Here is a 54703-nt window from a genome sequence, read left to right on the forward strand (position 1 = left end):
AGCCTGGACGCGCTGCGCCGGCAGGGCCGGCGGCGGCTCGGTGGCGGGCGCGGCGTTGGCGGCGTGCAGGTCCGCCGCGGCTTGGGCCGTGCCGTCCTGCGCCGCGGGCTGCCAGAGCTTGATGCCCATCCAGGCCAGCATCTGCTGCTGGCGTTCGCTGTAGGCCATGGCGTTCAGCCCTCCAGCGGCGCGATGGGCAGGTTCATGAGCAGCGCGTCCTCGCGCTGCCCGCCCGCCGCGGGGTAGTAGGCGCGGCGGCGCCCAACCTGGGCAAAGCCGTAGCGCTCGTAGAGCTCGCGCGCGCCGGTGTTGCTCTCGCGCACTTCCAGCCAGAGGCTTTCGGCCTCCACCAGGCGGCAGTGGTGCACCAGCGCGTCGAGCATGAAGCGGGCGTAGCCGTGGCGCCGTGCCGCGGGCGCCACGGTGATGTTGAGCAGGTGCATCTCGTCCACGCCGTCCATGGCCACGAAGTAGCCCACGGGCGCGCCGCCCGGCGCCTCGCGCAGCAGTTGCGCGAAGTAGCCCGCGTGCAGCGAATCCACGAAGTTGCCGCGGCTCCACGGGAAGTCGTAGCTGGCCTGCTCCAGCACCATCACGGCGTCCAGGTGCGCCACGCGCAGGGGCTCCAGCACGGGGTGCGGCTGCAGCGCGGCGCTCATGCAGCCGCTCCGGCGGCGGCCGTGGCGGCGCGCGCAGCTTCGCGCTCGGCCGTGGTCTGCGCCACCTTGTCGCGCAGGTACAGGGGCAGCGCCTGTGCGGCGTCCAGCGCCTGGCCGGCCACCCAGGCCTGCTGGGCCAGCCGCATGAGGGCGCCGCCGCGGTCGCGCGCCTGCGGCACGTGGCGCGGCGCGGTAGACGAGGCGTCGTCTACGGGCAGCAGGTGCAGCCCGGAGCCGGCCAGCACCTCGGCCTCGCAGCGCCAAGCCCCGGGGGCGTACAGGCCCGGCTCCTGCAGCGTCAGCCAGCCCTGGGGCGTGAACCGGTAGTGCGCGGCGTAGAGCTCGTTCATGCGCGCGTCCATGGCCACGCCGACGCTGAAACCCTCGCCGCCGCCGCATTGGGCGCGCGCGTCCTCGGCCACGACGAGCAGGCTGTCCAGCGCCAGCACGGGCTTGCCCGCGCCATAGGCCAGGCCCTGCGCCACGGAGCAGGCGGTGCGCAGCCCGGTGAAGGCGCCGGGGCCGCGGGCGAAGGCGATGGCGTCCAGGCCGGCCAGCGTCAGCCCGGCGCGCCGCAGCAGCTCCAGCGCCGCGGGCAGCACGCGGCGCGAGGACTCGGCGCCGCCGGCCTCGTCCAGCGTCAGCACGCCCTGCGCGCCGGCCACGGCCAGCACCAGGCGCTCGGTGGAGCAGTCCACCGCCAGCAGGGCTGTGCTCATGCGCAACGCCTCCAGCAGGCCCGCGACGGGAAAGAAAAGAGCAGGGCTTCCATCGGCCCGGATTATCCGGCAGGCCCATCCCGCGGCCAGGGGGCCGGCTAGGATGCCCCGCCATGCCGACCCGTCGCCTCTGCCTCTCCGCCCTGCTCGCCCTGCCCATGGCCTTGCGGGCCCAGACCACCTCCCTGCCCTTACCCTCCGGCACCTCGGACGCCGCCGCCCTGCCCCTGCCTGTGGCCCAGGCGCTGCAGCAAGTGAATTTGCCGCCGCAGGCGCTGGCCGTGCTGGTGCAGGAGGTGAACAACGGTGCGCAGCGCCTGGCCTTCAACACGGCGCAGCCCATGAACCCCGCCTCGGTCATGAAGCTGGCCACCACGGCCGCGGCGCTGGACCTGCTGGGCCCGGCCTGGAGCTGGCGCACCCCGGTGTGGCTGTTGGGCGAGGTGGAGCGCGGCCGGCTGCGCGGCTCGGTGCTCATCCAGGGCCGCGGCGATCCCAAGCTCACCCAGGAGCGGCTGTACCTGCTGATGCGGCGGCTGCGCGCCATGGGCGTGGACCAGATCGAGGGCGACTTCATCCTGGACCGCGCGGCTTTCGAGCCTGCCGCCGGCAGCGCGGGCGACTTCGACGGCGAGCCGCTGCGCCCCTACAACGTGCTGCCCGACGCACTGCTGCTCAACCTGCGCGCCTTGATGCTGAGCTTCATGCCGGACGCCGCGCACGGCGTGGCCCGCGTTGGGCTGGAGCCGCCGCTGGAGGGCGTGCGCGTGGACGCGGTGGTGCCGCTGTCCAACGCCGCCTGCGGCGACTGGCGCGGCGTGCTCAAGGCCGACTTCGCCGACCCCGCCCGGCTGCGCCTGGCCGGCCGCTACCCGCTGGCCTGCGGCGAGCGCCAGTGGCCGCTGGCCTATGCCGACCCGCGCGCCTTCGACGCGCGGCTGCTGCAGGCCCTCTGGACGGAAGCCGGCGGCAAGCTGCGCGGCGGCGTGCGCGAGGGCCGCGCCCCGGCCGACGCGCCGCCCAGCTTCGAGCTCACCTCGCCGCCGCTGGCCGAGGTGGTGCGCGACATCAACAAGTTCAGCAACAACGTGATGGCGCAGCAGCTCTTCCTGACGCTGGCGCTGGAGCGCCAGGGCTCAGGCAGCGTGGAAGGCGCGCGCGCGGTGATGGGGAACTGGTTGTTGCAGCGCCTGGGCCCCGAGGCGGCCGCCGGCGCGGTGGTGGACAACGGTTCAGGCCTATCGCGCCAGACGCGGCTGAGCGCGGCGCTGCTGGGCCGGCTGCTGCAGACGGCCTGGTCCGCGCCCTGGATGCCGGAGCTGATGTCCTCGCTGCCCATTCAGGGCCTGGACGGCACGGTCAAACGCTGGAACGGCGAGCCCGGACGCGCCCACCTCAAGACGGGCTCGCTGCGCGACGTGGCGGCCGTGGCCGGCTACGTGCTGGGCAACAGCGGCCGCCGCCACGTGCTGGTGGCCCTGGTCAACCACCCGCAGGCCTCGGCCGCCCGCCCGGTGCTGGACGCGCTGCTGCAGTGGACGGCGCAGGATTGAAGCGCCGCCAGGCGGCGTGGCCGCGGCGTGCGCCGCGCCTTTTGAGGCCGCGGCGCTGGCCGGATCACTGGCCAGGCGCCAGCGTGTTGCGCACGCGGTTGTAGGCGGCGGTGCCCATCACGTAATGCGTGTAGGGCGAAGGGTGCAGGTCGTCGGCCCAGATCCAGTTGTTGATCTTGCTGGCGTCCGTGAGCGTGGAGGTGGTGCACAAGGGCGTGTTGGTGCCGGCGACGCAATTGCGGCCGTTGGTGTAGCCGTCGCCCGGGTTGCCGTTGCGGTCCAGCCCGTAGGGACGGCCGAAAATCAGGCCCACCTTGTGGCCGTCGGGCGGCATGTTGGTCACCAGCGCCTCGTTGAAAGCGGCCGTCCACACCTGGACGTTGGCCGTCGCGCCCCGGGAGACCATGTAGGGCGACTGGCCGATATCGGGCACGGTCGCAACGATGATGCCTATGCCCGCCTCGGTGAAGCGCGTGACCTCGGCAGCCAGCAGCTTGCCCAGCCGCGTGGCTTCGGCCGTTGCGGCGGTAACCTCGTCGGCCGTGACGGTGCCGTCGGCGGCAGCGGCGTCGTACAAGGCCTTGATGTCGTACATGCCCACCTGCACCGTCACCAGCGTGCTGCTGGTGGGCACGGGCGCCGTGGTGCGCAGCGCGGCCAGTTTCGTCACCACATCCCCGGTGCGGGCGCCCACCGTGGCGCGGGTTTCGGCCGCGAAGGTGGTGTAGCTGCCGGCGCACTGCTTGAAGGCCATGCCCATGTCGGCGGCCAGCTGCTGCACCCACATCGGGTTGACGGTGCAGTCCAGCGCGCCCGTGGTGCCGTTGAAGCCGTTGATCGTGTACTTCACGCCGTTGCCGGCGGCGCTGCTGGTGGCCGCGCCGGTGACGGTGTTGGTGCCGGTGGCGACGGTGGCGTCGTCGATGAGGCTCAGCTCGTCGCCATAGGCCAGCAGCCGCTGCGGCACGTAAGGCTCCACGCGGTCGCCGCCGCCGCAGGCGCTCAGCACCGCCGCGGCACACAGGGCCAGAGACACACGCCCAGGGCGGCGTGCAAACAGTCGATTCAGGCTCATCGGTTCTCCAGGGCGGCCCTGCCGGCCGCCGGCATTGGCATTGAGGTTCAGGCGGCCGCGGCGGCGCGCTGCAGCCGGTCGCGCACGCCGTCCCATTCCGGCGTGGCGGGTGGGCGTTCCACCCAGATGTGCGTGGCGCCCTGCGCATCCAGCTCGCGCAGCACGGCAAACAGCTCGAAGGCCGCGGCACGCGCGTCGTCCGGCATGCGGCGGTGGGTGACGCCGGGAGGCGGCTCGACGGAGCGGGAATATAGCGCCAGCGCCATCCCCGGCTCGCGTGGCCCGGCCAGGGCCTGGCGCAGCGCATCGGCGTCCAGCAGCCGCAGCGGTGCGCGCGGGGCGTAATGCGCCTCCAGCGTGCCGGAGGCGCGCGGGGCCTGGGCATCGCGGCCGCGCAGGGGCTGGCCGCAGGCGGCCTCAATTTGCGCCGGCGTGAGCACGCCCGGGCGCAGCAGCACGGGCTCGCCGCGCGTGAGGTCCACGATGGTGGATTCGATGCCCACGGCACAGGCCCCGCCGTCCAGCACCAGCAGCTCCTCGCCGAACTCGCCCAACACGTGCGCGGCGGTGGTGGGGCTGATGCGGCCGAAGCGGTTGGCACTGGGCGCGGCCACGCCGGGCACGCCCAAGCGGGCGGCCGCCTGCAGCAGCGCATGCGCCACGGGGTGCGCCGGGCAGCGCAGGCCAATGCTGTCCTGCCCGCCCGCGGCCGCCGTGGCCACGCCCTCGCGCCGCGGCAGGATGAGCGTCAGCGGCCCAGGCCAGAAGGCGTCCATCAGCCGGCGCGCCAGCGGCTGCTGCGCCGCGGGCGTGAAGGCCGGCGCCTCGGCAGCGTCGCTGACGTGGACGATGAGCGGGTGGTCGCTGGGCCGGCCCTTGGCGGCAAAGATCTTGGCCACGGCCGCATCGTCGTCGGCGCGCGCGCCCAGGCCGTAGACGGTCTCGGTCGGCAAGGCGACCAGCTCGCCCGCGGCCAGGTGGGCCGCGGCCTGCGCCAGGGCGTGGGGGTCGGCGCCGTCGATCAGCGGCATGGTCAGAAGGGCGCCAGGCCCAGCAGCGACGCGGCCTGCAGCGCCGCGTCGCGCGCCGTGGCGGCGTCGGCGGCCGTGACGGTCAGGTGGCCCATCTTGCGCCCGGGGCGCGGCGCCGCCTTGCCATAGAGGTGCAGTTGCACGCCGGGCAGCGCCAGCACCTGCGGCCAGGGCGGCGAGCGCTCGGCGCCCTGCGCGTCGAACCACAGGTCGCCCAACAGGTTGAGCATCACGGCGCTGGAGTGCAGCCGCGGCTGCACCAGCGGCAGCCCGGCCAGGGTGCGCACCTGCAGGTCGAACTGCGAGACGTCGCAGGCGTCGATGCTGTAGTGGCCGGAGTTGTGCGGGCGCGGCGCCATCTCGTTGGCCACCAGCGAGCCGTCCTGCAGCACGAAGAACTCCACGCACAGCACGCCCACGTAGCGCAGCGACTGCGCCACGGACTGCGCGCACTGCACGGCCTGCTGCTGCAGCGCCTCAGGCACGTCAGGCGCGGGCACCTGCGTGACGGCCAGGATGCCGTCGCGGTGCAGGTTCTGCTGCACGGGGAAGTTCACCATCGCGCCGTCGGCCGCGCGGGCCACGATGACGCTGATCTCGCGCTGCAGCGGCAGCATCTTTTCCAGCACGCAGGGCACGCCGCCCAGCTCGGCCCAACCCGCAGCGAGCTGCTCGCGGTCGGCCACGCGGATCTGGCCCTTGCCGTCGTAGCCCATGCGCGCGGTTTTCAGGATGCCGGGCAGCAGCTCATCGGCCACGGCCGCAAGCTGCTCGGCCGTCTCCAGCAGCGCCCAGGGCGCGCAGGGCACGCCGCAGCCGCGGAAGTGGCGCTTCTCGGCATCGCGGTCCTGGCACACGGCCACGGCGTCGGCGGCCGGGGCCACGGGGCGCTGCCCGCCCAGGGTCAGCAGCGCGGCGGCGGGCACGTTCTCGAACTCGGTGGTGATGGCGCTGGCGCGCTGCATGAGCTGCGCCAGGCCCTGCTCGTCGAGGTAGCCGGCGCGGATGTGGTGGTGCGCCACGGCGCCGGCGGGGCTGGCGACGTCCGGGTCCAGCACCACGGTGACGAAGCCCATCTCCTGGGCCGACTGCACGAACATGCGGCCGAGCTGGCCGCCGCCCATCACACCCAGCGTGGCGGGGCGGCCGTCCTCGCCCAGGGCATTGGGCAACAGTGCGGAGTGGATCATTTGAGGTCCTGCGTCATGGCGCGGGCGACCTCGGTCTGGCGCGCGCGGTAGGCCTGCAGCTTCTCGCGCAGCGCCGGGTCTTCGTTGGCCAGCATGGCCACGGCGAACAGCGCGGCATTGCCCGCGCCGGCCGTGCCGATGGCGAACGTCGCCACGGGGATGCCCTTGGGCATCTGGACGATGGAGTGCAGCGAGTCCACGCCGCTCAGGTGCCGGCTGGCCACCGGCACGCCCAGCACGGGCACCGTGGTCTTGGCCGCCAGCATGCCGGGCAGGTGCGCCGCACCGCCCGCGCCCGCGATGATGGCCTTGAGGCCACGCTCCGCGGCGCTTTCGGCGTAGGCGAACATGTCGTCAGGCATGCGGTGGGCAGAGACCACCTTGGCTTCGAACTCGATGCCGAACTCGGCGAGAATCTGCGTGGCGTGCTGCATGGTTTCCCAGTCGCTGCTGGACCCCATCACCACGCCCACCGTCACTGGGGCCGTATTCACTGCGTGCTCCACGGGAAATCAGGGAAACCTTGCATTGTAGGCGGGCACGTTTTCCCAAGGCCGCCCAACGCCTCTGTCCATCGCCTCTCCAACGACATGACCGACATCACCATCCAGAACTTCGAACAGGAACTCATCGCCGAGTCCATGCGCCAGCCCGTGCTGCTGGACATTTGGGCCCCGTGGTGCGGACCCTGCCGCACGCTGGGTCCGCTGCTGGAGAAGCTGGAGGTGGCCTACGCCGGGCGGTTCAAGCTGGCCAAGCTCGACAGCGACGACCAGCCCGAGATCGCCGGCCAGCTCAGCCAGGCCTTTGGCGTGCGCTCCATCCCGTTTTGCGTGCTCTTCGTCCAGGGCCAGCCCGTGGACGGCTTCGTGGGCGCGCAGCCCGAGGCGCAGATCCGCGAATTCCTGGACCGCCACGTGCCCAGCGCCCAGGAAGCGCAGGCCGAGGAGGAGCACGAGGAAGCCCAGGCCCTGGCCGCCCAGGGCGACCCCGGCGCGGCGCTGGAGCGGCTGCTGGCCACCATCGCCAACGACCCGGACAACGACACCGTGCGCTGCGACGTGGTGAAGCTGCTGCTGCAGCGCGGCCAGGTGGCGCTGGCGCGCCAGGCCTGGGAGCCCATGGCGGCCAAGGCCCAGTTCGACGCCCGCATCGCCGCGCTGGGCCACTGGCTGGACGCTTCCGAAAAAGCCGCCACCGCGCGCGGCGCCGACGCGCTGGCCGCGGCCATCGCCGCCAACAAGCGCGACTTCGAGGCCCGCTTCGAGCTGGCGCAGACGCACTTGGCCGCCGGCCGCTTCACCCAGGCCATGGACGAGCTGCTGGAAATCCTCATGCGCGACAAGGCCTGGAACGGCGAGCTCGCGCGCAAGGCCTACGTCGCCATCCTGGAGCTCATGGCCAAGCCCGCCCCCAAGCCCGCCGCCGAGGCCAAGAAGGGCACGCTGGAAGTCACCGGCAAGGCCGACACGGTGCCGGCCGACCCGGTGGTGGACCAGTACCGCCGCAAGCTCAGCATGGCGCTATTCTGAGCGCCCTGCCCCGGCCCGCCTGAAGCGGGCCCGCCAATGACGACGGCCCGCGGATCGCGGGCCGTTGTCGTTCATGCGCCCGTCAAGACGGCGCCGCGCGGCGCGCCGGGCTTCAGAAGCTGAAGCCTATGCGCAGCCCGCCCCAGTGGCGGCCGCCCACGACGATGGGCGCCGACGCCTCCTTGAGCAGCACATGCTGGCCGCCGCCCATGTCGCGGCGGTAGGTCTGCAGCAGGAAGGGCCGCTGGTTGCGTGCCGAAGCCAGGCCCGTGCGGTCGTTGAAGATGCGGCGGTAGCGGCTGTTGGCCGTGTCCCAGGCCACGTTGCCGCGCTGGGGCTGCGAGTACTTCTTGTTGTGCATCGCGCAGTAGCCGTTGCGGTCCACGGCGATGCAGTAGCTCACCCGCGGCGACATGCCCAGCATGCGCTCCTGCACCTGCGGGAACAGGCGGTCGGCCAGCTCCACGAAGCGCGTGAGGTGCTGCGCCGGGTTGGTGTGGGGGATGGCGCGGTACTGATCGTCGAACAGGTCGGCCTGGCGGATGGCACCGCTGCGCACGGCGTTCTCCAGCAGGGTGGAGATCTGCTGCGCGGCCTGCTGCGCGGCCTGGATGAAGGGCGTGTCGTCGGTCTCTATGCCGAAGCCCGCGACCTGCTCGATCATGGCCTCGGACACCTTGAGGAAGCGTTCGCTGCAAGCGAGCGCGCCGTTGAGTTTGGCGCTAGCCTGCTGCACCTCGCTGCCGAGCTCCTGGGCGTTCTCGTTGAGCCGGGCGCAGATGTTGCGACTCTGGTCCGCGGCCTGGCTGATGCGCTCCACGTCCTGCTCCACGCTGCTGAAGGCCGTGTGCACGGCGCTGCGCGAGCGCACATCGGCTGTCTCGTCGAAGCGCAGGTCGCGGCTGAAGTTCTCGATGCGCTCGTCGAGCTGGCCCACGGTGCTCATGATGGCCTTGGAGGTGGTCTCGACCTTGCCGGCCAGATCCTTCACCGCGTCAGCCACCACGCCGAAGCCCCGCCCCGCGTCGCCCGCGCGCTTGGCCTCGACCGAGGCGTTGAAGGCCACCAGCCGTGTCTGCAGTGCGATCTGCGTGATCTGCCCGGCCGCATCCGCCACTTGGTGCAGCGTCTGCATGATGCCCTGCACCTCGCGGCTGACGGACTGCAGCGCCTCGCGCGCATGGGCCACGGCCTGCAGCGTCTCCAGCGTCACGTTGGCAATGGAGCCCTGCGCGGTGTGCACCTCTTCGAGCTGCCTGGCGACCTGCTGCATGGCCAGGCCCTGGGCGTGGACGATCTTTTGCGCGTCTTCCATGACACCGCGCACTTCCGCGGCGTCACGGCCGACGTTGGACGCCTGCGCAGACATCGCCCGCACGACGGCCACGGCATCGGAAGTTGCCGTGGGCGTGGCCGCTTCCACGTCGGCATCGACCCGTTCGGTGGCGCCGCTGCCGTCTGAACGGCGAAAAAGTCTGAGCATGGGTACCTCTCCTCCACGGCGCCTCTGCAGAGCGCGCGTTACTGCTTCAAATCCTGCACGTCACATCGTGCCTACGGCACACCCGTTTCATCCGGGTTTACACGCAGGCCCAGTGACGTAATGCACGGCCATGGCCGCGCGCAGTGGCGTGAAGCTCAGGCCGTGAGCCGCTGCAGGGCCTCGCGGTACTTGGCGGCGGTGTTCTCCACCACCTCGGCCGGCAGCGCGGGCGCGGGAGCCTGCTTGCCCCAGGGCTTGCCGTCCACCTGCGCGGCTTCCAGCCAGTCGCGGACGAACTGCTTGTCGTAGCTGGGCGGGTTGTCGCCGCGGGCCACGGCATCGGCGTAGCTCTCCACGGGCCAGTAGCGCGAGGAGTCGGGGGTGAGCACCTCGTCCATGAGCGTGAGCTGCCCGGCCTCGTCCAGGCCGAACTCGAACTTGGTGTCGGCAATGATGATGCCCTTGGTCAGCGCGTAGTCCGCGGCCTCGCGGTACAGGCGGATGGACACCTCGCGCACCTGCTCGGCCAGCTCCTTGCCGACGATCTCCACCATGCGCTCGAAGCTGATGTTCTCGTCGTGCTCGCCCATCTCGGCCTTGGTGGCGGGCGTGAAGATGGGCTCAGGCAGCTTGGCCGCGTTGTGCAGGCCCGCGGGCAACTGCACGCCGCAGACGCGGCCGTCCTGCTGGTATTCCTTCCAGCCGCTGCCGGCCAGGTAGCCGCGCACCACGGCTTCCACCGGCAGGGGCTTCAGGCGCTTGACGAGCATGGAGCGGCCGCGCACTTGGGCGCGCTCGGCCTCGGTCACGACGGACTCCGGGTCTTCGCCCGTGAGGTGGTTGGGAACGACGTGGCCCAGGCGCTGGAACCAGAACATCGCCATCTGCGTCAGCAGCTCGCCCTTGCCCGGAATGGGCTCGCCCATCACCACGTCGAAGGCCGAAAGCCGGTCGCTGGCCACCATCAGCAGGCGGTCGGCGCCCACGGCGTAGTTGTCGCGCACCTTGCCGCGCGCCAGCAGCGGCAGGGAGGTGATGGAGCTCTCGAGCAGTGCAGAGGTCATGGCGGTCCGGATCGGCGGTGCTTCAAAAATGAGGCGGCGATTGTAGAAGCAGCAAAAAGGCCCGCCGAGGCGGGCCTTTGGAGCTTGGGCGCGGACTCGTCAGCCCGCGCAAGCAGTGCGTGACTTATTACTGCACCACCTGGGCCAGCGCGCCGCTGGTGTAAGCCTGGGCGATCTGCTCCAGCGACAGCGGCTTGATCTTGCCGGCCTGGCCTTCGCAGCCGAATTCGATGTAGCGCTGCTTGCAGACCTGCTTGGCGGCCTCGCGGGCGGGCTTCATCCACTCGCGCATGTCGAACTTGTCAGGGTTCTCGGCCAGGAACTTGCGCACCGCGCCCGTCATGGCCAGGCGGATGTCGGTGTCGATGTTGATCTTGCGCACGCCGAACTTGATGGCTTCCTGGATCTCCTCGACGGGCACGCCGTAGGTCTCCTTCATCTTGCCGCCGTACTGGTTGATGATGGCCAGCAGATCCTGCGGCACGGAGGAGGAGCCGTGCATCACCAGGTGGGTGTTGGGGATGCGGGCGTGGATTTCCTTCACGCGCGAGATGGCCAGGATGTCGCCCGTGGGCTTGCGGGTGAACTTGTAGGCGCCGTGGCTGGTGCCGATGGCAATGGCCAGCGCATCCAGCTGCGTCTGCTTGACGAAGTCGGCGGCCTGCTCGGGGTCGGTCAGCAGCGCGGCGTGGTCCAGCTTGCCGACGGCGCCGATGCCGTCCTCTTCACCGGCTTCGCCGGTTTCCAGCGAGCCCAGGCAGCCCAACTCGCCCTCGACGGTCACGCCCACCTTGTGGGCCATCTCGACCACCTTGCGGGTGACGTCCACGTTGTACTCGTAGCTGGAAGGCGTCTTGCCGTCCTCCATCAGCGAGCCGTCCATCATCACCGAGCCAAAGCCCAGGTCGATGGCGCCGCCGCAGATGGCGGGGCTTTGGCCGTGGTCCTGGTGCATCACCAGCGGAATCTCGGGGTAGGCCTCAACGGCGGCCTGGATGAGGTGCTTGATGAAGCTGCCGCCTGCGTACTTGCGGGCACCGGCGCTGGCCTGGAGGATCACCGGCGCGCCGGTTTCCTTGGCGGCTTCCATCACGGCTTGCACCTGCTCCAGGTTGTTGACGTTGAAGGCCGGAATGCCGTAGCCGTTTTCGGCGGCATGGTCCAGCAGCTGGCGCATCGAGACGAGAGGCATGGTGAAAGTCCCCGGGGAGGTGTTAAAAAAATCTGCAAAACGGCCCTTGCCGGCCGCGAATTTTGAATTTTACCGACGCACCCCCAGCGGTCCGCTTACGGGTCGCCCGCCCAAAGCGGGCGGATCGATGCACGTCAAGCGCGGTGCATGGGCACGCCGTTTGACACGGCGCCCGGCGTGGCCAGGCGCGCATCCGGCCAAGCGCTTCAGCGCACTTCCATGACCTTGAGCATATTGGTGCCGCCGGGGTGGCCCATGGGCTCGCCGCAGGTGATGGCGTAGGTGTCGCCCGGCATGAGCACGCCGCGTGCCACCAGCAGTGCCTCGGCCTGCCTGAGCGCCTCGTCGCGGTCGTTCAGGCGCGGCATAAGCATGGGCTGCACGTTGCGGTAGAGCGCCATGCGGCGCTGCGTCAGCGGTTGCGAGGTCAGGCCGTAGATGGGCGTGTGGATGCGGTGGCGGCTCATCCACAGCGCGGTGGAGCCGCTCTCCGTGAGCGCCAGGATGGCCTTGCAGCCCAGGTGGTGTGCGGTGAAGAGCGCGCCCATGGCGATGCTCTGGTCGATGCGGGCGTAGCGGCGGTTGGAGAAGTCGCCGTCCAGCTTCGAGTCCTCGGCGCGCTCGGCCTCAACGCAGATGGCGGCCATGTAGGCCACGGTTTCCACCGGGTAGCGGCCCGCGGCGGTCTCGGCGCTGAGCATCACGGCGTCGGTGCCGTCGAGCACGGCATTGGCCACGTCGCTCACTTCGGCGCGGGTGGGCACCGGGTTGACGATCATGCTCTCCATCATCTGCGTGGCGGTGATGGTGAGCCTGTCCATGGCGCGCGCCATCTTGATCATCTTCTTCTGCAGCGCCGGCACGGCGGCGTTGCCCACCTCCACCGCCAGGTCGCCGCGCGCAACCATGATGCCGTCGCTGGCACGCAGGATGGCCTCGAGCTGCGGAATGGCTTCGCTGCGCTCGATCTTGGCGATCATGCCCGGCTTGTGGCGCCAGGGCTCGCCGGCCACGTTGGCGAGCTGGCGCGCCATTTCCATGTCCGTGGCGTTCTTGGGAAAGCTCACCGCCAGGTACTCGCACTGGAAGCTCATCGCCGTGCGGATGTCTTCCATGTCCTTGGCCGTGAGCGCGGGCGCGGTCAGCCCGCCGCCCTGCTTGTTGATGCCCTTGTTATTGGAGAGCTCGCCGCCGATCTTGACCAGCGTGTGCACGGCCTCGCCCTGCACGCGGTCCACGGTGAGGACGATCAGGCCGTCGTTGAGCAGCAGCACGTCGCCGGGCTTCACGTCACGCGGCAGCTCCTTGTAGTCCAGGCCCACGCGCTCGACGTTGCCGGGCTCCTTGAACGCCGCGTCCAGGACGAAGGGCTGGCCGGCTTCCAGCATCACGCGGCCGTTCTCGAACTTGCCCACGCGGATCTTGGGCCCCTGCAGGTCGGCCATGATGGCCACCGACTTGCCCGCGCGCTCAGCCGCGGTCCGCACCATGGCCGCGCGGTCGATGTGGTCCTGCGCGGTGCCGTGCGAGAAGTTCAGCCGCACCACGTCCACGCCGGCACGAATCAGGTTCTCCAGCGTTTCCGGCGATGAGGAAGCGGGGCCCAGGGTGGCGACGATCTTGGTCTGGCGCGACATGCAGTCTCCGAGAGAGGGGTTTGACGGGGGAAAGCGGGAAGGGTCTAAAAAAAGAAAAAGCGGCGGCGCATTATCGGCGCCGCCGCTTGTCCTTCTTCCTCAAGCCGTCACGGGCGGCTCGCGCTGCCCGGCGGGTGGGACGGGCCTCACTCGGCGGCCGCGTCCGCCACGGCCAGCGCCGTCATGTTGATGATGCGGCGCACCGTGGCCGAGGGCGTGAGGATGTGCGCGGGCTTGGCCGCGCCCAACAGCACGGGGCCCACGGTGACGCCGTGGCCGCCGGTCATCTTCAGCACGTTGAAGAGGATGTTGGCCGCGTCGATGTTGGGCAGCACCAGCAGGTTGGCCTCGCCCGTGAGCGTGCTCTGCTCAGGCAGCATGCGGTCACGGATGTCCTGCGACAGCGCGGCGTCGCCGTGCATCTCGCCGTCGCACTCGACGTTCGGGGCGATCTGCTTGAAACGGTCGGCCGCGGCGCGCATGCGCTTGGCCGCGGGCCGCGTGGACGAGCCGAACATGGAGTGCGACAGGAAGGCGACCTTGGGCGGCAGGCCGAAGCGGCGCACTTCCTCGGCGGCCATGCGGGCGATCTCGGCCAGCGACTCGGCGTCCGGCTCCTCGTTGACGAAGGTGTCGGTGATGAAGAGCGTGCGGTCGTCCAGCAGCACGGCGTTCATGGCGCCCATGACCTTGGCTTCCGGCGCCAGGCCGATGACGTTGCGCACATGCTCCAGGTGCTGGTCGTAGCGGCCTACCAGCCCGGTGAGCATGGCGTCGGCCTCGCCGCGGCGCACCATGAGCGCGCAGATCAGCGTGTTGGATCGGCGCACCGCGACCTTGGCCATGTCGGGCGTGATGCCCTCGCGGCCCATGAGGCGGTAGTACTCCTCCCAGTAGGCGCGGAAGCGCGGATCGTCCTCGGGGTCCACCACTTCGAAGTCCACGCCCGGACGGATGCGCAGGCCCTCGCGCTCGATGCGCATCTGGATCACGGCCGGGCGGCCGACCAGGATCGGTTTCGCAAGCCCTTCGTCGATGACGACCTGCACCGCGCGCAGCACGCGCTCGTCCTCGCCCTGCGCGTAGGCCACGCGCGCGGGCTTGGACTTGGCGGTGGCGAACACCGGGCGCATGACCATGCCGGTCTGATAGACGAAGCGCGAGAGCGACTGGCGGTAGGCGTCCAGGTCCGTGATGGGGCGCAGCGCCACGCCGCTTTCCTCGGCAGCCTTGGCCACGGCCGGCGCGATGCGCAGGATCAGCCGCGAGTCAAAGGGCTTGGGAATGAGGTAGTCGGGGCCGAACTTGAGCTCCTGGCCCGCATAGGCGGCGGCCACCTCGTCGCTGATCTCGGCCTTCACCAGCGCGGCGATCTCGCGCACGCACGCCAGCTTCATCTCCTCGGTGATGCGCGTGGCGCCGCAGTCCAGCGCGCCGCGGAAGATGTAGGGGAAGCACAGGACGTTGTTGACCTGGTTGGGGTAGTCCGAGCGGCCCGTGGCGATGATGCAGTCCGGCCGCGCGGCCTTGGCCAGCTCGGGGCGGATCTCCGGCTCGGGGTTGGCCAGCGCCAGGATGATGGGCTTGTCGGCCATGGTCTTGACCATCTCCGGCGTGAGCACGCCGGCGGTGGAGCAGCCCAGGAACACGTCGGCCGCCTTCACCACGTCGGCCAGGGTGCGCGCGGAGGTGTTCTGGCAGTAGCGGCGCTTGCTCTCGTCGAGCTTGCCCGCCAGCGCGTCGGCGCGCTCGGAATGGATCACGCCCTTGGAGTCGACGACGAAGATGTTCTCGCGCCGCACGCCCAGGCCCACCATGACGTCCAGGCAGGCGATGGCCGCGGCACCGGCGCCGGAGGCCACGAGCTTGATCTGGCCGATGTCCTTGCCCACCAGCTCCAGGCCGTTGAGCAGCGCCGAGCCCGAGATGATGGCCGTGCCGTGCTGGTCGTCGTGGAACACGGGGATCTTCATGCGCTCCTTGAGGGCCTTCTCGATGTAGAAGCACTCAGGGGCCTTGATGTCCTCCAGGTTCACGCCGCCCAGCGTGGGCTCCAGCGCGGCAATGATCTCGATGAGCTTGTCCGGATCCTTCTCGGCCAGCTCGATGTCGAACACGTCGATGCCGGCGAACTTCTTGAACAGGCAGCCCTTGCCCTCCATCACGGGCTTGGCCGCCAGCGGGCCGATGTCGCCCAGGCCCAGCACCGCCGTGCCGTTGGTGACGACGCCCACCAGGTTGCCGCGCGAGGTGAACTCTGCGGCCAGGTTGGGGTCGCGCTCGATGTCCAGGCAGGGATAGGCCACGCCCGGCGAATAGGCCAGCGACAGGTCGCGCTGGTTGGACAGCGGCTTGGTCGGCGCGATGGAAATCTTGCCGCGAGAGGGCGAGCGGTGGTACTCGCGGGCAGCGTCGCGCAAGGCCAGCTCGGCCGGGGACATGGATGCTTCTTCGGACATGGTGCTCTTCCTGCGGGGGGTGTGTCAGGTCGGAGTAAGGTGCCGGCAACGCCGACGGCTGAGCCGGCCGGGTGCTCTCGCGGCACCCGTGCCGGCATGGTCAGTGCGATGGAAACTGGAAGCTAGGAGCAAAAACCCGGCGCCGCTCGGGTGCCGGGTTTGCCAAGGACGCTGAGCAGCAATCAGCCCGCGGCGCGGCGCGAGAGAATTTCGAAGGCCGGCAGGGTCTTGCCCTCCAGCACTTCCAGGAAGGCACCGCCGCCCGTGGAGATGTAGCCCACGTCGCCCTCGATGCCGTACTTGGCGATGGCGGCCAAGGTGTCGCCGCCGCCGGCGATGCTGAAGGCCGGGCTCTCGGCGATGGCGCGCGCCAGCGTCTCGGTGCCCTTGGCGAAGGCATCGAACTCGAACACGCCCACCGGGCCGTTCCAGACGATGGTGCCCGCGGCCTTGAGCTGCGCGGCGAGCTTGGCGGCGGTCTTGGGACCGATGTCCAGGATCAGGTCGTCAGCCTCCACCTCGTTGGCGGCCTTGACGCTGGCCGGCGCGTCGGCGGCAAAGCGCTTGGCGGTGACCACGTCCTCGGGAATGGGCACCTCGGCGCCGCGGGCCTTCATGGCCTCGATCACGGCCTTGGCCTCTTCCAAGAGGTCCGGCTCGGCCAGGCTCAGGCCAATGGGCAGGCCCGCGGCCAGCATGAAGGTGTTGGCGATGCCGCCGCCGACGATGAGACCGTCCACCTTAGCCGACAGCGCCTTGAGGATGGTGAGCTTGGTGCTCACCTTGGAGCCGGCCACGATGGCCAGCAGCGGGCGCTTGGGTTGGGCCAGCGCCTTGGAGATGGCGTCGATCTCGGCGGCCAGCAGCGGGCCGGCGCAAGCCACGGGCGCGAACTGCGCGATGCCGTAGGTGCTGGCCTCGGCGCGGTGCGCGGTGCCGAAAGCGTCATGGACGAAGACGTCGCACAGCTGCGCCATCTTGCGGGCCAGCGCTTCGTTGTTCTTCTTCTCGCCCTTGTTGAGGCGGCAGTTCTCCAGCAGCACCACCTGGCCCGGCGCGACCTGCACGCCATCGACCCAGTTGCTCACCAGCGGTACTTCGCGGCCCAGCAGCTCCGACATGCGCTGCGCCACCGGGGCCAGCGAGTCCTCAGGCTTGAACTCGCCCTCCGTGGGACGGCCCAGGTGCGAGGTCACCATCACGGCCGCGCCGGCGTCCAGCGCCATGCGGATGCACGGAACGGAGGCGCGGATGCGCGTGTCCTCGGTGATGCGGCCGGAATCGTCCTGGGGCACGTTGAGATCGGCCCGGATGAAGACACGCCGCCCGGCCACCTGGCCCTGTGCGACGAGATCGGAGAAGCGGAGAACATTCATGGAGAAGAGCGCCGGAAAGCGGGAAAATTTCCCGAAGGGCGACGATTCTAGGCCCGCGCCGCGACCACCCCGGCTACCAGCCCAGTCCAAGGCGCAGCGCAAGCAGCACCACGCTGCCGCTGACGATGGTGCCCAGGATGCCGCGGCGCCACCAGAACCAAGCGCTGCCGGCGGCCACGGCGAAGAGCCGCGCGTCCTGCCAGGTGTGTATGAGCTCACCGCGCGTCATCACCACTTCCGGCACCACCACCGCCGCCAACGCGGCCAGCGGCGCGTAGCGCAGCCCCTGCTTGAGCCACACGGGCAACGGCATCTCGCGCCTGGAAAGGAAGAAAAATGTGCGCGTGACCACGGTGATCACGCCCAGGCCCAGGATGGTGACGAAAGCTTCAACGGCGCTCACGACGGCCTCCGGCGCACGGGCCATTGCTCCATCAACAAACCCATGGCCACCGCCGCAGCGATGGCCACGACGATGTTGAGCCGCAGTGGCAGCGCATAGGCCGCCACCGCCGCACAGCCCGCCACGGCGGCCGCCACCCAGGTGGCGCGGTCGCTCAGCAGCGTGTTCATCAAGCCCAGCAGTGCCAGCGTGCCGGCAAAGCCCAGGCCCCACTGCGTGGGCACGCGTTCGCCCAACAGGATGCCGGCGATGGAAGGGAGCTGCCACGCGCACCAGTTCAGCGCCACGCCGCCCCAGAAGTACGGCAGTTGCTCGGCCGACGGCCGTGGCTCGGGGTAGCGCTTCATGAACATCACGTAGTTCAGGTCGGCCGTGAAGTAGCCCAAGCGCAGCCGTTGCCCAAGCGGCAGATGCGCGAAGTAAGGCCGCCATTGCGCACTGAAGATGACGAAGCGCAGGTTCACGCACAGCGCCGTGGCCCACACCACCCACACCGGCGCACCCGCGGCGATGAGCGGCAGCGCCGCCAGTTGCGCGCTGCCGGCAAAGACCACCAGCGACATCAGCAGCGCCAGCGGCATGCCCAGCGCCTTGACCATGGCCACGCCCGTCACCAATCCCCAGGCCGCAATGCCCGGGGCGATGGACGTCATTTCGCGCACCCCGGTGCGAAAGGCCGGATGGCGCCACGGCGGCACGGTGCCGCCTTCACTACCTTCAGTACCCTGATTCATTGCCGGGATTGTGCCCGGCCGGGATGGACGCTCTCAGGAGCTGCTCTTGCGCGGCTTGGCGCGCGGCGCGTCCACAACCTCGGCCTCGGCCGAGGCGCTGGCTGCTGCGGAGCCTGGCGTGGGCGTCAACTGCGGCGCGACGACTTGGATGTTGTTCTCCCGCATGTAGTCGTTCATCTCGCGCCAGCCGGCGTAGACGGCGGCCTTGTCCGCCTTGCGGTTGAGCGTGAAGCAGTCTTCTATGGCGCGCCCGGCATGCCGGCAGGCTGCGCCTACGGCCTTGCCTTCGGATTCACGCTTGTGCGCCACGGCGCCGGCGGACTCTATGCCCAGCGGCTCGCAGCCCGCGAGCGCGACAAGAACGGGCAGCAGCAGGGACAGGCGGGGCTTCAAGGGCGTGGTCAGGCAGCCAGGGGTTGCACAGCATATCGGCCTCCCCCCGCCAGACTTGACCGCGGCGCATGTGCGCAGTGCACGGCTACCGCCTTTTTCGTGCCCGGATGCACTTTTTCAGCGTCAGCGCGACATGGCCAGCAGCCGCGCCACACGTTCTTCGGTGGCGGGGTGGGTACTGAACAGGCCCTTGAGGCCGCCGCCGGACAGCGGGTTCATGATCATCATCTGCGCCGTTTCAGGGTGGCGCTCGGCCGTGGACAGCGGGATGCCGGTGGCGTAGGCGTGAATCTTTTCCAGCGCGCTGGCCAGCGCACGCGGGTCGCCGCTGATCTCGGCGCCACCGCGGTCGGCCTCGAACTCGCGGGCGCGGCTGATGGCCATCTGGATCAGGCTGGCGGCCAGCGGCGCCAGCAGCGCCACCAGCAGGCCGGCCAGCGGGTTGGTGGGACGGCCCTCCTCGTCACGGCCACCGAAGAACATGGCGAAGTTGGCCAGCATGGACACCGCGCCGGCCATGGTGGCGCTGATGGTGCTGATGAGGATGTCGCGGTGCTTCACGTGCGCCAGCTCGTGCGCCATCACGCCGCGCAGCTCGCGGTGGTTGAGCACCCGCAGGATGCCGGTGGTGGCAGCCACCGCGGCATTGTCGGGATTGCGGCCGGTGGCGAAGGCGTTGGGCGCCTCTTCGTCTATCAGGTAGACGCGCGGCATGGGCAGACCCGCGCGCTGCGCCAGCTCCTGCACCATGCCGTAGAAGTAGGGCTCGGACTGGGCATCGACCTCGCGGGCGCTGTACATCTTCAGCACCAGCTTGTCGCTGAACCAGTAGCTGAAGAAGTTCATGCCCAGCGCGAACAGCAGGGCCAGCATCATGCCGGCACGGCCACCGATGAGGTGGCCCACGGCCATGAAGAGCGCGGTGATGGCGGCCATGAGGATGGCCGTCTTCATCAGGTTGAACATTGCGTGCGTTCCCAGGTGGGTGATTCCATCTGGCCGGTAGATGCGGGCGGCGGCCGCAAGTTCAATCAGCCGGGCGCGCGGACCGCGCCACGGCGGCTCAAGCCGCCAGGCTGCGTCCGGCGGCCAACGCCTGCGGCTGCTGCTGGAAGGCGCGCACGGGCAAGCGCTTGCCGCCCGGGCGCTGCAGCTCCAGCAGCGCAAGCGAGCCTTCACCACAGGCCACGACCACTTCCTGCGCATCGGCGCGCAGCACGGTGCCGGGCGCGCCGGAGAGCTCGGGGCGCAACGCGGCCCGCCACAGCTTCACCGCCTGGCCGTCCAGATTGAAACTCATGCCGGGGAATGGATCGAGGGCGCGCACGCGGCGCTCCAGCACGGCGGCGGGCAACGTCCAATCGATGGCGCCCTCAGCCTTCTCGATCTTGTGGGCGTAGCACACGCCTTCGGCCGGCTGGGGCTCTCGCGACAGACGGTCAAGCTCACGCAGCGCCGCGACGATGGCGGACGCGCCCAATGCCGCCAGCCGGTCGTGCAGCGTGGCCGAGGTTTCATCTGGCGCGATCTCCAGCGCCTGCACCAGCAGCATGTCGCCCGTGTCCAGGCCCTCGTCCATCTGCATGATGGTGATGCCGGTGCGCTCGTCGCCCGCCTCGATGGCACGCTGTATGGGCGCCGCGCCGCGCCAGCGCGGCAGCAGTGAGCCGTGGATGTTGAGGCAGCCGCGCGGCGGCAGCTCCAGCACCCAGCGCGGCAGGATGAGGCCGTAGGCTGCCACCACCATCACGTCGGCGCGGGCAGCCAGCAGCGTCTCGCGCGCGGCGGCGGCGTCTTCAGGGAATTTGCCGTCCAGGCGCAGGCTGCGTGGCTGCGCCACCGCGATGCCGCGCTCCATCGCAAGCTGTTTCACAGCCGAAGGCTGCAGCTTCATGCCCCGCCCGGCAGGCCGGTCAGGCTGCGTGAGCACCAGCGGCACGGCAAAGCCCGCGTCCAGGATGGACTGCAGGGCCACGCGTGCGAACTCCGGCGTGCCGGCATAGGCCACGCGCAGCGGCGCGGCGTCGGCGGGGATGGCGGAGGCAGCGCCCGCCGCGTCGCCTTGCATCACGCCGCTCATGCGCGCTGCAGGTCTTCGCGATTCTTCTTGAGCATCTTGGTCTTGATGCGCTCGCGCTTGAGCGGGCTGAGGTATTCAACAAAGACCTTGCCCAACAGGTGGTCCAGCTCATGCTGCACGCACACGGAGGTCAGGCCTTCGGCCTCGAACTCCTGCACCTGCCCGTCGCGGTCCAGCGCGCGCACCTTCACGCGAGCGTGGCGCTGCACCTTGTCGTAGATCGCCGGCACCGAGAGGCAGCCCTCGTCGCCCACCATCATTTCCTCGCTGCGCTCGATGATCTCGGGGTTGATGAGCACGCGGGGCTGGTCGCGGGTCTCGGAGGTGTCCATCACCACCACGCGCTCGTGCACGTTGACCTGCGTGGCGGCCAGGCCCACGCCTTCGGCGGCGTACATGGTCTCCAGCATGTCGGCCGCAAGGCGGCGGATGCGTTCGTCCACCTCCTCCACCGGGGCGGCAACGGTATGCAGGCGGGGATCGGGGAAACGCAGGATGGGAAGCTGGGCCATGGCGCAAGGCCCCCGGCGCCGCGTCCCGCTGGCATCCAAACGCAGGCGCGGCGAGCGCAGTTCAGCGTTTGCGACCAGGGCCGCCAGCGCCCATGAGGGGCAGAATCAGGTGAAACCGGGCGCGCATTTTCGCCCATTGGTCATGCCGTCACCGGCGTGTGCCCATGAACCGCAGCGCGCCACACCCCGGCGGAACCGGCGGCCGCTGCACCGACCAGGGAAAAGCAACATGGCAACGCCCGACACGGCCGACCTGCTCCCCGACGCCCCCATCAACGGCGATCACCTGTTTCCGCGCGCTGGCGAGGACGAATTGCGTGCCTGGCTGCGCCTGGCCACGAGCGTGGGCCGTGCCAGCGGGCGGCGGCTGCTGGCGGCGCTGGGCACGCCACAGCAGGTTTTCGACAGCGCCTCATCCTTGCTTCGCGACCTGGTGACGCCGGCGCAGGCGCAGGCCTTGTCGGCGCCGCCGGCCGACCTGGAGGCCTGTGTGCTCAAGACGCTGAACTGGCTGGACGGCGGACCGGACCGGCATGTGGTCACGCTGGGCGACGCGCTGTATCCCACCGTGCTGCTCAACACCGCGGACCCGCCCCTGCTGCTGCACCTGCGCGGCCGCCATGAGCTGTTGCGGCGCCCGGCCCTGGCCATCGTCGGCAGCCGCAACCCCAGCGCCCAAGGCGTGAACAACGCCCAGGCCTTCGCACGCTGCATGAGCGAAAGCGGATGGTCCATAGTCTCGGGCTTGGCGCTGGGCATAGACGGTTCAGCCCACGAGGGTGGCTTGGCCGGGCCAGGCGGCACCATTGCCGTGCTGGGCACGGGAATGGACCGCCTCTACCCAGCCCGCCACAGGGAGCTGGCGTTGCGCATTGCCGCGCAGGGATTGCTGGTGAGTGAATTTCCATTGGGCACGCCGCCGCTGCGGGAAAACTTTCCGCAGCGCAACCGCCTCATCGCTGGCCTCACCCGCGGCACGCTGGTCGTGGAAGCCGCCTTGCAATCGGGCTCGCTCATCACGGCCCGACTGGCGGCCGAGTGCGGGCGGGAGGTGTTTGCCATTCCCGGCTCCATCCATGCACCGCTGGCGCGCGGCTGCCATTCGCTCATCAAGCAAGGCGCCAAACTGGTGGAAAGCGCACAGGACATCCTGGAGGAATTTCACATGACGCAAGAGGACGCTGCGAACGGCGCCGGCAACCGTCTGCCCAATCGCAAGACTTCCAAGCGCGCGATGCCTGCCGTGGCCACGGCTGCTGCCAATGCCGCACAGGACGACGGCCCGGCCGACGATGTGCTGACCGCGCTGGGCCACGACGCTGCGACACTGGACATGCTGGTGGAGCGCACCGGCTTGCCTGCGCCCGCGCTGGCCGCGCGGCTGCTGGAGTTGGAATTGGAAGAACGCGTGCAGCGCCTGCCGGGCGGGCTGTACCAGCGCTGCGGTCTGGCTTGAGCTTGGCGGCGCATGCAATACGGGCATCGTGATTGCAAGCCTGCATTCAGATACCGTGAGCTATAGTGCCCCCCATGTTCGACGTGCTCGTCTACCTGTACGAAAACTACTGGCGGCCTGATGCCTGCCCTGATCACGACCAGCTCACGCGCAAGCTGTCGGCGGTTGGTTTCGAGTCGGACGACATCGAGGAAGCGCTGAGCTGGCTGGACGGATTGGCCGGCATGGCCGAGTCCGGCACTCAGGCGCAGGCGCCGTCGAGCATCCGGGTCTACACCGCTGGCGAGCGCGAGATGCTGGGCGATGCCTCCATTGGCTTCATCAGCTTCCTTGAGGGCGCCGGCGTGCTGCCGCCGCTGATGCGAGAAATGGTGTTGGATCGCGCCACGGCTATTGGCCGCGTACCGCTGGAACTGGAAGACCTCAAGATCATCGTCCTGATGGTGTTTTGGAGCTTGGGCGAAGAGCCCGACGCGCTCATCCTGGACGAGCTGTTTGTAGACGACGAACAACGCATCATCCACTGATGCCGTCCGCGGCGGAGTGGGCAGCACAGCGCCTCTGCCTCCGCGACACAAAGACAAAGGGCCGCTTTCGCGGCCCTTGTGCTTTTCAGGCTGACGGTGTCAGACCGCCGCGCCGGCGTTGGGATCGTTGGGATCCGAACCGCCGCGGGTAGAGGCCTTCACCAGGTCTTCGCGCTTGACGCCCAGCCACATGGCAATGGCTGCGGCCACGAACACCGAGGAGTAGATGCCGAACAGGATGCCAATGGTCAGCGCCACGGCGAAGTAGTGCAGCGTCGGACCGCCAAAGAGCAGCATGGCCAGCACCATCATCTGTGTCGAACCGTGCGTGATGATGGTGCGGCTGGTCGTGCTGGTGATGGCGTGGTCAATGACCTGCGAGGTGCTCATCTTGCGGTACTTGCGGAAGGCCTCGCGGATCCGGTCGAAGATCACCACCGACTCGTTCACCGAGTAGCCCAGCACTGCCAACACCGCCGCCAACACCGCCAGCGAGAACTCCCATTGGAAGAAGGCGAAGAAGCCCAGAATGATCACCACGTCGTGGAGGTTGGCGATGATGCCGGCCACCGCGAACTTCCACTCGAAGCGGATGGCGAGGTAGATCATGATGCCCGCCACCGTCACGGCCAGCGCCAGCGCGCCGTCGCGCGCCAGCTCCGAACCCACGGACGGTCCGACGAACTCGGTGCGCGAGAGTTTCAAGGGCTCGCTGCCGTCGGAGGCGACGCAGGCTTGGCGCGTCGTGTCGCCTTCGCCGGGGCGCGTTTCGAGGCTGCCTGAGGATGCCTGGCACAGCGCGGCGAACACACGGCCCGCCACCTCGCCTTGCTTGACGTCACCGCGCACGGGCAAGCGGATAAGCACGTCGCGCGCGGTGCCGAAGTTCTGCACCTGCACCTCGCCAAAGCCCAGCGCGTCCACCGCGGTGCGCGTGCGGTCTATGTCGGCCGGCTGCGCGTAGCTCACTTCCAGCACCGTGCCGCCCGTGAACTCGATGGACAGGTGCAGCCCCCGCGTGAGCAGGAAGAACACCGCCGCGGCGAAGGTCAGGAACGAAATGACGTTGAACACCAGCGCATGCCGCATGAACGGGATGTCGCGCCGGATGCGAAAGAACTCCATCTACTTTCTCCGCTCGGGGCCGCTTCAGGCCTTGGCGGCCGGGGTGGTATCGCCTTCGGGGCGCCACACCTGGCCGATAGATACGGACTTCAGGCGCTTCTTGCGCCCGTACCAGAGGTTGACCAAGCCCCGCGAGAACATCACGGCCGAGAACATCGAGGTCAGGATGCCCAGGCAGTGGACGACAGCGAAGCCGCGCACCGGACCGGAGCCAAAGGCCAGTAGCGCCACGCCGGCAATCAGCGTGGTGACGTTGGAGTCCAGGATGGTGGCCCAAGCCCGCTCGTAGCCCGCGTGAATGGCTGTCTGTGGTGCAGAGCCGTTGCGCAACTCCTCGCGCACACGCTCGTTGATGAGCACGTTGGCGTCGATGGCCATGCCCAGCGTCAAAGCAATAGCAGCAATGCCCGGCAGCGTCAGCGTGGCCTGCAGCATGGACAGCACCGCCACCAGCAGCAGCAGGTTGAACGCCAGCGCCAGCGTGGAGAACACGCCGAACAGCAGGTAGTACACACACATGAACGCGGCAATGGCCAGGAAGCCGAACATCACGCTGTGGAAGCCCTTGGCGATGTTGTCGGCACCCAGGCTCGGCCCAATCGTGCGCTCCTCGATGATTTCCATGGGAGCGGCCAGCGAACCCGCCCGCAGCAGCAGCGCCGTGTCGCTAGCTTCCTGCGTGGTCATGCGGCCGGAAATCTGCACGCGGCCGCCGGAGATCTCGGAACGGATCACCGGCGCGGTGACGACCTCGCCCTTGCCCTTTTCGAACAGCAGGATGGCCATACGCTTGCCCACGTTCTCACGCGTGATGTCCCGGAAGACGCGCGCACCCTTGGCATCCAGCGTGAGGTGCACCGCGGGCTCGTGGTTTTGGCCATCAAAGCCTGGTTGAGCGTCGTTGAGGTTCTCGCCGGTGAGGATGACTTGGCGTTTGACGATGAGCGGTGCGCCACCGCGCTCGACGTAGCGCTCGGTACCGAAAGGCACGGGGCCGCTGCCCACGGCCGCGGCGGCGGCTTCGGCGCTGTCGTCCACCAGGCGCACTTCCAGCGTGGCGGTGCGGCCGATGATGTCCTTGGCCTTGGCCGTGTCCTGCACGCCGGGCAATTGCACCACCACGCGGTCCGCGCCCTGCTGCTGGATCACGGGCTCGGCCACACCCAACTCGTTGACTCGGTTGTGCAGCGTGGTGATGTTCTGCATGAGTGCGGCCTCCTGCACCGCACGTGCGGCCTGCGGCTTGAGCTGACCCACCAAGCGCAGGTCACTGCCCTCGCCGGCCGGCGTCCATTGCATGTCAGGCAGTTGCTGCACCAGCACCGCCTGCGCGCTGCCCAACGTGGCGGCATCGCGGAAACGCACTTCGACGTTGTTGCCTTCGCGGGAGATGCCGGCATGGCGCACGTTCTTGTCGCGCAGTAGCGAGCGGACGTCGCCGGCGACCGACTCAGCCTTCTTCGTCAAGGCTGCCCGCATGTCCACCTGCATCAGGAAATGCACGCCACCGCGCAGGTCCAGGCCCAGGTACATGGGCAACGCGTGCAGGGACGTGAGCCAGGCGGGCGAGCGGCTCACCAGGTTGAGCGCGACGATGTAAGTCGGATCGGCCGGATCGGTGTTCAACGCGCGGTTGAGCGCATCTTTGGCCTTGAGCTGGGTGTCGGGATCACCAAAGCGGGCGCGCACCGAGTTGCCATCCAGTTGCACGAAGTCAGGCTGGATGCTGGCCTGTTTGAGCATATCTTCAACACGCTGCACCAGCGCGCCGTCAACCTTGATCGTGGCCTTGCCGCTGGAGACCTGGACGGCTGGGGCTTCGCCAAAGAAGTTCGGCAGCGTGTAGACGAGGCCGACCAGCAGCGCGACCGCCAGGATCGCGTACTTCCACCACGGATAGCGGTTCATCGCATGTTCCTTGCGCCGCGCGTGGGCGGCGCGCGCAGCGGGCCCACAAGGGCCCGCCGTCGATTACTTGAAGGTGCCCTTGGGCAGCACCTGGACCACGGCGGTGCGCTGCACCTGGATTTCGACACCGCCAGCTATTTCCATGTGCACGAAGCTCTCGTTGAGCTTGGTGACCTTGCCAAGCAAGCCGCCAGCAGTCACGACTTCGTCACCCTTAGCCAGGGCGGAGATCATGGTCTTATGCTCCTTCTGCCGCTTCATCTGGGGGCGAATCATGATGAAGTACAGCACCACGAACATCAGCACCAGAGGCAGCATGCCCATCAGGCTGTCGGTGGCAGAGGCCGGCGCGGCGGTCTGAGCAAAGGCGGAAGAAATAAACACAGCAGGCAGTCCTTTTTTTGCGATGCTTGGCAGCCGCTCCGACCAAAGGGTGGACGGTGCAGGGAACCTGCGATTCTAAGCGGCGGCCGCACGCGCATTCGACTGCCTCATTGCCATCGGGTTCACTTCAGAAGCGAAGAACCTCAATGAGAAAGCACAAAAGCAAGAAGGCCGTCACGAGGACGGCCTTCTTGCTTTATTTGGTTGCGGGGGCTGGATTTGAACCAACGACCTTTGGGTTATGAGCCCAACGAGCTACCAGACTGCTCCACCCCGCGACAGAAGCTGTAATTCTAGCACAAACAATCAACCTGACGCAAGGATTGACTGACAAAGAAGGCAAGGAGAAATGCTCAACACCTCAAATTTGACAGACAAACCAAACAACTGCGTCCGGCTTGTGCCAGAAACAAACAGCCTCATCAAGCGATGAGGCTGTTGCAAAAAATTTGGTTGCGGGGGCTGGATTTGAACCAACGACCTTTGGGTTATGAGCCCAACGAGCTACCAGACTGCTCCACCCCGCGACTGAGACTGAAATTCTAACACTGTTTTTGGCAAGTGTCACGCCTATAGGCTCATTAGTGTTCGTAGAGCCGAAAAGCAGCGCGGTGAAGCACGCCTCAATGCTCAGCCCGCCACTGAAACTGAACCCGCCCACGCAGGAACATGCAAGGACACAAAGAAAAAGACCCGCACGAGGCGGGTCTTCATCTTAAGCAACCACCAGGGGCGATTGCGTCACCGGTTTACTCGGCGGCAGCTTCAGTGGTTTCGGCAGCCACGGCCGGCTCGGGGCGATCCACCAGCTCGACGTAGGCCATCGGAGCGTTGTCGCCAACACGGAAGCCCATCTTCAGGATACGGGTATAGCCGCCCGGACGGGTCTGATAGCGGGGGCCCAGCTCGTTGAACAGCTTGACCACGATGGCGCGATCACGCAGGCGGTCAAACGCCAATCGGCGATTGGCCAGCGTCGGCTGCTTGGCCAGCGTGATCAGCGGCTCGACGACGCGACGCAGTTCCTTGGCCTTCGGAACCGTAGTCTTGATGGCTTCGTGCTGCAGCAGCGACACGCACATGTTGCGCAGCATTGCAGCGCGATGCTCGCTGGTGCGGTTCAGCTTACGGGGACCGTTACGGTGGCGCATGGTGCTTTCCTTTCCTTATCAAAACCCCCGGCCGTGTCAGGTACCGGGGGGTGCACCGGGCTGCCAGCCAAGGCAGCCCTCTTTCAAGAGTTCAAACCAGAAGCCGCAGCTCCCGGCTAAACCTCAACGCTTGTCGAGGCCTTGCGGCGGCCAGTTTTCCAGGCGTGCACCCAGGGTCAGGCCGCGCGAAGCCAGCACTTCCTTGATTTCGTTGAGCGACTTACGACCCAGGTTGGGGGTCTTGAGCAGCTCGGTCTCGGTGCGCTGGATGAGGTCGCCGATGTAGTAGATGTTCTCGGCCTTGAGGCAGTTGGCCGAGCGCACGGTAAGTTCCAGCTCATCCACGGGACGCAGCAGGATGGGATCGAACTGGGCGCTGCGCTGCGCGGGCTGATCGAAGGCGGCAATTTCGTTGCCTTCGAGTTGCGCAAACACAGCCAGTTGCTCCACCAAAATCTTGGCCGAAGCGCGGATTGCTTCCTCGGGCGAGATGGCGCCGTTGGTCTCGATCTCCATCACCAGCTTGTCAAGATCGGTGCGCTGCTCGACGCGGGCATTCTCAACGGCGTAGCTCACGCGACGCACGGGCGAGAAAGAGGCGTCCAGCACGATACGGCCGATAGCCTTGGTAGCCTCGTCACCGTAACGGCGCATATTGCCCGGCACGTAGCCACGGCCCTTTTCGACCTTGATCTGCATGTCCAGCTTGCCGCCTTGCGACAGGTGAGCGATGACATGCTCGGGATTGATGATCTCGACGTCGTGCGGCGTCTGGATGTCACCGGCGGTGACCGGGCCCTCGCCCTCCTTACGCAGCACCAGCGTGACCTCGTCGCGATTGTGGAGACGGAACGTCACGCCCTTGAGGTTGAGCATGATGTGAACCACGTCTTCCTGAACGCCGTCGATCGTGGAGTACTCGTGCAGCACGCCAGCGATAGTGACTTCCGTCGGTGCGTAACCCACCATCGACGACAGCAACACACGGCGCAGCGCGTTGCCCAGCGTGTGGCCGTAGCCACGCTCGAAAGGCTCGAGCGTCACTTCGGCACGATGCCCACCCAGCGACTCGACGTTGATGGCCTTGGGTTTCAGCAGATTGGTTTGCATTGAGTCCTGTTCCTGTCAATACCCTCGGCTCGTTACACCGATAAGGCTGATGGAGCTGCCGGGCGTTGCACAGCCTGCTGCACGCCCGGCATGCGCAGCAGGTCTGCCGTCGCCGCGCGCACCCGTTGCGGGCGCATCCAGCGGCGACGAGGGCTCGCGCATCAGCGCGAGTAGAGTTCGACGATCAGCGACTCGTTGATCTCGGCACCGAATTCGTCACGGTCCGGGGTCTTCTTGAACACGCCTTCCATCTTGGCGATGTCTACTTGCACCCAGGCCGGCAGGCCGATGGAATCAGCCAGCTTCAGCGCGTCCACAATGCGCAGCTGCTTCTTGGCCTTTTCACGCACGGCAATAACGTCGCCCGGCTTCACCAAATACGAAGCGATGTTCACCACCTGACCGTTCACGGTCAGCGCCTTGTGCGACACCAGCTGGCGCGCTTCGGCACGGGTGGAGCCGAAGCCCATGCGATAGACAACGTTGTCCAGACGCGATTCCAGCAGCGACAGCAGGTTGGCACCAGTGTTGCCACGGCGACGCTCGGCCTCGGCGAAGTAGCGACGGAACTGGCGCTCCAGCACGCCGTACATGCGCTTGACCTTCTGCTTTTCACGCAGTTGCAGGCCGAAGTCGCTGGTGCGCGAACCGGAGGTACGGCCATGCTGGCCAGGCTTGCTGTCAAACTTGGCCTTGTCGCTGATGGCGCGGCGGGCGCTTTTCAGGAACAGGTCAGTACCTTCACGGCGGGAGAGTTTGGCCTTGGGGCCGAGGTAACGTGCCACGTGCAGTCCTTGGGTCTCTGTCTGACGCGAGAACACTTCTCGCGCGAGTCTGGCGGGTCTTGTTGTGAAACGCTCAGACGGTGGTCTTATGCCCCGCCAGTGCCAGACGATGTCGTCCGAGCCACCGCGGAGCCGCTGAAAGCGCCAATGCCGCCCGAAGGCGGCGGCAAAGGGCGCGATTCTATACCGGAATCAGATGCGGCGGCGCTTCTGGGGGCGGCAGCCGTTGTGCGGCACAGGCGTCACGTCGGAAATCGACGTGATGCGGATGCCCAGCGAAGCCAGCGCGCGAACCGAGGACTCGCGACCCGGGCCGGGGCCCTTGATCTTGACGTCCAGGTTCTTGATACCCTGCTCTTGGGCAGCGCGGCCAGCCGTTTCGGCAGCCACCTGAGCCGCGAAAGGCGTGCTCTTGCGCGAGCCCTTGAAGCCCTGGCCACCGGAGGAGGCCCAAGAGAGGGCGCCACCTTGGCGGTCAGTGATCGTGATGATCGTGTTGTTGAACGACGCGTGCACGTGCGCGATGCCGTCGGCGATGTTCTTGCGAACCTTCTTGCTGACGCGACGCGCGGCGGTGTTGGTAGGTGCCTTAGCCATGTTCGGTATCTCTCAATCGCTGCGAACAGCTCACTTCTTGACCAGGGCGCCGGACTTGCGCGGACCCTTGCGGGTGCGGGCATTGGTCTTGGTGCGCTGGCCGCGCACGGGCAGGCCGCGGCGGTGACGCATGCCACGGTAGCAGCCGAGGTCCATCAGCCGCTTGATGTTGATCGACATCTCACGACGCAGATCGCCCTCGATGGTGAGGCGGCCGATCTCCTCGCGGATCTTTTCCAGATCGGCGTCGGTGAGGTCCTTGACCTTCTTGGAGTAGGCGATGCCGACCGTGTCGCAGATCTTCTGCGCGGTGGTGCGGCCGATACCGTAGATCGAGGTCAAGCCGATCTCGGTGTGCTTGTGCGGCGGGATGTTGATGCCGGCAATACGTGCCATGGAATACCTCTGTGTCCTGTCGTCGAGGGCCTAGCCGCTCAACCTTGACGCTGCTTGTGGCGCGGGTCGGTGCAGATGACGCGCACCACGCCGTTGCGGCGGATGATCTTGCAATTGCGGCACATCTTCTTGACCGAAGCTGCTACTTTCATGGTCTTCTCCTTGACCTTTCAATGACTCATTTCGCCCGGAAGACGATGCGAGCGCGACTCAAATCGTAGGGGGTGAGTTCCACGGTGACCTTGTCGCCGGGAAGAATACGGATGTAGTGCATCCGCATCTTTCCGGAGATGTGACCGAGCACAATGTGCCCGTTCTCAAGCTTCACCCGGAAGGTGGCGTTGGGCAGGTTTTCGAGAATCTCGCCCTGCATCTGGATGACGTCGTCTTTCGCCATGCGCGTCTCAGCTTGCCTTGAAGTTGGCCTTCTTCAGCAGCGATTCGTACTGCTGGCTCATCACGTAGCTCTGGACCTGAGCCCAAAAGTCCATCGTCACCACCACGATGATCAGCAGCGACGTCCCACCGAAGTAAAACGGAACGTTGTACTTCAGAACCAGAAACTCCGGCAGCAGGCACACCAGCGTGATATACGCAGCACCCGCCAGCGTCAGACGCGAGAGGATACGGTCAATGTGCCGCGCAGTGTTTTCACCCGGGCGGATACCCGGAATGAACGCGCCGCTCTTCTTCAGGTTGTCCGCCGTCTCACGGCTGTTGAACACCAGCGCCGTGTAGAAGAAGCAGAAGAAGACGATCATGGCCGCGTAGAGCAGCACATAGATGGGCTGCCCCGGCGACAACGCACCGGACAGATCCTTCAGCCAGGTCAGACCTTCACCGGTGGCAAACCAGCCGACGATGGTCGCAGGCAGCAGGATGATGGACGACGCGAAGATCGGCGGGATGACGCCCGACATGTTGAGCTTCAAGGGCAAGTGCGACGATTGGCCGCCGTAGACCTTGTTGCCCACCTGACGCTTGGCGTAGTTCACCAGGATCTTGCGCTGGCCTCGCTCCACGAACACCACGAAGTAGGTGACGAGGATGACGATGGCAATGATGAACAGCGCCGCAATGATGCTCATCGCGCCGGTACGCACCAGCTCGAACAGACCGCCCACCGAGCCCGGAAGCCCTGCGGCGATGCCCGAGAAAATCAGGATCGAGATGCCGTTGCCCAGGCCACGCTCGGTGATCTGCTCACCCAGCCACATCAGGAACATGGTGCCGGCCACCAGGCTGACCACCGTCGTCATGCGGAAGCCGAAACCCGGGTTGAGCACCAGGCCTTGTGAGCCTTCCAGCGCCAGGGCGATGCCCAGCGACTGGAACAGCGCCAGACCCAGCGTGCCGTAGCGCGTGTACTGCGTGATCTTGCGCCGACCGGCCTCGCCTTCCTTCTTGAGCGACTCCAGCGAGGGCACGACGTAGGTCATCAGTTGCATGATGATCGACGCCGAGATGTACGGCATGATCCCCAACGCGAACACCGTGAAGCGCGAAAGCGCTCCGCCGGAGAACATGTTGAACAGGCTCAGGATGCCGCCCGACTGGCTCTTGAAGAGCTGCTGCAACTGATGGGGATCGATCCCCGGCACCGGGATGTGGGCGCCGATGCGATACACCACCAGTGCGAGCACCAGGAAGACGAGCCGGCGACGCAGGTCGCCGAACTTGCCGCTCTTGGCCAGCTGGTTCGCTGAAGTTGCCACGGGCTCAGGTCCTCAGGCTCAAGCCAGCGAGCCGCCGACCGCCTCGATGGCGGCACGGGCACCGGCGGTGGCGCCGATACCGGACAGCGCAACCTTGCGGCTGAGCTCACCCGACTTGATCACCTTCACGTTGCGAGCGATCTCAGGCACCAGGCCAGCGGCCTTGAGCACCACGAGGTTCACTTCCGCAGCTTCGAGCTGTTGCAGCTCGGCCAGGGTGATCTCGGCGTTGTACTTCAGCGAAGCGGACTTGAAGCCGCGCTTGGGCAGGCGGCGCTGCAGCGGCATTTGACCGCCTTCGAAGCCCACCTTATGGAAGCCGCCGGCACGCGACTTCTGGCCCTTATGGCCGCGGCCCGCGGTCTTGCCCAGGCCCGAGCCGATGCCACGGCCAACACGGCGCTTGGCATGCTTGGCGCCCGAGGCGGGCTTGATGGTGTTGAGTTGCATGGTTCGAATTCCTTGTGCCTGCTCTCGTGGATGCCTTACAGCACCTTCACGAGGTAGGCGACCTTGTTGATCATGCCGCGCACCGCGGGCGTGTCCTCGAGGACAGACTCGCTGTTGAGCTTGCGCAGGCCCAGGCCGCGCACGGTGTCGCGGTGGGACTGCTTGGTGCCGATCACGCTGCGCACCAGCTTGACCTTCAGGGTTTGCTTGTCAGCCATGGTTGTTCTCCGCGTACGGCTCAGCCGAGAATGTCTTCGACCGTCTTGCCGCGCTTGGCCGCGACTTCAGCCGGCGTGGTGGAACGGCGCAGAGCATCCAGCGTCGCACGCACCATGTTGTAGGCGTTGGACGAACCCAGGCTCTTGGCCACGATGTCGGTGACGCCCATCACTTCGAAGACGGCACGCATCGGGCCGCCAGCGATGATGCCGGTACCGGCCGGCGCGGGAGCCAGCAGCACCTTGGCAGCGCCATGCTCGCCACGCAGGTTGTGGAACACGGTGCCGTTCTTCAGCGCAACCTTGAACATGTTGCGGCGAGCGGACTCCATGGCCTTCTGCACGGACACCGGCACTTCCTTGGCCTTGCCCTTGCCCATGCCGATACGGCCGTCGCCGTCACCCACCACCGTCAGAGCTGCGAAGCTCATGGTGCGGCCGCCCTTGACGACCTTGGTGACGCGGTTGACCGCGATCATCTTTTCCTTCAGACCGTCGTCGTTGCCTTCAGTCTGAGCGCGAGGTTGAAACTTTGCCATGTTGAATCCTGGTCAGAACTGCAGGCCCGCTTCGCGCGCAGCCTCGGCCAGCGCCTTGACGCGGCCGTGGTAGGCGAAGCCAGCGCGGTCGAAAGCCACTTTCTCGATGCCGGCAGCCTTGGCCTTCTCGGCGATGCGCTTGCCGATGATGGTCGCGGCGGCAACGTTGCCACCCTTGCCCTCGGCACCCAGTTGTTCGCGCACTTCCTTCTCGGCCGTCGAGGCGCTGGCCAGCACCTTGGTACCGCAGTCGGAAATGACGCTGGCGTAGATATGCAGATTGGAGCGGAACACCGTCAGGCGCGCCACGCGCTGCACGGCGATGCGCGCACGCGTCTGGCGCGAGCGGCGGATGCGCTGATCCTTCTTGTTGATGGTCATGCTGCCACTCCTTACTTCTTCTTGGTCTCTTTGAGGACCACGCGCTCGTCGCTGTAGCGGATACCCTTGCCCTTGTAAGGCTCGGGCGGCCGGATGGCGCGAACTTCAGCAGCCACCTGACCCACCACTTGGCGGTCGGCACCCTTGATGAGGATCTCGGTCTGGGTCGGGCACTGCACCGTGATACCGGCGGGCATATCCTTGACCACCGGGTGCGAGAAACCAACCTGCAGGTTCAGCTTCTGGCCCTGAGCCTGGGCGCGGAAGCCCACGCCCACCAGGTTGAGCTTGCGCTCGAAGCCCTTGCTCACACCCGTGACCATGTTGTTGACCAGCGCGCGCAGCGTGCCGCTCATGGCGTCGGCTTCAGCGCTGTCGTTGACCGGGGCAAAGCGCACCGTGCCGGCCTCGTTGCTCACCGTCACCAGCGAGCTCACGGAACGGGACAGCGTGCCTTGCGCACCCTTGACGGTAATTTGATCGGCCGTCACCGACACGTCCACGCCCTGCGGGACGGCGATGGGCATTTTTCCAACGCGGGACATTGCTCGTCTCTCCTTAGGCCACGTAGCACAGCACTTCGCCGCCGATGCCGGCAGCGCGCGCCTTGCGGTCCGTCATCACACCCTGAGGGGTGGTGACGATCGCCACGCCCAGGCCATTCATGACCTGAGGAATGTCGTGACGGCCCTTGTAGATGCGCAGACCCGGGCGGCTCACGCGCTCGATGCGCTCGATCACCGGACGGCCCGCGTAGTACTTCAACGAAATTTCCAGCTCGGACTTGCCGGCTTCGCCCTTGATGGCGTAACCGTCGATGTAACCCTCGTCCTTCAGGACCTGGGCAATCGCCACCTTCAGCTTGGACGACGGCATGGACACGCTAGCCTTGTCAACGCTTTGCGCGTTGCGGATGCGCGTCAGCATGTCGGCGATCGGATCACTCATGCTCATTCGAAATCTCCTGCTCTCGCCGACTTACCAGCTGGCCTTGACGACACCGGGGATGTCGCCCTTGAAGGCCAGTTCACGAATCTTGGTACGCGCCAGACCGAACTGGCGGAAGGTGCCGCGGGGACGGCCCGTCATCTCGCAACGGTTGCGCAGACGGGTCGGATAGGCGTTGCGGGGCAGCTTCTGCAGTTCCAGACGCGCGGCGTAGCGCTCTTCTTCCGAGCGCTTGGCATCGTCGATGACGGCCTTGAGCTCGGCATACTTCTTGGCGAACTTGGCGACCAGCTGTTCGCGCTTCTTCTCACGCTGGATGAGGGAAAGTTTGGCCACAGGTCACCTCAGTTCTTGAACGGGAAACGGAAGGCCTGCAGCAGGGCCTTGCACTCTTCGTCGGTCTTGGCCGTCGTCGTGATGCTGATGTTCAGACCACGGATGGCGTCGATCTTGTCGTACTCGATCTCGGGGAAAATGATCTGTTCCTTGACACCGACGTTGTAGTTGCCGCGACCGTCGAAAGAACGACCCGAGATACCGCGGAAGTCACGCACGCGCGGCAGCGCGATGGTGACGAAGCGGTCCAGGAATTCGTACATCTGCACGCCACGCAAGGTGACCATGCAGCCAATAGGCACGTTCTCGCGGATCTTGAAACCGGCGATAGCCTTCTTGGACTTGGTGATCACGGGCTTCTGGCCGGCGATCTTGGTGAGGTCGCCCACAGCGTGGTCCATGACCTTCTTGTCCGACACCGCCTCGCTCACGCCCATGTTGAGCGTGATCTTGGTCAGGCGCGGCACCTGCATCACAGACTTGTAGCCGAACTTTTCCATCAAGGCCGGCACGACCTTTTCGCGGTACTGCTGCTGCAGACGAGCGTTTTGTTGCTGAGCCATTCGAACCTCGACTTAAGCCTGAATCTCGTCGCCGCTGGACTTGTACACGCGCACCTTCTTGCCATCGGCCAGCAGCTTGATGCCGACGCGATCAGCCTTGCCGGTGGCGGCATTGAAGATGGCGACGTTGGACTGGTGAATCGGCATGGTCTTGTCCACCACGCCACCGGTCGTGCCCTTCATCGGGTTCGGCTTGACGTGCTTCTTGGCAACGTTCACGCCCTCAACGATCAGGTACGAGTCGTCCACACGCTGCGAAACGGTGCCACGCTTGCCCTTGTCGCGGCCGGTCAGCACGATGACCTGGTCGCCCTTGCGAATCTTGTTCATGGTCTGTCCTTTGACCTGGGGCTCAGAGCACTTCGGGCGCGAGCGAGACGATCTTCATGAAGCGCTCGGTACGCAGTTCACGCGTCACCGGGCCGAAGATGCGGGTACCGATGGGCTCGAGCTTGTTGTTCAGCAGCACGGCGGCATTGCCGTCGAACTTCACCAGCGAACCGTCCTGGCGGCGCACGCCCTTGGCCGTGCGCACCACCACGGCGCTGTAAACCTCACCCTTCTTGACGCGACCACGAGGCGCAGCTTCCTTGATGCTGACCTTGATGATGTCGCCAATGCCGGCATAACGACGCTTGGAACCGCCGAGCACCTTGATGCACATGACGGATTTCGCGCCCGTGTTGTCAGCGACGTCGAGTCGCGATTGCATTTGGATCATGTCTGTCCCCAACTTGCCCCAGCGCGACAACAACATCGCACCGGTCAGTCTTGGGCCCGTCGCACCAGCTCAAGCAGAGCCGGCGGTTGGGGCGGATCCGGGGACCTTGCCTGTACCGCACACGGATACAAGCCGGTCTTCCGGCGAAGCTGCTGATTATGCAGCGAAAAACACTGCCGTGTCAAGGCAGCAGCGATGCAGGGTTATTGGACACCTACCAGGCGGCACGTCTGCCGCATCGCGCGCGAGTGCCCAACCCCGCTTGAAACCTCGACAGCGCCGGCAGGCGAATCAGCCCCTGAGCGCGCGCGCCTGGGCCAGCAGCGTCTGCGCGTCGCTGACCTCGAACTTGCCCGGCGCCTCGACGTTGAGTGTGCGCACGACGCGATCGACTACCAGCATGGAGCAGCGCTGCAGCCGCGTGCCCAGGCCTCGGCCGCTGAGGTCCAACTCCAGGCCAGTGGTGCGCGCGAAGTCGCCATTGCCGTCCGCCATCATGCGCACCTTGTCGGCAGTACCCTGCTCACGGCCCCAGGCACCCATCACGAAGGCGTCATTGACGGAAATGCACCAGATCTCGTCCACCCCCGCGGCCTTGAACTCGTCCGCGGCAGCGACATAGCCGGGCACATGCTGCGCCGAGCACGTGGGCGTGAACGCCCCGGGCAAGCCGAAGATCGCAATGGTCTTGCCTGCCGTGCTTTGGGCAATGTCGAAGGCGTTGGGGCCCAGGCTGCAGCCCTCGCCTTCCACCTCGATGAACTCGTACAGCGTGCCCGCAGGCACTCGGTCACCGACTTGAAGCATGTCGCTTGTCTCCAGGGTTGAGAAAGAAAAACGGCCGCCGCGCCGGTGAACCGACGGGGCGGCCGCTCTTTGCGGACGCTGGTGTCCGAAAGATCAGACCACCTTGGCCTTTTCGACCAGGCGCGTCACCACCCAAGACTTGGTCTTGGAGATGGGACGGCTTTCCGTGATCTCGACCGTGTCGCCGACCTTGTACTCGCCGTTCTCATCGTGGGCGTGGTACTTGTTCGAGCGCGCAACGATCTTGCCGTACAGCTCGTGCTTGACACGGCGCTCCACCAGCACCGTCACGGTCTTGGCGCGCTTGTCGCTCACGACCTTGCCGATGAAGGTACGGACGACCTTGGCCTTGCCTTCGGCGTTTTGGGCTTGGGCGTTCATTGGGCGGCTTCCTTCTTCTTCTGAGCCAGCACGGTCTTGGCGCGCGCGATGTCGCGGCGCGTCTTGCCCAGTACAGAATGGTTGCTCAGTTGTTGGGTCGCCTTTTGCATGCGCAGGCCGAAGTGGGCCTTGAGCAGGTCGGAGATTTCCTTCTCCAGTTCGGCGACGTCCTTGGCGCGGAGTTCAGATGCTTTCATGAGGTTCTCCGATCTCAGGCGCCGACTTGGCGCGCCACGAAGGTGCAACGCAGGGGCAGCTTGGCAGCGGCCAGCGTGAACGCTTCGCGGGCGAGCTGCTCGGGCACGCCGTTGATTTCGTAGAGCACCTTGCCCGGCTGGATCTCGGCCACGTAGTACTCGGGGTTGCCCTTACCGTTACCCATACGGACTTCGGCAGGTTTTTGCGAGATCGGCTTGTCCGGGAAGATGCGGATGAAGATGCGGCCGCCGCGCTTGATGTGACGCGAAATGGCACGACGCGCAGCTTCGATCTGACGGGCGGTGATGCGGCCGCGCTCGGTGGCCTTCAGGCCGAATTCACCGAACGACACGGCGGCACCGCGCGTGGCGATACCGGTGTTGCGGCCTTTTTGTTCCTTGCGGAACTTGCGACGAGAGGGTTGCAGCATTGCTAGTTCTCCTTAGGCACCCGTGGGCGCCTTGCGCACGCGCTGCGGCGCGCCGCCGGCAGGCTTGTCGCTGCCACCGTCACCGCGCGGACCACGACCGTCACGGCCGTCGGGACGACCACGGCCACCCGGACCCGGACGGGCGTTGCGACGCGGACGGCGCTCTTCTTCACCGGCGGGCGTCACGATGCCAGGGGCTTCGCCGCTGGCCAGACGGTCACCGCGGTACACCCACACCTTGACGCCGATGACGCCATAGGTCGTGCGGGCTTCCGAGAAGCCGTAGTCGATGTCGGCCTTGAGGGTGTGCAGGGGCACACGACCTTCGCGATACCACTCGGTACGAGCGATTTCGATGCCGTTGAGGCGGCCGGCGCTCATGATCTTGATGCCCTGGGCGCCCAGGCGCATGGCGTTCTGCATCGCGCGCTTCATGGCGCGGCGGAACATGATGCGCTTTTCCAGCTGCTGGGTGATCGAGTCGGCGATCAGTTGCGCGTCGAGTTCGGGCTTGCGCACTTCCTCGATGTTCACCGCCACCGGCACGCCCAGACGCTTGGTCAGTTCGGCCTTCAGGTTCTCGATGTCCTCGCCCTTCTTGCCGATCACCACGCCCGGACGAGCCGAGAAGATGGTGATGCGGGCGTTCTTGGCGGGGCGCTCGATCAGCACGCGCGACACGGCAGCGTTCTTCAGGCGCTGGCGCAGGTAGTCACGCACCTGCAGGTCTTCGGCCAGCATGCCGGCGAAGTTGGTGTTCGACGCGTACCAACGCGACGCCCAGGCACGGGTGACGGGCAGGCGGAAGCCGGTCGGATGGATTTTCTGTCCCATAGTCTTCCTCAGCGCCTCAGTTGCCGACCGTCACAAAGATGTGGCAGGTGGGCTTGCTGATGCGGTTGCCGCGGCCCTTGGCGCGCGCGGAAAAACGCTTGAGCGTGGCAGCCTGCTCGACGTAAATCGAAGTGACCTTCAGTTCGTCGATGTCGGCGCCGTCGTTGTGCTCGGCGTTGGCGATCGCGGACTCCAGCGCCTTCTTGATGATGCCGGCGGCCTTCTTCTGCGTGAACGTCAGGATGTTGAGCGCCTGGTCCACCTTCTTGCCGCGGACCAGATCGGCCACCAGGCGGCCCTTGTCGGCCGAGAGGCGGACGCCGCGAACGATTGCACGGGTTTCCATGGTCGTCATCCTTTAGCGCTTGGCCTTCTTGTCGGCCGGGTGACCCTTGAAGGTCCGGGTCAGCGCGAACTCGCCCAGCTTGTGTCCGACCATCTGGTCGGACACGTACACGGGCACGTGCTGCTTGCCGTTGTGCACGGCGATCGTCAGGCCGATGAACTCGGGCAGGATCGTCGAGCGACGCGACCAGGTCTTGATCGGCTTCTTGTCCTTGATCGCCACGGCCTTCTCGACCTTGGCCATCAGGTGGTGGTCCACGAAGGGACCCTTTTTCAGAGAGCGTGCCATCTGGTGCTGCCCTTCTTACTTTTTGCGACGCGAGACGATGAACGTCTGCGTGCGCTTGTTGTTGCGGGTGCGATAGCCCTTGGTCATCGTGTTCCACGGCGACACCGGCACCTGGCCCTCGCCGGTACGGCCTTCGCCGCCACCGTGCGGGTGGTCCACCGGGTTCATGGCCACGCCACGAACGGTCGGACGGATGCCCTTCCAACGCATTGCACCGGCCTTGCCGTACTGGCGCAGGCTGTGCTCTTCGTTGCTGACTTCACCGATGGTGGCGCGGCACTCGATGTGGATGCGACGCACTTCACCCGAGCGCAGGCGAACCTGGGCGTAGGAGCCTTCGCGGGCCATCAGCGTCACCGAGGTACCGGCCGAGCGCGCGATCTGCGCACCCTTGCCCGGCAGCATCTCGACGCAATGGATGGTCGAGCCCACGGGGATGTTGCGGATGGGCAGCGTGTTGCCGGCCTTGATCGGGGCTTCAGAGCCGCTGATCACGGTGGCACCGGCTTCCAGGCCGCGCGGAGCGATGATGTAGCGACGCTCGCCGTCGGCATAGCACACCAGGGCGATGTGGGCCGTGCGGTTGGGGTCGTACTCGATGCGCTCAACCTTGGCGGGGATGCCGTCCTTGGTGCGCTTGAAGTCCACCACACGGTAGTGGTGCTTGTGGCCACCACCCTTGTGACGCATCGTGATGTGGCCGTTGTTGTTGCGGCCAGCCTTCTGCTTCTGGGGCTCGAGCAGCGAAGCTTCGGGAGCGCCCTTGTGCAGATGGTTGTGCACCACCTTCACCTGGCCACGACGGCCCGGCGAAGTCGGTTTGATCTTGACGACAGCCATTACGCGGCCTCCCCACCGAAGTTGAGCTCCTGGCCTTCCTTGAGCGACACATACGCCTTCTTGACGTGGTCGCGGCGGCCGATGGAGCGCCCAAAGCGCTTGACCTTGCCCTTTTGGTTCACGGTCTGCACCGACTCGACCTCGACCTTGAACATCAGTTCAACAGCGGCCTTGATCTCGGGCTTGGTAGCGTTGCGCAGGACCTTGAACAGGACCTGGTTGTGCTTTTCGGAGACGCTCGTGGCCTTCTCGGACACGATGGGCGCCACCAGCACCTGGGCCAGACGGCCCTCGTCGAACTTCGGGGTGCTCATGCGAACATCTCCTTGAGTTGCTCGATCGCGCCCTTGGTCACCAGCACCTTCTTGTAGAAGACGAGCGACAACGGGTCGGCGTAACGCGGCTCGACCACGAGCACGTTGGCCAGGTTGCGCGAGGCCAGTGCCAGGTTGTCGTCGATCTGGTCGGCGATCACGAGCACGGAGTCCAGGCCCATGGCCTTGAACTTCTGGGCCAGCAGCTTGGTCTTGGGGGCTTCGATGGACAGCGAGTCCACCACGGCCAGACGGCCTTCACGGGCCAGCTGCGAGAAGATGGCGGCCATGCCGGCGCGGTACATCTTCTTGTTGACCTTGTGCGTGAAGTTCTCGTTGGGCGAATTCGGGAAAATCCGACCGCCTCCGCGCCACAGCGGCGAGGACGTCATACCCGCACGAGCGCGGCCGGTGCCCTTTTGGCGGAACGGCTTCTTCGTGGAGTGGTGAACTTCGGCGCGCGTGAGCTGCTTGCGGGTGCCTTGACGGGCGTTGGCCTGGTAGGCCACGACCACTTGGTGCACCAGCGCTTCGTTGTAGTCACGAGCGAAAACGGTGTCGGGGGCGTCAACCTTGGAGGTGGCCTGACCCTGCTCGTTCAGGAGCTCGAGCTGCATTACTGGGCCCCTTTCTTAACCTTGACCTTGACGGCGGGACGCACGACCACGTGGCCGTTCTTCGACCCGGGGACAGCACCGCGCACCAGCAGCAGCGAGCGAGCTTCGTCCACGCGCACGATGTCCAGGTTCTGGGTGGTGACGGTCTCGTCGCCCATGTGGCCCGACATCTTCTTGCCCGGGAACACGCGACCCGGATCCTGCGCCATCGAGATCGAACCCGGCACGTTGTGCGAACGGCTGTTACCGTGCGACGCGCGCTGCGAGCCGAAGTTGTGGCGCTTGATGGTGCCGGTGAAGCCCTTACCGATGGAGGTGCCCTGCACGTCCACCAGTTGGCCAGCGGCAAACAGCGTCACGGGCACGGCAGCGCCCGGCTGGTATTGCGCAGCCACGTCGGCGGGGACGCGGAATTCCTTCAGCACTTCTGCCGGCTCGACGCCAGCCTTGGCCAGGTGACCAGCTTCAGGCTTGGTCACGCGCGAAGCCTTGCGCGTGCCGAACGCCACCTGAACGGCGCTGTAGCCGTCGGTCTCTTCGGTCTTGACTTGGGTGACGCGGTTGTTGGACACGTCCAGCACAGTCACGGGCACGGCGTCGCCGTCGTCCGTGAAGATGCGCATCATGCCCACCTTGCGACCCAGCAATCCGAGGCGATTGCTCAGACTCATGGTTTTTCTCCAGCCCCGCATGGCGAGGCCTTTGTTTCAGACACCCGACAACGATTGGCCGGGATGACATTGCGGGCAGTGCTTCGCAAACGACTGCTAGGCACTGCCTACCTGCACAAAAAGCGCCCTCGTAAGGGCGCCCTCGTGCAAAGCCGGCGATTGTAGCAGACGCAGAAAACCCCGCGCCAGCCTCAACCGCTCAACGGCAATTACTGCAGCTTGATCTCGACGTCCACGCCAGCGGGCAGGTCGAGCTTCATCAGCGCGTCCACGGTCTTGTCCGTGGGATCGACGATGTCCATCAGGCGCTGATGGGTGCGAATCTCGAACTGGTCGCGCGAGGTCTTGTTGACGTGCGGCGAGCGCAGGATGTCGAAGCGCTGCATGCGGGTCGGCAGGGGCACGGGGCCCTTGACGATGGCGCCGGTGCGCTTGGCCGTGTCCACGATCTCGAGGGCCGACTGGTCGATCAGCTTGTAATCGAAGGCCTTGAGGCGGATGCGGATCTTCTGCTTTTGCATGACGTTTCCTTGAAAAGAGCGATGCGGCCCGCAGGCCGCGGTGTGAAGGCGCAACCCGAGCCCTTGCGGGCCCGGGCCGTCACGCAACTGCTTTACTCGATGATCTTGGCCACGACGCCGGCGCCGACGGTGCGGCCGCCTTCACGGATAGCGAAGCGCAGACCTTCTTCCATGGCGATCGGAGCGATCAGCTTCACGGTGATGGAGACGTTGTCGCCAGGCATCACCATTTCCTTGTCCTTGGGCAGCTCCACCGCGCCGGTCACGTCCGTGGTGCGGAAGTAGAACTGGGGACGGTAGTTGTTGAAGAACGGCGTGTGGCGGCCGCCTTCGTCCTTGGACAGCACGTACACCTCGGCGGTGAAGTGCGTGTGCGGCTTGATCGAGCCGGGCTTGCACAGCACTTGGCCGCGCTCGACGTCTTCACGCTTGGTACCGCGCAGCAGGATGCCCACGTTGTCGCCGGCTTGACCTTGGTCCAGCAGCTTGCGGAACATTTCCACGCCGGTGCAGGTCGTCTTTTGCGTGGCGCGGATGCCCACGATCTCGATTTCCTCGCCGACCTTGACCACGCCGCGCTCGACGCGACCCGTGACCACGGTACCGCGGCCGGAGATCGAGAACACGTCTTCCACGGGCATCAGGAAGGTGCCGTCCACGGCGCGCTCAGGCGTCGGGATGTAGCTGTCCAGCGCGTCGGCCAGGGCCAGGATGGCCTGCTCGCCCAGCTCGCCCTTGTCGCCTTCCAGGGCCAGCTTGGCCGAGCCCTTGACGATCGGGGTGTCGTCGCCGGGGAAGTCGTACTTGGACAGCAGCTCGCGCACTTCCATCTCGACGAGCTCCAGCAGCTCGGCGTCGTCGACCATGTCGCACTTGTTCAGGAAGACGATGATGTAGGGCACGCCCACCTGGCGGGCCAGCAGGATGTGCTCGCGCGTCTGGGGCATCGGGCCGTCAGCGGCCGAGCACACCAGGATGGCGCCGTCCATCTGCGCCGCGCCCGTGATCATGTTCTTCACGTAGTCGGCGTGGCCGGGGCAGTCAACGTGCGCGTAGTGGCGGTTGGCCGTCTCGTACTCGACGTGCGCGGTGTTGATGGTGATGCCGCGGGCCTTTTCTTCGGGAGCCGCGTCGATCTGGTCGTACGCCTTGGCCTCGCCGCCGAACTTGGCCGACAGGATGGTCGTGATCGCCGCCGTCAGCGTGGTCTTGCCATGGTCCACGTGGCCGATCGTGCCCACGTTGACGTGCGGCTTGGTCCGCTCGAACTTACCTTTTGCCATTGCTTTCTCCTGATCAAAGAGCAGTGCCAGTGCTCATGTTTAAGGTCTCGCGGCGATGCGTGATGCCGCCTGCCACTGGCAGCAGACGGTGCACCTACCGAAGACCGGCTTGAATTCTTTGCCCACGGCTTCAAGCCGTGGGCGCAAACGTGACGAGTGCGCCACGAGGCGCACCCGCTCACCGTCCCGCTTTACTTACCGCGGGCGGTGATGATGGCGTCGGCCACGTTCTTCGGAGCTTCAGCGTAGTGCTTGAACTCCATGGTGTACGTGGCGCGGCCCTGCGACATCGAACGCAGCGTGGTCGAGTAGCCGAACATCTCGGACAGAGGAACTTCCGCCTTGATGATCTTGCCGCCGCCGACCATGTCGTCCATGCCCTGCACCATGCCGCGACGGGACGACAGGTCGCCCATCACGGAGCCGGCGTAGTCCTCGGGCGTTTCCACCTCGACGGCCATCATCGGCTCCAGGATCACCGGGCTGGCACGGCGGCAGGCTTCCTTGAAGCCCATGGACGCGGCCATCTTGAACGCGTTTTCGTTCGAGTCCACTTCGTGGTAGGAGCCGAAGGTCAGCGTGACCTTCACGTCCACCACGGGGTAGCCGGCCAGCACGCCGTTGGGCAGCGTGTCCTCGATGCCCTTGGCCACCGCCGGGATGAACTCGCGCGGCACCACACCGCCCTTGATGGCATCGACGAACTCGTAGCCCTTGCCCGGCTCTTGCGGCTCGACCTTCAGCACGACGTGGCCGTACTGACCCTTGCCGCCGGACTGACGCACGAACTTGCCTTCGACATCCACCGCGGTCTTGCGGATGGTCTCGCGGTAGGCCACTTGCGGCTTGCCGACGTTGGCCTCCACACCGAACTCGCGCTTCATGCGGTCGACGATGATTTCCAGGTGCAGTTCGCCCATGCCGGAGATGATGGTCTGGCCCGACTCTTCGTCCGTCTTGACGCGGAACGAGGGGTCTTCGGCAGCCAGGCGGCTCAGGGCGATGCCCATCTTCTCCTGGTCAGCCTTGGTCTTGGGCTCCACGGCCTGCGCGATCACGGGCTCGGGGAAGACCATCTTTTCCAGCGTGACGATGGCTTCAGGGTCGCACAGGGTTTCGCCCGTGGTGACTTCCTTCAGGCCCACGCAGGCGGCGATGTCGCCGGCCAGAATTTCCTTGATCTCTTCACGCTGGTTGGCGTGCATCTGCAGGATTCGGCCGATGCGCTCCTTCTTGCCCTTGATCGGGTTGTAGACGGTGTCGCCGGACTTCAGCACGCCGGAGTACACGCGCACGAAGGTCAGCTGGCCGACGTAGGGGTCGGTCATCAGCTTGAACGCCAACGCGGCGAACTTCTCGCTGTCGTCAGCCTTGCGGGTGACTTCCTTGTCGTCCTCGTCCGTACCGGACACAGGCGGGATGTCCACCGGCGAGGGCAGGAAGTCGATGACGGCGTCCAGCATGCGCTGCACGCCCTTGTTCTTGAACGCGGTGCCGCACAGCATGGGCTGGATTTCGGTCGCGATGGTGCGCGAGCGCAGGCCCAGCTTGATCTCTTCCTCGGTCAGCTCGCCCGTCTCGAGGTACTTGTTCATCAGTTCCTCGGACGACTCGGCGGCCGCCTCGATCATGTTCTCGCGCCACTTCTGGCAGTCGGCCTCGAGATCGGCGGGGATGTCGACGTAGTCGAACTTCATGCCCTGCGAGGCCTCATCCCAAATGATGGCCTTCATCTTGAGCAGGTCCACCACGCCCTTGAAGTTTTCTTCGGCGCCGATGGGCACGACGATGGGCACGGGGTTGGCCTTCAGGCGCGTCTTCATCTGGTCATAGACCTTGAAGAAGTTGGCGCCGGTGCGGTCCATCTTGTTCACGAAGGCAAGACGGGGCACCTTGTACTTGTTGGCCTGGCGCCAGACGGTCTCGGACTGCGGCTGCACGCCACCCACGGCGCAGTACACCATGCAGGCGCCGTCGAGCACGCGCATGGAACGCTCCACCTCGATGGTGAAGTCCACGTGGCCCGGGGTGTCGATGATGTTGAAGCGGTGCTCCGGGTAGGACAGGTCCATGCCCTTCCAGAAGCAGGTGGTCGCAGCGGAGGTGATCGTGATGCCCCGCTCCTGCTCCTGCTCCATCCAGTCCATGGTGGCCGCGCCATCGTGGACTTCACCGATCTTGTGGTTCACGCCCGTGTAGAACAGGATCCGCTCGGTCGTGGTCGTCTTGCCGGCATCGATGTGCGCCGAGATACCGATGTTGCGGTAGCGCTCGATGGGGGTCTTGCGGGACATGGTGTCACTCCAAATACAGGGGCCGCCCACGGGTTGGTACTAACCCTAGGGCGGCCGGAACAGACGAGTTTAGAAGCGGAAGTGCGAGAAGGCCTTGTTGGCTTCGGCCATGCGGTGCACTTCGTCACGCTTCTTCATGGCGCCGCCACGGCCTTCGCTAGCTTCCAGCAGTTCGTTTGCCAGACGTGCGGCCATGGACTTCTCGCCACGCTTGCGCGCGGAATCCTTGAGCCAACGCATGGCCAGCGCGACGCGGCGCACGGGGCGAACTTCCACGGGAACTTGGTAGTTCGCACCGCCGACGCGGCGGGACTTGACCTCGACCATCGGCTTGACGTTGTTCAGCGCGACCATGAAGACCTCCAGCGGGTCCTTGCCGGCCTTCTTCTCGACTTGCTCCAGAGCGCCGTAAATGATGCGCTCGGCCACGGCCTTCTTGCCGGACTCCATGACGACGTTCATGAACTTGGACAGGTCCACCGAACCGAACTTCGGATCCGGCAGGATTTCGCGCTTGGGTACTTCGCGACGACGTGGCATTTCTATTCCTTTGACTTCAGCTGGCAGGCGCTGTGTTGACTGCTTGCTGCCTGCCGCGGAGACCGATGCATCGGCACTCCACTTACTCGGCCGCCCGGTCCAGTCAGGACCTCAGGACAACCGCGACACGCCCGGCAACGGTCGGCTTGACCGCCATCCCGGCAATGGACGACCCGTGATTACTTCTTGGGCCGCTTCGCGCCGTACTTGGAGCGCGACTGCTTGCGGTCCTTGACGCCTTGCAGGTCCAGCGAGCCGCGCACGATGTGGTAGCGCACGCCCGGCAAGTCCTTCACACGGCCGCCGCGCACGAGCACCACCGAGTGCTCTTGCAGGTTGTGGCCTTCGCCGCCGATGTAGGAGATGACCTCGAAGCCGTTGGTCAGGCGCACCTTGGCGACCTTACGCAGAGCCGAGTTCGGCTTCTTCGGGGTCGTGGTGTACACGCGGGTGCAAACGCCGCGGCGCTGGGGGCCGCCTTGCATGGCAGGCGACTTGGACTTCGTGGCCTCGGTCTCACGACCGAAGCGCACGAGTTGGTTGATGGTTGGCATAGGACTTGTTCCCGTTTGAAGTCACACCTGCGCCACGTGCCCGCCGCGTCAGGCCTTGAGCGGCTGCCGCAGCGGACAGTGGCGTCTTGTTCTTCCGGAAGAGGCCGAGCACTCCAAGTTCTGGAGACGGGCCCGAAGCCGCAAGGCACTTGCGGTGAGCCGCCCGACAAAGAGCGCAGCAGGATCTGCCGAAAAGCCGGCGATTATAGTCCGGCCCCGCGAACAGGTGCAAGTTGTCCACAAGCCCCGGCCTTGCACGAGGCCAAGCCCGTGTCAAGCGGGGTCAATCCTCGCCCGCCCACTCTCCGCCCGTCCCTGTCTTCTCTGCTGCATGTCCGACACCAATTCTTCTTGCGCCGCCGGCGCGCCTTCACCGTCTGCCGCGCCGGAGCCGTGTCCATCCGTGGTGTTGGACAGCAACGCCGTGCTGGACTGGCTGCTGTTCAGTGACGCTGCCATGCGGCCGTTGGGCGAGGCGATTGCTGCCGGCCACTGCCGCTGGATAGTCTCCGGCGCCTTGCGCGGCGAGCTGGAGCATGTGCTTGCCCGCGGCCTGCGCAGCCGCCCGCAGGTGGACACGCAGCCGCTGTGGCTGACGTGGGACGCGCTGGCCCGCCCGATGGAGCAGCCCGCCGACACGCCCTCGCCTCCTGGCCTGCGCTGCACCGACAGCGATGACCAGAAATTCCTGGCGTTGGCCCTGGCCCATGGCGCACGCTGGTTGGTGAGCCGCGACCGTGCCGTGCTGAAGCTGCGCAAGCGCGCTCGCGAACGCGGGCTGCTCATCATTACGCCTGCACAGTGGACACCGGGCGACGCCCCGTTGGCCTGCCCCTTTCTCCGCGTGCCGCGCGGGCAATAAAAAAGGCGGCTTAAGCCGCCTTTCGTGATGCTGCCCGCCCGGGGCGGGCAGCAGTCTGGGTGACGCGAATCAGCCCTGGCCTTCGCTGGACGGCGTGGCGGGGGTTTCGTCCTCCTCCACGTTGGCCAGTTGCATTGCGGCCATTTCCTGGGCCTCCTGCATGGCGATGGCGCGGCGCTCGTTCTCGTCCAGGTCTTCCTTGGCCTTGCGGGCCTGGTGGAAGGCCATGCCGGTGCCGGCAGGGATCAGGCGGCCGACGATGACGTTCTCCTTGAGACCGCGCAGCTCGTCGCGCTTGCCCATGATGGCCGCCTCGGTCAGCACGCGCGTCGTCTCCTGGAAGGAGGCGGCGGAGATGAACGAGTCGGTGGACAGCGAGGCCTTGGTGATGCCCAGCAGCACGTCGGAATAGGTCGCGATGACCTTGCCCTCGCCACGCAGTCTGTCGTTGGTGTCCAGCAGCTCCGAGCGCTCGACCTGCTCGCCGGCGATGTAGGTGCTTTCGCCCGGGTTGACGATCTGCACGCGGCGCAGCATCTGGCGAACGATCACCTCGATGTGCTTGTCGTTGATCTTCACGCCCTGCAGACGGTAGACGTCCTGCACCTCGTCGACGATGTAGCGCGCCAGTTCCTCGACACCCAGCAGGCGCAGGATGTCCTGCGGATCGGCCGGACCGTCAACGATGGATTCGCCCTTGTTCACCACCTGGCCTTCGTGCACGAGGATGTTCTTGTCCTTGGGGACCAGTTCCTCGTAGACCTTGCCGTCCGGGTCGGTGATCTGCAGGCGCACCTTGCCCTTGGTCTCCTTGCCGAAGGACACCGTGCCGGTGATCTCGGCCAGGATGCCCTTGTCCTTGGGCGAGCGGGCTTCGAAGAGCTCGGCCACACGCGGCAGACCGCCGGTAATGTCGCGGGTCTTCTGGCCTTCCACCGGGATACGCGCCAGCACTTCGCCGGGGGCGAGGTCCTGGCCGTCGCGCACCTGGATCAGAGCGCCGACCTGGAAGCCGATGGTCACCGAGTGGTCGGTGCCGGGGATCTTGACTTCCTGGCCTGCGGCGTCGAGCAGCTTGACCTGCGGACGCACCACCTTGGCGGCACCGCGGCGCTTGGGGTCGATCACCACCAGCGTGGACAGGCCCGTGACCTCGTCCACCTGCTTGGCGACCGTCACGCCCTCCTCGACGTTCTCGAAACGCGCCTTGCCGGCGAATTCCGTGATGATGGGTCGGGTCAGCGGGTCCCAGTTGGCCAGCACGGTGCCGGCCTTGATGGCCTGGTCCGCCTTGACGTTCAGCGTCGCGCCGTAAGGCACCTTGTGGCGCTCGCGCTCGCGGCCGTGCTGGTCGGAGATGACGATTTCGCCGGAACGCGAAATCACCACCAGCTCGCCCTTGCCGTTGGTCACGTAGCGCATGGTCGGGTTGAAGCCGATGAGGCCGTCCGACTTGGCTTCCACGCTGGAGGCCACCGCGGCGCGCGATGCCGCGCCACCGATGTGGAAGGTACGCATGGTCAGCTGCGTGCCGGGCTCGCCGATGGACTGCGCGGCGATCACGCCCACGGCCTCACCGGTGTTGACCAGGCCGCCACGGCCCAGGTCGCGGCCGTAACACTTGGCGCACAGGCCGAAGCGCGTGCCGCAGGTCAGCGGCGTGCGCACCTTCACCTCGTCGGCACCGGCGGCTTCGATGGCGTCCATCGTGTCCTCGTCCAGCATGGTGCCGGCCGGAACGATGATTTCCTGCGTCTCGGGGTGCAGCACCTCGATGGCGGTGACGCGGCCCAGGATGCGGTCGCGCAGCGATTCGATGACTTCACCGCCTTCGACCAGCGCGCGCATGGCGATGCCGTTCTCGGTGGTGCAATCGTCTTCGGTGACCACCAGGTCCTGCGTCACGTCCACCAGGCGGCGCGTCAGGTAGCCGGAGTTGGCGGTCTTGAGCGCCGTGTCCGCCAGGCCCTTACGTGCACCGTGGGTGGAGATGAAGTACTGCAGAACGTTGAGGCCTTCGCGGAAGTTCGCGGTAATGGGCGTTTCAATGATCGAGCCGTCCGGCTTGGCCATCAGGCCGCGCATGCCCGCGAGCTGTCGGATCTGGGCGGCGGAACCCCGCGCGCCGGAGTCGGCCATCATGTAGATGGAGTTGAACGACTCCTGGTCCACCTCGTTGCCGTGGCGGTCCTTGACCTTCTGCTTGGCCAGCTGGCTCATCATGACCTTGCCGACTTCGTCGCCGGTCTTGCCCCAGATGTCCACGACCTTGTTGTAGCGCTCGCCGGCGGTCACGAGACCCGAGACGTACTGCTGCTCGATCTCCTTGACTTCCCTCTCCGCACGCTCGATCAGGCCATGCTTTTCCCGCGGGACCAGCATGTCGTCGATGGCGATGGAGATGCCCGCGCGCGTGGCCAGACGGAAGCCCGACTGCAGCAGCTTGTCGGCGAAGACCACCGTGTCCTTGAGGCCGCACTTGCGGAAGGACACGTTGATCAAGCGCGAGATTTCCTTCTTCTTCAGCGCCTTGTTCATGACGCTGAAAGGCAGGCCCTTGGGCAGGATTTCCGACAGCAGCGCGCGGCCCACGGTCGTGTCCACGAGCTTGGTCTCGCAGGAGAGCTCGCCCGTGTCCTTGTCCTTGGTCCACTCGGTCAGGCGAACGCTGATCTTGGCGGTGACTTCCACCACGCCGTTGTCCAGCGCGCGCTGCACTTCAGGCACGTCGGAGAAGATCAGGCCTTCGCCGCGGGCGTTGGTGCGCTCGCGGGTGGCGTAGTAAAGGCCAAGCACCACGTCTTGCGACGGGACGATGGAGGGCTCGCCGTTGGCCGGGAACAGCACGTTGTTGGAGGCCAGCATCAGGGTGCGGGCTTCCATCTGCGCTTCGATGGACAGCGGCACGTGCACGGCCATCTGGTCGCCGTCGAAGTCGGCGTTGAACGCCGCGCACACCAGCGGGTGCAGCTGGATGGCCTTGCCTTCAATCAGCACCGGCTCGAAGGCCTGGATGCCCAGGCGGTGCAGCGTGGGAGCGCGGTTGAGCATCACCGGATGCTCTTTGATCACCTCTTCGAGGATGTCCCACACCACCGGCGTGCCGGATTCGACTTCCTTCTTCGCCGCCTTGATGGTGGTGGCGATGCCCATCGCCTCCAGGCGCGAGAAGATGAACGGCTTGAACAGCTCCAGCGCCATCAGCTTGGGCAGGCCGCACTGGTGCAGCTTGAGCGTCGGGCCCACGGTGATGACCGAACGGCCGGAGTAGTCGACGCGCTTGCCCAGCAGGTTCTGGCGGAAGCGGCCGCTCTTGCCCTTGATCATGTCGGCCAGCGACTTCAGGGCGCGCTTGTTGGCGCCCGTCATCGCCTTGCCGCGGCGGCCGTTGTCCAGCAGCGAGTCCACTGCCTCCTGCAGCATGCGCTTCTCGTTGCGCACGATGATCTCGGGCGCCTTGAGCTCCAGCAGGCGTGCCAGGCGGTTGTTGCGGTTGATGACGCGACGGTAGAGGTCGTTGAGGTCGGAGGTCGCGAAGCGGCCGCCGTCCAGCGGCACCAGCGGACGCAGGTCCGGCGGCAGCACGGGCAGCACGTCCAGCACCATCCAGTTGGGCTTGATGCCCGACTTCTTGAAGGCCTCCATGACCTTCAGGCGCTTGGAGTTCTTCTTGACCTTGAGCTCGGAGCCGGTCATGTCGCCACGCAGCTTCTCGATCTCGACGTCGAGGTCCATCTCCTCGAGCAGCTGCTTGATGCCTTCGGCGCCCATGAGCGCGATGAACTCGTCACCGTGCTTGTCGCGCTCGACCTCGTACTGGTCCTCCGACAGGATGGAGAACTTCTTCAGCGGGGTCATGCCCGGGTCCACGACCACATAGGCTTCGAAGTACAGCACGCGCTCGATGTCGCGCAGCGTCATGTCCAGCACCAGGCCCAGACGCGACGGCAGCGACTTCAGGAACCAGATGTGGGCGCAGGGCGCGGCCAGGTCGATGTGACCCATGCGGTCGCGGCGCACCTTGGTCTGCGTGACCTCGACGCCACACTTCTCGCAGATGACGCCGCGGTGCTTCAGGCGCTTGTACTTGCCGCACAAGCACTCGTAGTCCTTGATCGGGCCAAAGATCTTGGCGCAGAACAGGCCGTCACGCTCCGGCTTGAAGGTGCGGTAGTTGATGGTCTCGGGCTTCTTCACCTCGCCGAACGACCATGAGCGGATCTTCTCGGGCGACGCCAGCCCGATCTTGATCGCATCAAAGTGTTCATCCGGGGTGAACTGCTTGAAAAGGTCTAAAAGTCCCTTCATGCCTAACTCCTTGTCCGTTCCTTAGTTGCGCTCGAGCTCGATATCGATGCCGAGCGAACGGATTTCCTTGACCAGCACGTTGAACGACTCGGGCATGCCCGCTTCGATGGAGTGCTCGCCCTTGACGATGTTTTCGTAGACCTTGGTGCGGCCGTTCACGTCATCGGACTTCACGGTCAGCATCTCCTGCAGCACGTAGCTCGCGCCGTAGGCTTCCAGCGCCCACACTTCCATCTCACCGAAGCGCTGGCCGCCGAACTGGGCCTTGCCGCCCAGCGGTTGCTGCGTCACCAGCGAGTACGGGCCAGTGGAGCGCGCGTGCATCTTGTCGTCCACCAGGTGGTGCAGTTTCAGCACGTGCATGTAGCCCACGGTCACCGGGCGCTCGAACTGCTCGCCGGTACGGCCATCGCACAGGTAGGCCTGCGTGCGGGTGGCCGTGAGGCCCTTGCGCTCAGCGATGTCGTCCGGATAGGCCAGGCGCAGCATGCCGCGGATCTCTTCTTCCTTGGCACCGTCGAACACCGGCGTGGCGAACGGGACACCCTTGGAGAGGTTTTGGGCCATCTCCACGATCTCGTCGTCGCTCAGGTGGTCGAGCTTCTCGGTCTTGCCGCCGGACTGGTTGTAGAGCTCGTCCAGGAGCTGGCGCAGCTCAGCCACCTTGGCCTGCTGTTGCAGCATGTCGCCGATGCGCTGGCCCAGGCCCTTGCCGGCCCAGCCCAGGTGCACTTCCAGCACCTGGCCCACGTTCATGCGCGAAGGCACGCCTAGCGGGTTGAGCACAATGTCGGCAGGCGTGCCGTCGGCCATGTAGGGCATGTCCTCGATCGGAACGATCTTGGACACCACGCCCTTGTTGCCGTGACGGCCGGCCATCTTGTCGCCAGGCTGCAGGCGGCGCTTGACGGCCAGGTACACCTTGACCATCTTGAGCACGCCCGCGGGCAACTCGTCGCCCTGCGTGAGCTTCTTGCGCTTTTCTTCGAACGCGAGGTCGAAGCTGTGGCGCGTCTGCTCCAGCGAGTTCTTGATGGACTCAAGCTGGTTGGCGATCTCTTCCTCGGCCGGACGGATGTCGAACCAGTGGTACTTCTCCACGCCGGAGAGGTACTCCTTGCTCAGCACGGTGCCCTTGGCGATCTTCTGCGGGCCGCCATTGGCCACGCGGCCCACCAGCAGCTTCTCGATACGGTCGAAGGCGTCGGCCTCGACGATGCGCAGCTGGTCGTTGAGGTCCAGGCGGAAGCGCTTGAGCTCGTCGTCGATGATCTGCTGGGCGCGCTTGTCGCGCTGGATGCCCTCGCGGGTGAACACCTGCACGTCGATGACGGTGCCGCTGGTGCCCTGGTCCACGCGCAGCGACGTGTCCTTCACGTCCGAAGCCTTCTCGCCGAAGATGGCGCGCAGCAGCTTCTCTTCCGGCGTCAGCGTGGTCTCGCCCTTGGGCGTGACCTTGCCCACCAGCACGTCGCCCGGGCCGACTTCGGCGCCGATGTAGACGATGCCCGACTCGTCCAGGCGAGCCAGCTGCTGCTCGGACAGGTTGGGAATGTCGCGCGTGATTTCCTCGGAGCCCAGCTTGGTATCGCGGGCCATCACCACCAGCTCCTCGATGTGGATCGAGGTGTAGCGGTCCTCGGCGACCACACGCTCCGAGATCAGGATCGAGTCCTCGAAGTTGTAGCCGTTCCAGGGCATGAACGCGACCAGCATGTTCTGGCCCAGCGCGAGTTCGCCGATGTCGGTGGAGGCACCGTCAGCGATGATGTCCTCGGCCGAGACCTTGTCGCCACGCTTGACGATGGGACGCTGGTGAATGTTCGTGTTCTGGTTGGAACGCTGGTACTTGATGAGGTTGTAGATGTCCACACCGACTTCACCGGCCACCGTTTCGTCGTCGTTGACGCGAATCACGATGCGGTTGGAATCGATGTAGTCCACTACGCCGCCGCGGCGGGCAGCCACCACGGTGCCGGAGTCCTTGGCCGCCACGCGCTCGACGCCCGTGCCGACGAAGGCCTTTTCCGGGCGCAGCGTGGGCACGGCCTGGCGTTGCATGTTGGCGCCCATCAGTGCGCGGTTCGCGTCGTCGTGCTCCAGGAAGGGCACGAGCGAGGCCGCCACGGACACGATCTGCGCTGGCGCCACGTCCATGTACTGCACGCGCTCAGGCGACAGCAGCACGGATTCGCCCTTCTCGCGGGCCGACA

The 54703-nt window shown here is 66.4% G+C and carries 62 protein-coding genes and 2 tRNA genes (1 of these 64 cut by a window edge); 5 read left to right on the forward strand and 59 right to left on the reverse strand.

The features are described 5' to 3' along the window. Positions 1 to 173 precede the first annotated feature (173 nt). Positions 174 to 659 (reverse strand): ribosomal protein S18-alanine N-acetyltransferase, encoded by a 486-nt coding sequence (rimI, locus tag SM757_RS20055; protein ID WP_066330859.1) that lies wholly within the window; start codon positions 657 to 659, stop codon positions 174 to 176. Beyond that, positions 656 to 1378 carry a tRNA (adenosine(37)-N6)-threonylcarbamoyltransferase complex dimerization subunit type 1 TsaB gene (gene tsaB, locus SM757_RS20060; protein WP_322466837.1) on the reverse strand — a complete coding sequence of 241 codons (723 nt, stop codon included), beginning with the start codon at positions 1376 to 1378 and terminating at the stop codon, positions 656 to 658. The genes rimI and tsaB overlap by 4 nt, the downstream gene beginning before the upstream one ends. Positions 1379 to 1491: 113 nt before the next feature. On the opposite strand from tsaB, the gene dacB reads away from it, so the two are divergent. Next, positions 1492 to 2931: a D-alanyl-D-alanine carboxypeptidase/D-alanyl-D-alanine endopeptidase gene (gene dacB / locus SM757_RS20065; protein WP_066330856.1), complete on the forward strand. Its 1440-nt coding sequence runs from the start codon at positions 1492 to 1494 to the stop codon at positions 2929 to 2931. 64 nt (positions 2932 to 2995) lie between these two features. Here the strand turns inward: dacB and SM757_RS20070 are convergent, their stop codons facing one another. From SM757_RS20070 to purE, 4 genes are read right to left on the reverse strand one after another with little or no spacing between them, the layout of a single operon-like run. Further along, positions 2996 to 4006: a hypothetical protein gene (locus SM757_RS20070; RefSeq protein WP_322466838.1), complete on the reverse strand. Its 1011-nt coding sequence runs from the start codon at positions 4004 to 4006 to the stop codon at positions 2996 to 2998. Between the two features lie 47 nt (positions 4007 to 4053). Then, a complete protein-coding gene (locus tag SM757_RS20075; RefSeq protein WP_322466839.1) occupies positions 4054 to 5037 on the reverse strand; it encodes an L-threonylcarbamoyladenylate synthase in 984 nt (327 codons plus the stop codon). A gap of 2 nt (positions 5038 to 5039) precedes the next feature. Beyond that, positions 5040 to 6227, reverse strand: a complete 1188-nt coding sequence (locus SM757_RS20080; RefSeq protein ID WP_322466840.1) for a 5-(carboxyamino)imidazole ribonucleotide synthase — start codon at positions 6225 to 6227, stop codon at positions 5040 to 5042. Next, positions 6224 to 6688 (reverse strand): 5-(carboxyamino)imidazole ribonucleotide mutase, encoded by a 465-nt coding sequence (gene purE, locus SM757_RS20085; RefSeq protein WP_066331203.1) that lies wholly within the window; start codon positions 6686 to 6688, stop codon positions 6224 to 6226. The genes SM757_RS20080 and purE overlap by 4 nt, the downstream gene beginning before the upstream one ends. Before the next feature lie 129 nt (positions 6689 to 6817). Between purE and SM757_RS20090 the strand changes: the two genes are divergently transcribed. Then, positions 6818 to 7759 (forward strand): tetratricopeptide repeat protein, encoded by a 942-nt coding sequence (locus SM757_RS20090; protein ID WP_322466841.1) that lies wholly within the window; start codon positions 6818 to 6820, stop codon positions 7757 to 7759. Between the two features lie 112 nt (positions 7760 to 7871). On the opposite strand, the gene SM757_RS20095 is transcribed toward SM757_RS20090, so the two are convergent. From SM757_RS20095 to def, 12 genes are all read right to left on the reverse strand, one after another. After that, complete coding sequence (locus SM757_RS20095; protein ID WP_322466842.1) at positions 7872 to 9242, reverse strand: methyl-accepting chemotaxis protein; 1371 nt, start codon at positions 9240 to 9242, stop codon at positions 7872 to 7874. 155 nt (positions 9243 to 9397) lie between these two features. Then, a complete protein-coding gene (locus SM757_RS20100; RefSeq protein ID WP_066330838.1) occupies positions 9398 to 10306 on the reverse strand; it encodes a phosphoribosylaminoimidazolesuccinocarboxamide synthase in 909 nt (302 codons plus the stop codon). Between the two features lie 127 nt (positions 10307 to 10433). Then, the gene (gene fba / locus SM757_RS20105) at positions 10434 to 11498 is read right to left on the reverse strand and encodes a class II fructose-bisphosphate aldolase (RefSeq protein ID WP_066330835.1); all 1065 of its coding nucleotides are present in this window, start codon (positions 11496 to 11498) and stop codon (positions 10434 to 10436) included. Positions 11499 to 11704: 206 nt separating this feature from the next. Beyond that, the gene (pyk, locus tag SM757_RS20110) at positions 11705 to 13135 is read right to left on the reverse strand and encodes a pyruvate kinase (RefSeq protein ID WP_066330832.1); all 1431 of its coding nucleotides are present in this window, start codon (positions 13133 to 13135) and stop codon (positions 11705 to 11707) included. Positions 13136 to 13281: 146 nt separating this feature from the next. Next, positions 13282 to 15594 carry an NADP-dependent malic enzyme gene (locus tag SM757_RS20115; RefSeq protein ID WP_322466843.1) on the reverse strand — a complete coding sequence of 771 codons (2313 nt, stop codon included), beginning with the start codon at positions 15592 to 15594 and terminating at the stop codon, positions 13282 to 13284. A gap of 182 nt (positions 15595 to 15776) precedes the next feature. Then, positions 15777 to 16970: a phosphoglycerate kinase gene (locus SM757_RS20120; RefSeq protein WP_322466844.1), complete on the reverse strand. Its 1194-nt coding sequence runs from the start codon at positions 16968 to 16970 to the stop codon at positions 15777 to 15779. 73 nt (positions 16971 to 17043) lie between these two features. After that, positions 17044 to 17373: an AzlD domain-containing protein gene (locus tag SM757_RS20125; protein WP_066331200.1), complete on the reverse strand. Its 330-nt coding sequence runs from the start codon at positions 17371 to 17373 to the stop codon at positions 17044 to 17046. Next, the gene (locus SM757_RS20130) at positions 17370 to 18107 is read right to left on the reverse strand and encodes an AzlC family ABC transporter permease (protein WP_066330827.1); all 738 of its coding nucleotides are present in this window, start codon (positions 18105 to 18107) and stop codon (positions 17370 to 17372) included. The genes SM757_RS20125 and SM757_RS20130 overlap by 4 nt, the downstream gene beginning before the upstream one ends. A gap of 33 nt (positions 18108 to 18140) precedes the next feature. Continuing rightward, positions 18141 to 18500 carry a hypothetical protein gene (locus tag SM757_RS20135; RefSeq protein ID WP_322466845.1) on the reverse strand — a complete coding sequence of 120 codons (360 nt, stop codon included), beginning with the start codon at positions 18498 to 18500 and terminating at the stop codon, positions 18141 to 18143. Between the two features lie 123 nt (positions 18501 to 18623). Further along, on the reverse strand, positions 18624 to 19466 hold the full coding sequence (gene htpX, locus SM757_RS20140; RefSeq protein WP_322466846.1) for a zinc metalloprotease HtpX: 843 nt from the start codon (positions 19464 to 19466) through the stop codon (positions 18624 to 18626). Positions 19467 to 19563: 97 nt separating this feature from the next. Further along, positions 19564 to 20514 carry a methionyl-tRNA formyltransferase gene (fmt, locus tag SM757_RS20145; protein WP_322466863.1) on the reverse strand — a complete coding sequence of 317 codons (951 nt, stop codon included), beginning with the start codon at positions 20512 to 20514 and terminating at the stop codon, positions 19564 to 19566. A gap of 62 nt (positions 20515 to 20576) precedes the next feature. Then, positions 20577 to 21092: a peptide deformylase gene (def, locus tag SM757_RS20150; RefSeq protein WP_066330818.1), complete on the reverse strand. Its 516-nt coding sequence runs from the start codon at positions 21090 to 21092 to the stop codon at positions 20577 to 20579. Positions 21093 to 21321: 229 nt separating this feature from the next. Between def and dprA the strand changes: the two genes are divergently transcribed. After that, complete coding sequence (dprA, locus tag SM757_RS20155; protein WP_322466847.1) at positions 21322 to 22548, forward strand: DNA-processing protein DprA; 1227 nt, start codon at positions 21322 to 21324, stop codon at positions 22546 to 22548. A gap of 74 nt (positions 22549 to 22622) precedes the next feature. Continuing rightward, entirely contained in the window at positions 22623 to 23075 is a 453-nt protein-coding gene (locus tag SM757_RS20160; protein WP_066330816.1) for a DUF494 family protein, read from the forward strand. 99 nt (positions 23076 to 23174) lie between these two features. Here the strand turns inward: SM757_RS20160 and secF are convergent, their stop codons facing one another. From secF to rpsL, 39 genes are all read right to left on the reverse strand, one after another. Continuing rightward, a complete protein-coding gene (gene secF, locus SM757_RS20165; protein ID WP_322466848.1) occupies positions 23175 to 24200 on the reverse strand; it encodes a protein translocase subunit SecF in 1026 nt (341 codons plus the stop codon). 24 nt (positions 24201 to 24224) lie between these two features. After that, a complete protein-coding gene (gene secD, locus SM757_RS20170) occupies positions 24225 to 26108 on the reverse strand; it encodes a protein translocase subunit SecD (protein ID WP_322466849.1) in 1884 nt (627 codons plus the stop codon). A gap of 63 nt (positions 26109 to 26171) precedes the next feature. Continuing rightward, positions 26172 to 26492: a preprotein translocase subunit YajC gene (gene yajC, locus SM757_RS20175; protein ID WP_066330807.1), complete on the reverse strand. Its 321-nt coding sequence runs from the start codon at positions 26490 to 26492 to the stop codon at positions 26172 to 26174. A 201-nt stretch (positions 26493 to 26693) separates the two neighbouring features. Continuing rightward, positions 26694 to 26770: transfer RNA gene (locus tag SM757_RS20180), tRNA-Met, on the reverse strand. A 172-nt stretch (positions 26771 to 26942) separates the two neighbouring features. Beyond that, positions 26943 to 27019, reverse strand: a tRNA-Met gene (locus SM757_RS20185). A 222-nt stretch (positions 27020 to 27241) separates the two neighbouring features. Then, positions 27242 to 27643 (reverse strand): 50S ribosomal protein L17, encoded by a 402-nt coding sequence (gene rplQ, locus SM757_RS20190; RefSeq protein ID WP_066342455.1) that lies wholly within the window; start codon positions 27641 to 27643, stop codon positions 27242 to 27244. A 123-nt stretch (positions 27644 to 27766) separates the two neighbouring features. Continuing rightward, positions 27767 to 28753, reverse strand: coding sequence for a DNA-directed RNA polymerase subunit alpha (locus tag SM757_RS20195; RefSeq protein WP_066342454.1), 987 nt, complete (start codon positions 28751 to 28753; stop codon positions 27767 to 27769). A 161-nt stretch (positions 28754 to 28914) separates the two neighbouring features. After that, a complete protein-coding gene (gene rpsD / locus SM757_RS20200) occupies positions 28915 to 29538 on the reverse strand; it encodes a 30S ribosomal protein S4 (protein WP_066342453.1) in 624 nt (207 codons plus the stop codon). A gap of 192 nt (positions 29539 to 29730) precedes the next feature. Next, on the reverse strand, positions 29731 to 30135 hold the full coding sequence (rpsK, locus tag SM757_RS20205) for a 30S ribosomal protein S11 (RefSeq protein WP_066342452.1): 405 nt from the start codon (positions 30133 to 30135) through the stop codon (positions 29731 to 29733). 30 nt (positions 30136 to 30165) lie between these two features. Further along, on the reverse strand, positions 30166 to 30531 hold the full coding sequence (rpsM, locus tag SM757_RS20210; protein WP_066342451.1) for a 30S ribosomal protein S13: 366 nt from the start codon (positions 30529 to 30531) through the stop codon (positions 30166 to 30168). Positions 30532 to 30569: 38 nt separating this feature from the next. Next, on the reverse strand, positions 30570 to 30683 hold the full coding sequence (rpmJ, locus tag SM757_RS20215; protein ID WP_028997278.1) for a 50S ribosomal protein L36: 114 nt from the start codon (positions 30681 to 30683) through the stop codon (positions 30570 to 30572). A gap of 26 nt (positions 30684 to 30709) precedes the next feature. Beyond that, on the reverse strand, positions 30710 to 30928 hold the full coding sequence (infA, locus tag SM757_RS20220) for a translation initiation factor IF-1 (protein ID WP_025495304.1): 219 nt from the start codon (positions 30926 to 30928) through the stop codon (positions 30710 to 30712). Between the two features lie 7 nt (positions 30929 to 30935). Further along, positions 30936 to 32246 carry a preprotein translocase subunit SecY gene (secY, locus tag SM757_RS20225; protein ID WP_066342450.1) on the reverse strand — a complete coding sequence of 437 codons (1311 nt, stop codon included), beginning with the start codon at positions 32244 to 32246 and terminating at the stop codon, positions 30936 to 30938. An 18-nt stretch (positions 32247 to 32264) separates the two neighbouring features. Continuing rightward, a complete protein-coding gene (rplO, locus tag SM757_RS20230) occupies positions 32265 to 32696 on the reverse strand; it encodes a 50S ribosomal protein L15 (protein ID WP_066342449.1) in 432 nt (143 codons plus the stop codon). A gap of 35 nt (positions 32697 to 32731) precedes the next feature. After that, positions 32732 to 32914: a 50S ribosomal protein L30 gene (gene rpmD / locus SM757_RS20235; protein ID WP_066342448.1), complete on the reverse strand. Its 183-nt coding sequence runs from the start codon at positions 32912 to 32914 to the stop codon at positions 32732 to 32734. Positions 32915 to 32934: 20 nt separating this feature from the next. Further along, complete coding sequence (gene rpsE / locus SM757_RS20240; protein WP_066342447.1) at positions 32935 to 33453, reverse strand: 30S ribosomal protein S5; 519 nt, start codon at positions 33451 to 33453, stop codon at positions 32935 to 32937. Positions 33454 to 33465: 12 nt separating this feature from the next. Continuing rightward, a complete protein-coding gene (gene rplR, locus SM757_RS20245; protein WP_066342446.1) occupies positions 33466 to 33834 on the reverse strand; it encodes a 50S ribosomal protein L18 in 369 nt (122 codons plus the stop codon). Positions 33835 to 33845: 11 nt separating this feature from the next. Next, positions 33846 to 34379, reverse strand: a complete 534-nt coding sequence (gene rplF / locus SM757_RS20250) for a 50S ribosomal protein L6 (RefSeq protein WP_066342445.1) — start codon at positions 34377 to 34379, stop codon at positions 33846 to 33848. Between the two features lie 13 nt (positions 34380 to 34392). Then, positions 34393 to 34788, reverse strand: coding sequence for a 30S ribosomal protein S8 (rpsH, locus tag SM757_RS20255; protein ID WP_066342444.1), 396 nt, complete (start codon positions 34786 to 34788; stop codon positions 34393 to 34395). 24 nt (positions 34789 to 34812) lie between these two features. Continuing rightward, positions 34813 to 35118: a 30S ribosomal protein S14 gene (rpsN, locus tag SM757_RS20260; RefSeq protein ID WP_066342443.1), complete on the reverse strand. Its 306-nt coding sequence runs from the start codon at positions 35116 to 35118 to the stop codon at positions 34813 to 34815. Between the two features lie 8 nt (positions 35119 to 35126). Then, positions 35127 to 35681, reverse strand: a complete 555-nt coding sequence (gene rplE, locus SM757_RS20265) for a 50S ribosomal protein L5 (protein ID WP_066342442.1) — start codon at positions 35679 to 35681, stop codon at positions 35127 to 35129. 12 nt (positions 35682 to 35693) lie between these two features. After that, positions 35694 to 36011, reverse strand: coding sequence for a 50S ribosomal protein L24 (rplX, locus tag SM757_RS20270; RefSeq protein WP_066342441.1), 318 nt, complete (start codon positions 36009 to 36011; stop codon positions 35694 to 35696). Between the two features lie 22 nt (positions 36012 to 36033). After that, entirely contained in the window at positions 36034 to 36402 is a 369-nt protein-coding gene (gene rplN, locus SM757_RS20275; protein WP_028997289.1) for a 50S ribosomal protein L14, read from the reverse strand. A 291-nt stretch (positions 36403 to 36693) separates the two neighbouring features. Then, positions 36694 to 37209, reverse strand: a complete 516-nt coding sequence (locus SM757_RS20280) for a peroxiredoxin (protein WP_322466850.1) — start codon at positions 37207 to 37209, stop codon at positions 36694 to 36696. 93 nt (positions 37210 to 37302) lie between these two features. Next, entirely contained in the window at positions 37303 to 37590 is a 288-nt protein-coding gene (gene rpsQ, locus SM757_RS20285; RefSeq protein ID WP_066342439.1) for a 30S ribosomal protein S17, read from the reverse strand. Beyond that, positions 37587 to 37787 carry a 50S ribosomal protein L29 gene (rpmC, locus tag SM757_RS20290; RefSeq protein WP_066342438.1) on the reverse strand — a complete coding sequence of 67 codons (201 nt, stop codon included), beginning with the start codon at positions 37785 to 37787 and terminating at the stop codon, positions 37587 to 37589. Before rpmC ends, rpsQ begins: the two co-directional genes overlap by 4 nt. A 14-nt stretch (positions 37788 to 37801) precedes the next feature. Continuing rightward, a complete protein-coding gene (gene rplP / locus SM757_RS20295; RefSeq protein ID WP_066342437.1) occupies positions 37802 to 38218 on the reverse strand; it encodes a 50S ribosomal protein L16 in 417 nt (138 codons plus the stop codon). 12 nt (positions 38219 to 38230) lie between these two features. After that, entirely contained in the window at positions 38231 to 39052 is an 822-nt protein-coding gene (gene rpsC / locus SM757_RS20300; protein ID WP_066342436.1) for a 30S ribosomal protein S3, read from the reverse strand. 16 nt (positions 39053 to 39068) lie between these two features. Further along, on the reverse strand, positions 39069 to 39398 hold the full coding sequence (rplV, locus tag SM757_RS20305; protein ID WP_028997295.1) for a 50S ribosomal protein L22: 330 nt from the start codon (positions 39396 to 39398) through the stop codon (positions 39069 to 39071). A gap of 12 nt (positions 39399 to 39410) precedes the next feature. Then, on the reverse strand, positions 39411 to 39686 hold the full coding sequence (gene rpsS / locus SM757_RS20310) for a 30S ribosomal protein S19 (RefSeq protein WP_066342435.1): 276 nt from the start codon (positions 39684 to 39686) through the stop codon (positions 39411 to 39413). Positions 39687 to 39701: 15 nt separating this feature from the next. Then, positions 39702 to 40526: a 50S ribosomal protein L2 gene (gene rplB / locus SM757_RS20315; RefSeq protein ID WP_066342434.1), complete on the reverse strand. Its 825-nt coding sequence runs from the start codon at positions 40524 to 40526 to the stop codon at positions 39702 to 39704. After that, complete coding sequence (gene rplW, locus SM757_RS20320; RefSeq protein WP_028997298.1) at positions 40526 to 40840, reverse strand: 50S ribosomal protein L23; 315 nt, start codon at positions 40838 to 40840, stop codon at positions 40526 to 40528. The genes rplB and rplW overlap by 1 nt, the downstream gene beginning before the upstream one ends. Next, positions 40837 to 41457, reverse strand: a complete 621-nt coding sequence (gene rplD, locus SM757_RS20325) for a 50S ribosomal protein L4 (RefSeq protein ID WP_066342433.1) — start codon at positions 41455 to 41457, stop codon at positions 40837 to 40839. The genes rplW and rplD overlap by 4 nt, the downstream gene beginning before the upstream one ends. After that, positions 41457 to 42128 (reverse strand): 50S ribosomal protein L3, encoded by a 672-nt coding sequence (rplC, locus tag SM757_RS20330; RefSeq protein ID WP_066342432.1) that lies wholly within the window; start codon positions 42126 to 42128, stop codon positions 41457 to 41459. Before rplC ends, rplD begins: the two co-directional genes overlap by 1 nt. Before the next feature lie 209 nt (positions 42129 to 42337). Beyond that, on the reverse strand, positions 42338 to 42649 hold the full coding sequence (rpsJ, locus tag SM757_RS20335) for a 30S ribosomal protein S10 (protein WP_019561663.1): 312 nt from the start codon (positions 42647 to 42649) through the stop codon (positions 42338 to 42340). Positions 42650 to 42741: 92 nt separating this feature from the next. After that, a complete protein-coding gene (gene tuf, locus SM757_RS20340) occupies positions 42742 to 43932 on the reverse strand; it encodes an elongation factor Tu (protein ID WP_028997301.1) in 1191 nt (396 codons plus the stop codon). A 191-nt stretch (positions 43933 to 44123) separates the two neighbouring features. Next, entirely contained in the window at positions 44124 to 46226 is a 2103-nt protein-coding gene (fusA, locus tag SM757_RS20345) for an elongation factor G (RefSeq protein WP_322466851.1), read from the reverse strand. A 69-nt stretch (positions 46227 to 46295) separates the two neighbouring features. Further along, the gene (gene rpsG, locus SM757_RS20350) at positions 46296 to 46766 is read right to left on the reverse strand and encodes a 30S ribosomal protein S7 (protein WP_066342380.1); all 471 of its coding nucleotides are present in this window, start codon (positions 46764 to 46766) and stop codon (positions 46296 to 46298) included. A 179-nt stretch (positions 46767 to 46945) separates the two neighbouring features. Further along, complete coding sequence (gene rpsL / locus SM757_RS20355) at positions 46946 to 47320, reverse strand: 30S ribosomal protein S12 (RefSeq protein ID WP_066342379.1); 375 nt, start codon at positions 47318 to 47320, stop codon at positions 46946 to 46948. A 403-nt stretch (positions 47321 to 47723) separates the two neighbouring features. On the opposite strand from rpsL, the gene SM757_RS20360 reads away from it, so the two are divergent. After that, entirely contained in the window at positions 47724 to 48182 is a 459-nt protein-coding gene (locus SM757_RS20360) for a PIN domain-containing protein (protein ID WP_322466852.1), read from the forward strand. Between the two features lie 69 nt (positions 48183 to 48251). Here the strand turns inward: SM757_RS20360 and rpoC are convergent, their stop codons facing one another. Next, positions 48252 to 52490: a DNA-directed RNA polymerase subunit beta' gene (rpoC, locus tag SM757_RS20365; protein ID WP_322466853.1), complete on the reverse strand. Its 4239-nt coding sequence runs from the start codon at positions 52488 to 52490 to the stop codon at positions 48252 to 48254. Positions 52491 to 52511: 21 nt separating this feature from the next. After that, on the reverse strand, positions 52512 to 54703 hold the 3' portion of the coding sequence (rpoB, locus tag SM757_RS20370) for a DNA-directed RNA polymerase subunit beta (RefSeq protein WP_066342376.1). Its footprint extends 1933 nt past the window's final position; only the last 2192 of its 4125 coding nucleotides appear in the window; the start codon falls outside the window, past its right edge; it ends in the stop codon at positions 52512 to 52514.

The sequence above is a fragment of the Azohydromonas lata genome, from assembly GCF_034427735.1.
GTDB lineage: Bacteria > Pseudomonadota > Gammaproteobacteria > Burkholderiales > Burkholderiaceae_C > Azohydromonas > Azohydromonas lata.

Coding starts and splice junctions, on each gene's coding strand:
- rimI (WP_066330859.1), bottom strand. CDS start 659: ATGAGCGCCGCGCTGCAGCCGCACCCCGTGCTGGAGCCCCTGCGCGTG.
- tsaB (WP_322466837.1), bottom strand. CDS start 1,378: ATGAGCACAGCCCTGCTGGCGGTGGACTGCTCCACCGAGCGCCTGGTG.
- dacB (WP_066330856.1), top strand. CDS start 1,492: ATGCCGACCCGTCGCCTCTGCCTCTCCGCCCTGCTCGCCCTGCCCATG.
- SM757_RS20070 (WP_322466838.1), bottom strand. CDS start 4,006: ATGAGCCTGAATCGACTGTTTGCACGCCGCCCTGGGCGTGTGTCTCTG.
- SM757_RS20075 (WP_322466839.1), bottom strand. CDS start 5,037: ATGCCGCTGATCGACGGCGCCGACCCCCACGCCCTGGCGCAGGCCGCG.
- SM757_RS20080 (WP_322466840.1), bottom strand. CDS start 6,227: ATGATCCACTCCGCACTGTTGCCCAATGCCCTGGGCGAGGACGGCCGC.
- purE (WP_066331203.1), bottom strand. CDS start 6,688: ATGGGGTCCAGCAGCGACTGGGAAACCATGCAGCACGCCACGCAGATT.
- SM757_RS20090 (WP_322466841.1), top strand. CDS start 6,818: ATGACCGACATCACCATCCAGAACTTCGAACAGGAACTCATCGCCGAG.
- SM757_RS20095 (WP_322466842.1), bottom strand. CDS start 9,242: ATGCTCAGACTTTTTCGCCGTTCAGACGGCAGCGGCGCCACCGAACGG.
- SM757_RS20100 (WP_066330838.1), bottom strand. CDS start 10,306: ATGACCTCTGCACTGCTCGAGAGCTCCATCACCTCCCTGCCGCTGCTG.
- fba (WP_066330835.1), bottom strand. CDS start 11,498: ATGCCTCTCGTCTCGATGCGCCAGCTGCTGGACCATGCCGCCGAAAAC.
- pyk (WP_066330832.1), bottom strand. CDS start 13,135: ATGTCGCGCCAGACCAAGATCGTCGCCACCCTGGGCCCCGCTTCCTCA.
- SM757_RS20115 (WP_322466843.1), bottom strand. CDS start 15,594: ATGTCCGAAGAAGCATCCATGTCCCCGGCCGAGCTGGCCTTGCGCGAC.
- SM757_RS20120 (WP_322466844.1), bottom strand. CDS start 16,970: ATGAATGTTCTCCGCTTCTCCGATCTCGTCGCACAGGGCCAGGTGGCC.
- SM757_RS20130 (WP_066330827.1), bottom strand. CDS start 18,107: ATGAATCAGGGTACTGAAGGTAGTGAAGGCGGCACCGTGCCGCCGTGG.
- htpX (WP_322466846.1), bottom strand. CDS start 19,466: ATGTTCAACCTGATGAAGACGGCCATCCTCATGGCCGCCATCACCGCG.
- def (WP_066330818.1), bottom strand. CDS start 21,092: ATGGCCCAGCTTCCCATCCTGCGTTTCCCCGATCCCCGCCTGCATACC.
- dprA (WP_322466847.1), top strand. CDS start 21,322: ATGGCAACGCCCGACACGGCCGACCTGCTCCCCGACGCCCCCATCAAC.
- SM757_RS20160 (WP_066330816.1), top strand. CDS start 22,623: ATGTTCGACGTGCTCGTCTACCTGTACGAAAACTACTGGCGGCCTGAT.
- secF (WP_322466848.1), bottom strand. CDS start 24,200: ATGGAGTTCTTTCGCATCCGGCGCGACATCCCGTTCATGCGGCATGCG.
- secD (WP_322466849.1), bottom strand. CDS start 26,108: ATGAACCGCTATCCGTGGTGGAAGTACGCGATCCTGGCGGTCGCGCTG.
- rplQ (WP_066342455.1), bottom strand. CDS start 27,643: ATGCGCCACCGTAACGGTCCCCGTAAGCTGAACCGCACCAGCGAGCAT.
- SM757_RS20195 (WP_066342454.1), bottom strand. CDS start 28,753: ATGCAAACCAATCTGCTGAAACCCAAGGCCATCAACGTCGAGTCGCTG.
- rpsK (WP_066342452.1), bottom strand. CDS start 30,135: ATGGCTAAGGCACCTACCAACACCGCCGCGCGTCGCGTCAGCAAGAAG.
- rpsM (WP_066342451.1), bottom strand. CDS start 30,531: ATGGCACGTATTGCCGGCATCAACATCCCGCCGCACAAGCACACCGAG.
- rpmJ (WP_028997278.1), bottom strand. CDS start 30,683: ATGAAAGTAGCAGCTTCGGTCAAGAAGATGTGCCGCAATTGCAAGATC.
- infA (WP_025495304.1), bottom strand. CDS start 30,928: ATGGCGAAAGACGACGTCATCCAGATGCAGGGCGAGATTCTCGAAAAC.
- rplO (WP_066342449.1), bottom strand. CDS start 32,696: ATGCAACTCAACACCATCAAGCCCGCCTCGGGCGCCAAGCATGCCAAG.
- rpmD (WP_066342448.1), bottom strand. CDS start 32,914: ATGGCTGACAAGCAAACCCTGAAGGTCAAGCTGGTGCGCAGCGTGATC.
- rpsE (WP_066342447.1), bottom strand. CDS start 33,453: ATGGCAAAGTTTCAACCTCGCGCTCAGACTGAAGGCAACGACGACGGT.
- rplR (WP_066342446.1), bottom strand. CDS start 33,834: ATGACCATCAACAAGAAGGATCAGCGCATCCGCCGCTCGCGCCAGACG.
- rplF (WP_066342445.1), bottom strand. CDS start 34,379: ATGTCCCGCGTTGGAAAAATGCCCATCGCCGTCCCGCAGGGCGTGGAC.
- rpsH (WP_066342444.1), bottom strand. CDS start 34,788: ATGAGCATGAGTGATCCGATCGCCGACATGCTGACGCGCATCCGCAAC.
- rplE (WP_066342442.1), bottom strand. CDS start 35,681: ATGGCTCAGCAACAAAACGCTCGTCTGCAGCAGCAGTACCGCGAAAAG.
- rplX (WP_066342441.1), bottom strand. CDS start 36,011: ATGAACAAGATTCGCAAGGGCGACCAGGTCATCGTGCTGACCGGCCGC.
- rplN (WP_028997289.1), bottom strand. CDS start 36,402: ATGATCCAAATGCAATCGCGACTCGACGTCGCTGACAACACGGGCGCG.
- SM757_RS20280 (WP_322466850.1), bottom strand. CDS start 37,209: ATGCTTCAAGTCGGTGACCGAGTGCCTGCGGGCACGCTGTACGAGTTC.
- rpsQ (WP_066342439.1), bottom strand. CDS start 37,590: ATGAACGCCCAAGCCCAAAACGCCGAAGGCAAGGCCAAGGTCGTCCGT.
- rpmC (WP_066342438.1), bottom strand. CDS start 37,787: ATGAAAGCATCTGAACTCCGCGCCAAGGACGTCGCCGAACTGGAGAAG.
- rplP (WP_066342437.1), bottom strand. CDS start 38,218: ATGCTGCAACCCTCTCGTCGCAAGTTCCGCAAGGAACAAAAAGGCCGC.
- rpsC (WP_066342436.1), bottom strand. CDS start 39,052: ATGGGACAGAAAATCCATCCGACCGGCTTCCGCCTGCCCGTCACCCGT.
- rplV (WP_028997295.1), bottom strand. CDS start 39,398: ATGGAAACCCGTGCAATCGTTCGCGGCGTCCGCCTCTCGGCCGACAAG.
- rpsS (WP_066342435.1), bottom strand. CDS start 39,686: ATGGCACGCTCTCTGAAAAAGGGTCCCTTCGTGGACCACCACCTGATG.
- rplB (WP_066342434.1), bottom strand. CDS start 40,526: ATGGCTGTCGTCAAGATCAAACCGACTTCGCCGGGCCGTCGTGGCCAG.
- rplW (WP_028997298.1), bottom strand. CDS start 40,840: ATGAGCACCCCGAAGTTCGACGAGGGCCGTCTGGCCCAGGTGCTGGTG.
- rplD (WP_066342433.1), bottom strand. CDS start 41,457: ATGCAGCTCGAGCTCCTGAACGAGCAGGGTCAGGCCACCTCCAAGGTT.
- rplC (WP_066342432.1), bottom strand. CDS start 42,128: ATGAGTCTGAGCAATCGCCTCGGATTGCTGGGTCGCAAGGTGGGCATG.
- rpsJ (WP_019561663.1), bottom strand. CDS start 42,649: ATGCAAAAGCAGAAGATCCGCATCCGCCTCAAGGCCTTCGATTACAAG.
- tuf (WP_028997301.1), bottom strand. CDS start 43,932: ATGGCAAAAGGTAAGTTCGAGCGGACCAAGCCGCACGTCAACGTGGGC.
- fusA (WP_322466851.1), bottom strand. CDS start 46,226: ATGTCCCGCAAGACCCCCATCGAGCGCTACCGCAACATCGGTATCTCG.
- rpsG (WP_066342380.1), bottom strand. CDS start 46,766: ATGCCACGTCGTCGCGAAGTACCCAAGCGCGAAATCCTGCCGGATCCG.
- rpsL (WP_066342379.1), bottom strand. CDS start 47,320: ATGCCAACCATCAACCAACTCGTGCGCTTCGGTCGTGAGACCGAGGCC.
- rpoC (WP_322466853.1), bottom strand. CDS start 52,490: ATGAAGGGACTTTTAGACCTTTTCAAGCAGTTCACCCCGGATGAACAC.